Origin of the sequence: Sphingomonas sp. 10B4 (assembly GCF_035019905.1) — a bacterium.
GTDB lineage: Bacteria > Pseudomonadota > Alphaproteobacteria > Sphingomonadales > Sphingomonadaceae > Sphingomonas > Sphingomonas glacialis.
In genome coordinates, this window is the sequence record NZ_JASJVC010000015.1 from 1 (window position 1) to 57,671 (window position 57,671).

The 57,671-nt window shown below is 62.4% G+C and carries 49 protein-coding genes (1 of these 49 running past the window's edge); 23 read left to right on the forward strand and 26 right to left on the reverse strand.

From position 1 onward, the window contains the following. Positions 1-234 precede the first annotated feature (234 nt). Positions 235-621, reverse strand: a complete 387-nt coding sequence (locus tag QN347_RS06670; RefSeq protein ID WP_322161874.1) for a type II toxin-antitoxin system VapC family toxin — start codon at positions 619-621, stop codon at positions 235-237. Beyond that, entirely contained in the window at positions 618-863 is a 246-nt protein-coding gene (locus tag QN347_RS06675; protein WP_322161872.1) for an AbrB/MazE/SpoVT family DNA-binding domain-containing protein, read from the reverse strand. The genes QN347_RS06670 and QN347_RS06675 overlap by 4 nt, the downstream gene beginning before the upstream one ends. Positions 864-1,127: 264 nt before the next feature. On the opposite strand from QN347_RS06675, the gene QN347_RS06680 reads away from it, so the two are divergent. The 4 genes from QN347_RS06680 (at position 1,128) to QN347_RS06695 (ending at position 7,407) form a co-directional block, all read left to right on the forward strand. Further along, complete coding sequence (locus QN347_RS06680; protein ID WP_322161870.1) at positions 1,128-2,249, forward strand: tyrosine-type recombinase/integrase; 1,122 nt, start codon at positions 1,128-1,130, stop codon at positions 2,247-2,249. 171 nt (positions 2,250-2,420) lie between these two features. Continuing rightward, complete coding sequence (locus QN347_RS06685; RefSeq protein ID WP_322161868.1) at positions 2,421-6,014, forward strand: class I SAM-dependent DNA methyltransferase; 3,594 nt, start codon at positions 2,421-2,423, stop codon at positions 6,012-6,014. Positions 6,015-6,492: 478 nt separating this feature from the next. Then, positions 6,493-6,771: a hypothetical protein gene (locus tag QN347_RS06690; RefSeq protein ID WP_322161866.1), complete on the forward strand. Its 279-nt coding sequence runs from the start codon at positions 6,493-6,495 to the stop codon at positions 6,769-6,771. A gap of 363 nt (positions 6,772-7,134) precedes the next feature. Continuing rightward, a complete protein-coding gene (locus QN347_RS06695) occupies positions 7,135-7,407 on the forward strand; it encodes a hypothetical protein (RefSeq protein WP_322161864.1) in 273 nt (90 codons plus the stop codon). A 25-nt stretch (positions 7,408-7,432) separates the two neighbouring features. Here QN347_RS06695 and QN347_RS06700 read toward each other — a convergent pair whose 3' ends face one another. The 6 genes from QN347_RS06700 to QN347_RS06725 all read right to left on the reverse strand — a co-directional run bounded on the left by QN347_RS06700 (position 7,433) and on the right by QN347_RS06725 (position 11,516). Further along, positions 7,433-8,401 (reverse strand): magnesium and cobalt transport protein CorA, encoded by a 969-nt coding sequence (locus tag QN347_RS06700; RefSeq protein ID WP_322161862.1) that lies wholly within the window; start codon positions 8,399-8,401, stop codon positions 7,433-7,435. A gap of 186 nt (positions 8,402-8,587) precedes the next feature. Then, positions 8,588-9,895: a diaminopimelate decarboxylase gene (gene lysA, locus QN347_RS06705; protein ID WP_322161860.1), complete on the reverse strand. Its 1,308-nt coding sequence runs from the start codon at positions 9,893-9,895 to the stop codon at positions 8,588-8,590. Between the two features lie 41 nt (positions 9,896-9,936). Then, entirely contained in the window at positions 9,937-10,197 is a 261-nt protein-coding gene (locus tag QN347_RS06710; RefSeq protein WP_322161858.1) for a hypothetical protein, read from the reverse strand. Further along, on the reverse strand, positions 10,194-10,706 hold the full coding sequence (locus QN347_RS06715) for an SAM-dependent methyltransferase (RefSeq protein WP_322161857.1): 513 nt from the start codon (positions 10,704-10,706) through the stop codon (positions 10,194-10,196). The genes QN347_RS06710 and QN347_RS06715 overlap by 4 nt, the downstream gene beginning before the upstream one ends. A gap of 43 nt (positions 10,707-10,749) precedes the next feature. Beyond that, positions 10,750-11,022: a hypothetical protein gene (locus tag QN347_RS06720; RefSeq protein ID WP_322161856.1), complete on the reverse strand. Its 273-nt coding sequence runs from the start codon at positions 11,020-11,022 to the stop codon at positions 10,750-10,752. Between the two features lie 302 nt (positions 11,023-11,324). Beyond that, positions 11,325-11,516: a hypothetical protein gene (locus tag QN347_RS06725; RefSeq protein ID WP_322161854.1), complete on the reverse strand. Its 192-nt coding sequence runs from the start codon at positions 11,514-11,516 to the stop codon at positions 11,325-11,327. 300 nt (positions 11,517-11,816) lie between these two features. Here QN347_RS06725 and QN347_RS06730 point away from each other — a divergent pair, with 300 nt between their 5' ends. From QN347_RS06730 to QN347_RS06755, 6 genes are all read left to right on the forward strand, one after another. Then, a complete protein-coding gene (locus QN347_RS06730) occupies positions 11,817-11,906 on the forward strand; it encodes a potassium-transporting ATPase subunit F (RefSeq protein WP_322161853.1) in 90 nt (29 codons plus the stop codon). Between the two features lie 13 nt (positions 11,907-11,919). Beyond that, positions 11,920-13,611 carry a potassium-transporting ATPase subunit KdpA gene (gene kdpA, locus QN347_RS06735; protein ID WP_322161851.1) on the forward strand — a complete coding sequence of 564 codons (1,692 nt, stop codon included), beginning with the start codon at positions 11,920-11,922 and terminating at the stop codon, positions 13,609-13,611. Between the two features lie 13 nt (positions 13,612-13,624). Continuing rightward, complete coding sequence (gene kdpB / locus QN347_RS06740; protein WP_322161849.1) at positions 13,625-15,652, forward strand: potassium-transporting ATPase subunit KdpB; 2,028 nt, start codon at positions 13,625-13,627, stop codon at positions 15,650-15,652. Between the two features lie 25 nt (positions 15,653-15,677). Continuing rightward, positions 15,678-16,271, forward strand: coding sequence for a potassium-transporting ATPase subunit KdpC (gene kdpC, locus QN347_RS06745; RefSeq protein WP_322161847.1), 594 nt, complete (start codon positions 15,678-15,680; stop codon positions 16,269-16,271). Next, positions 16,268-18,910, forward strand: a complete 2,643-nt coding sequence (locus tag QN347_RS06750; protein ID WP_322161846.1) for a sensor histidine kinase KdpD — start codon at positions 16,268-16,270, stop codon at positions 18,908-18,910. The genes kdpC (QN347_RS06745) and QN347_RS06750 overlap by 4 nt, the downstream gene beginning before the upstream one ends. A gap of 87 nt (positions 18,911-18,997) precedes the next feature. Continuing rightward, positions 18,998-19,675 (forward strand): response regulator, encoded by a 678-nt coding sequence (locus QN347_RS06755; RefSeq protein ID WP_322161845.1) that lies wholly within the window; start codon positions 18,998-19,000, stop codon positions 19,673-19,675. 579 nt (positions 19,676-20,254) lie between these two features. On the opposite strand, the gene QN347_RS06760 is transcribed toward QN347_RS06755, so the two are convergent. Then, positions 20,255-21,433 (reverse strand): outer membrane beta-barrel protein, encoded by a 1,179-nt coding sequence (locus QN347_RS06760; RefSeq protein ID WP_322161843.1) that lies wholly within the window; start codon positions 21,431-21,433, stop codon positions 20,255-20,257. 557 nt (positions 21,434-21,990) lie between these two features. Here QN347_RS06760 and kdpF point away from each other — a divergent pair. From kdpF to QN347_RS06785, 5 genes are all read left to right on the forward strand, one after another. Continuing rightward, entirely contained in the window at positions 21,991-22,086 is a 96-nt protein-coding gene (gene kdpF / locus QN347_RS06765; RefSeq protein WP_322161842.1) for a K(+)-transporting ATPase subunit F, read from the forward strand. A 138-nt stretch (positions 22,087-22,224) separates the two neighbouring features. Next, positions 22,225-23,928 (forward strand): potassium-transporting ATPase subunit KdpA, encoded by a 1,704-nt coding sequence (kdpA, locus tag QN347_RS06770; protein ID WP_322161841.1) that lies wholly within the window; start codon positions 22,225-22,227, stop codon positions 23,926-23,928. Positions 23,929-23,938: 10 nt separating this feature from the next. Continuing rightward, entirely contained in the window at positions 23,939-24,613 is a 675-nt protein-coding gene (kdpC, locus tag QN347_RS06775) for a K(+)-transporting ATPase subunit C (RefSeq protein ID WP_322161839.1), read from the forward strand. A 132-nt stretch (positions 24,614-24,745) separates the two neighbouring features. Beyond that, on the forward strand, positions 24,746-26,710 hold the full coding sequence (kdpB, locus tag QN347_RS06780; RefSeq protein WP_416194518.1) for a potassium-transporting ATPase subunit KdpB: 1,965 nt from the start codon (positions 24,746-24,748) through the stop codon (positions 26,708-26,710). Positions 26,711-26,795: 85 nt separating this feature from the next. Next, positions 26,796-28,952 carry a sensor histidine kinase KdpD gene (locus QN347_RS06785; protein WP_322161835.1) on the forward strand — a complete coding sequence of 719 codons (2,157 nt, stop codon included), beginning with the start codon at positions 26,796-26,798 and terminating at the stop codon, positions 28,950-28,952. Here the strand turns inward: QN347_RS06785 and QN347_RS06790 are convergent. Beyond that, a complete protein-coding gene (locus QN347_RS06790) occupies positions 28,845-30,350 on the reverse strand; it encodes an ATP-binding protein (RefSeq protein ID WP_322161833.1) in 1,506 nt (501 codons plus the stop codon). The two genes, QN347_RS06785 and QN347_RS06790, sit on opposite strands and share 108 nt — an antisense overlap. 341 nt (positions 30,351-30,691) lie before the next feature. Here QN347_RS06790 and QN347_RS06795 point away from each other — a divergent pair, with 341 nt between their 5' ends. The 3 genes from QN347_RS06795 to QN347_RS06805 are packed head-to-tail and all read left to right on the forward strand — an operon-like array spanning position 30,692 to position 39,422. Continuing rightward, complete coding sequence (locus tag QN347_RS06795; RefSeq protein WP_322161832.1) at positions 30,692-32,455, forward strand: hypothetical protein; 1,764 nt, start codon at positions 30,692-30,694, stop codon at positions 32,453-32,455. After that, positions 32,452-34,002 (forward strand): hypothetical protein, encoded by a 1,551-nt coding sequence (locus tag QN347_RS06800; protein ID WP_322161831.1) that lies wholly within the window; start codon positions 32,452-32,454, stop codon positions 34,000-34,002. The genes QN347_RS06795 and QN347_RS06800 overlap by 4 nt, the downstream gene beginning before the upstream one ends. Beyond that, positions 33,999-39,422: an FtsK/SpoIIIE domain-containing protein gene (locus QN347_RS06805; RefSeq protein WP_322161830.1), complete on the forward strand. Its 5,424-nt coding sequence runs from the start codon at positions 33,999-34,001 to the stop codon at positions 39,420-39,422. The genes QN347_RS06800 and QN347_RS06805 overlap by 4 nt, the downstream gene beginning before the upstream one ends. A gap of 15 nt (positions 39,423-39,437) precedes the next feature. Here the strand turns inward: QN347_RS06805 and QN347_RS06810 are convergent, their stop codons facing one another. From QN347_RS06810 to QN347_RS06860, 11 genes are all read right to left on the reverse strand, one after another. Then, the gene (locus QN347_RS06810; protein WP_322161829.1) at positions 39,438-40,277 is read right to left on the reverse strand and encodes a phosphoadenosine phosphosulfate reductase family protein; all 840 of its coding nucleotides are present in this window, start codon (positions 40,275-40,277) and stop codon (positions 39,438-39,440) included. Then, complete coding sequence (locus QN347_RS06815; RefSeq protein ID WP_322161827.1) at positions 40,274-43,588, reverse strand: hypothetical protein; 3,315 nt, start codon at positions 43,586-43,588, stop codon at positions 40,274-40,276. Before QN347_RS06815 ends, QN347_RS06810 begins: the two co-directional genes overlap by 4 nt. Further along, on the reverse strand, positions 43,585-44,496 hold the full coding sequence (locus tag QN347_RS06820; RefSeq protein ID WP_322161826.1) for a DUF4007 family protein: 912 nt from the start codon (positions 44,494-44,496) through the stop codon (positions 43,585-43,587). The genes QN347_RS06815 and QN347_RS06820 overlap by 4 nt, the downstream gene beginning before the upstream one ends. Before the next feature lie 11 nt (positions 44,497-44,507). Further along, entirely contained in the window at positions 44,508-45,680 is a 1,173-nt protein-coding gene (locus QN347_RS06825; protein ID WP_323493999.1) for a cysteine desulfurase family protein, read from the reverse strand. A gap of 162 nt (positions 45,681-45,842) precedes the next feature. Further along, positions 45,843-46,982 carry a relaxase/mobilization nuclease domain-containing protein gene (locus QN347_RS06830; RefSeq protein WP_322161822.1) on the reverse strand — a complete coding sequence of 380 codons (1,140 nt, stop codon included), beginning with the start codon at positions 46,980-46,982 and terminating at the stop codon, positions 45,843-45,845. Then, positions 46,975-47,511, reverse strand: coding sequence for a mobilization protein (locus tag QN347_RS06835; RefSeq protein ID WP_322161821.1), 537 nt, complete (start codon positions 47,509-47,511; stop codon positions 46,975-46,977). The genes QN347_RS06830 and QN347_RS06835 overlap by 8 nt, the downstream gene beginning before the upstream one ends. A 291-nt stretch (positions 47,512-47,802) precedes the next feature. Continuing rightward, positions 47,803-48,825, reverse strand: a complete 1,023-nt coding sequence (locus tag QN347_RS06840) for a ParB/RepB/Spo0J family partition protein (RefSeq protein WP_323494000.1) — start codon at positions 48,823-48,825, stop codon at positions 47,803-47,805. After that, entirely contained in the window at positions 48,720-49,484 is a 765-nt protein-coding gene (locus QN347_RS06845) for a ParA family protein (RefSeq protein ID WP_322161817.1), read from the reverse strand. The genes QN347_RS06840 and QN347_RS06845 overlap by 106 nt, the downstream gene beginning before the upstream one ends. Positions 49,485-49,526: 42 nt before the next feature. Beyond that, positions 49,527-49,706: a hypothetical protein gene (locus QN347_RS06850; protein ID WP_322161816.1), complete on the reverse strand. Its 180-nt coding sequence runs from the start codon at positions 49,704-49,706 to the stop codon at positions 49,527-49,529. Positions 49,707-49,993: 287 nt separating this feature from the next. After that, positions 49,994-50,116, reverse strand: a complete 123-nt coding sequence (locus tag QN347_RS06855) for a hypothetical protein (protein WP_322161815.1) — start codon at positions 50,114-50,116, stop codon at positions 49,994-49,996. Between the two features lie 225 nt (positions 50,117-50,341). Further along, the gene (locus QN347_RS06860) at positions 50,342-50,737 is read right to left on the reverse strand and encodes a DUF3768 domain-containing protein (protein ID WP_322161814.1); all 396 of its coding nucleotides are present in this window, start codon (positions 50,735-50,737) and stop codon (positions 50,342-50,344) included. A 275-nt stretch (positions 50,738-51,012) separates the two neighbouring features. Between QN347_RS06860 and QN347_RS06865 the strand changes: the two genes are divergently transcribed. Further along, positions 51,013-51,390 carry a hypothetical protein gene (locus QN347_RS06865; protein ID WP_322161813.1) on the forward strand — a complete coding sequence of 126 codons (378 nt, stop codon included), beginning with the start codon at positions 51,013-51,015 and terminating at the stop codon, positions 51,388-51,390. A 441-nt stretch (positions 51,391-51,831) separates the two neighbouring features. On the opposite strand, the gene QN347_RS06870 is transcribed toward QN347_RS06865, so the two are convergent. Further along, on the reverse strand, positions 51,832-51,996 hold the full coding sequence (locus QN347_RS06870; protein ID WP_322161811.1) for a hypothetical protein: 165 nt from the start codon (positions 51,994-51,996) through the stop codon (positions 51,832-51,834). 386 nt (positions 51,997-52,382) lie between these two features. Here QN347_RS06870 and QN347_RS06875 point away from each other — a divergent pair, with 386 nt between their 5' ends. From QN347_RS06875 to QN347_RS06890, 4 genes are all read left to right on the forward strand, one after another. Continuing rightward, positions 52,383-52,643 carry a hypothetical protein gene (locus tag QN347_RS06875; protein ID WP_322161810.1) on the forward strand — a complete coding sequence of 87 codons (261 nt, stop codon included), beginning with the start codon at positions 52,383-52,385 and terminating at the stop codon, positions 52,641-52,643. A 28-nt stretch (positions 52,644-52,671) separates the two neighbouring features. Then, entirely contained in the window at positions 52,672-53,100 is a 429-nt protein-coding gene (locus QN347_RS06880) for a hypothetical protein (RefSeq protein WP_322161809.1), read from the forward strand. A 116-nt stretch (positions 53,101-53,216) separates the two neighbouring features. Next, positions 53,217-53,876, forward strand: coding sequence for a DUF6088 family protein (locus QN347_RS06885; protein WP_322161807.1), 660 nt, complete (start codon positions 53,217-53,219; stop codon positions 53,874-53,876). Beyond that, a complete protein-coding gene (locus QN347_RS06890; protein WP_322161806.1) occupies positions 53,873-54,925 on the forward strand; it encodes a nucleotidyl transferase AbiEii/AbiGii toxin family protein in 1,053 nt (350 codons plus the stop codon). The genes QN347_RS06885 and QN347_RS06890 overlap by 4 nt, the downstream gene beginning before the upstream one ends. A gap of 125 nt (positions 54,926-55,050) precedes the next feature. On the opposite strand, the gene QN347_RS06895 is transcribed toward QN347_RS06890, so the two are convergent. From QN347_RS06895 to QN347_RS06910, 4 genes are all read right to left on the reverse strand, one after another. Further along, positions 55,051-55,464 carry a single-stranded DNA-binding protein gene (locus QN347_RS06895; protein WP_322161805.1) on the reverse strand — a complete coding sequence of 138 codons (414 nt, stop codon included), beginning with the start codon at positions 55,462-55,464 and terminating at the stop codon, positions 55,051-55,053. Between the two features lie 426 nt (positions 55,465-55,890). Beyond that, complete coding sequence (locus QN347_RS06900; RefSeq protein ID WP_322161804.1) at positions 55,891-56,583, reverse strand: hypothetical protein; 693 nt, start codon at positions 56,581-56,583, stop codon at positions 55,891-55,893. Positions 56,584-56,648: 65 nt separating this feature from the next. Next, on the reverse strand, positions 56,649-57,107 hold the full coding sequence (locus QN347_RS06905) for a hypothetical protein (protein WP_323494001.1): 459 nt from the start codon (positions 57,105-57,107) through the stop codon (positions 56,649-56,651). A 144-nt stretch (positions 57,108-57,251) separates the two neighbouring features. Beyond that, positions 57,252-57,671: the end of a DUF2493 domain-containing protein gene (locus tag QN347_RS06910; protein ID WP_322161801.1), read on the reverse strand. Its footprint extends 528 nt past the window's final position; 420 of the gene's 948 nt are visible here — the last part of the coding sequence; its start codon lies off the right edge, out of view — the gene reads right to left on this strand; its stop codon occupies positions 57,252-57,254.

Sequence of the window (57,671 nt, forward strand, 5' to 3'; positions counted from 1 at the left end):
GCAATCCTCAATCGGTTCTCCGAAATAGGAACACCGGTGACCGTCCGCCTCTCATAACATCTTCAAGTAAAAGCGCGTTTATGCTCTCGCGACGTTATGCAACAAAGCCGTTTGAACAGCTCTTCTGTTCAAACAGGGTCGGTTGTGGGAATATTGAACCGTGGCGGTGATGGTCTAGAAGCTATCTATACACCTTACCCGCACTTACCTTACTCCAAAGCACAAGTGACCGCGTCAGCGGATCGCGACAACTTTTACACCGGCTGCGTCCGCCACTTTCTTCCAGTTTTGGTCGCTCGTCCAGACCGGAAGCCCGTCGCGCTGCGCCAGCGCTAGACAGAACCGGTCGCCAAGGCTGAGCCCTGCTTCGGCAGTAACGGCGCGCAGCCGTCCGGCAAGGGTGGCTAACGCAGGGTCAGCCGCGACGACGTCCATTGGCAACGGCTGCAGCATCGCGTCGACCTCGTGAGCGGGCATGCCGACATGGATGAAGTGGCTCACCACCTCGGCATAGTTGACGCTGCTGACCCGCGCGCCCGCGATCGCACCGGCGACTTTGGTAGAGCCTTTCTCACCTTTAAGCATTGCGATAAGCGCAGAAGCGTCGAGAACGACCCTCATTCCCCACTGTCCTCCCGGCGCCGGGCGAGAAAAGCATCAACAGACGCGTCCGAATTGCCGCCGGTGAACTGCTTGGCAAGCGCCTGCGCCCGGGCCACCGCTTGCGCGGCAGTGCGCAGAACCACGCCATCGGGCGTCTCGTCGAGGTAGACCGCGCCGCCGTCGGTGAGTCCTAAACGCTTACGAATGTCAGCAGGTAGGCTCATTCGTCCGTTCGGCGTGATGTTCACTAGGACGGTCATTGCGCATTTCTTTCGTAAGCAGCGTCTGAAATGCGACCTTAGTCATTCTGGTGCGGCGATTCAACGCGTGAGCCAATATGCCAAACAATGCTTTTTGTGGCATAGGGCTAACATTACACCACACTAACTAATTAGCGATAACCTTGATTCTCGCTAATTACATGCTGGCGTGGATTCTGGCGATCGGGTAGCTCGTTCCAACGATCGAGACGGTTATACGCGGGCAGCGGCCGAACGCATGAACAAACGGCGCAGGAGGTCGGCTTGGCTGATGATGATCAGATCGATGACACGGCACGCATCGACCGCGCGGACTTGGATGCAATCGTTTCTGACGCTCTGGTGGTCGTCGATCGTGTCCAGTCGCTTGAACCCTACCTCCCGCAGCTTGCCCCCCAAGATCGCGAGCGCGTCGACGACTATGTTCGTCGCGCATCCGCGGATGCTACCCTGCGCGCATACAAATCGGACTGGCGCCTGTTTTGCGCGTGGTGCCAGGAGAACGGCTACCGGCCGCTGCCCGCGACGCCGGCGACGGTCGCCGCGTTCCTGACGCTGCTCGCCGAGCGCGGGTTCAGTCCGCAGGAACTTCGTCGAACGAAGCGCGGAACGGTGCTGCCCCGCAAAGAGCCGATGCCGCTCGGCCGAGCGACGATTGGTCGGCGCCTCGCCGCGATCGTTTTCGCCCACCGCGCCGCCGACGTCGAGCCACCAACTTCTCAGCCCGACGCGGCGCGGCTCGAACGCGCGATGCGCGGTATCCGCAAGGACAAGCGCGGCGAGCTTCCAGGCAAGAAGCGACCTGCCGACGGCGACGTGTTGCGGGACATGGTGCGTGCGATCGTCGGCGATGATTTGCGCAGCTACCGAGACCGCGCGCTACTCGCGATTGGAATGGCGGGCGCGTTCCGTCGCTCCGAGCTCGTCGCGGTTACGGTCGGGCACGTCAGCCAAGACAGTCGCGGGCTGCTGGTGCGGATTGCGGCATCGAAGACCGATCAGGAGGGCAAGGGCCACACTGTTGCGATCCCGGATGGGCGCCGGCTTGAGCCCGTCCGCCATTACCGCGCTTGGCTGGAGCAGGCGGGCATCACGAGCGGGCCGGTGTTTCGTAAGCTCACGCCGCAGGGACGGCTCACTACTATGGCGATGAGCGCGCAGGGAGTGGCTTTGGTGGTGAAGGCGGCGGCGGTCGCGGCTGGTTACCCGCCGGAACTATTCTCTGGCCATTCCCTGCGCGCCGGGTTTCTAACCGAGGCTGGGCGGCAAAACGCCAACCTGTTCAAGATGAAGGAGCACAGCCGGCACTCGTCGCTGGAAATGGTGGCGGAGTATGTGCGCGATCATGAGCGGTTCCGTGAACACGCGGGCGAGAGCTTCCTGTAGACAAACTCATACACGGACGTTCACGCGTGGCATTCGGCTTCCCGGAACCGCCCGCTCGTTCATGCATCTTTTCGTCCTGAGGGCCGAAGAACGGAGCAGCCAGAATCCTTAAAATAGTGCCAAATTTGGCCAAGGCTATGCAGTCGGGTGTTCGACGATTAGCCTAACGACATGGGGCCTGGAAAAATTGAAATTGAGCGGCTGGAAAAGCTGATTGAGAACGTCAAGCCGTCTGGCGGCTCGGAAATGTCTAATTACCAGCTTTTCGTTGAGCGGCTGACCGGCGCCCTCGGGCTCCCCCAGCCGGAATTCGCGCGTGAGCAGACCCGCTTCAACGACTATGTCTTCGAACGCAACGTCATCTTCCGCCATCCCAACGGCACCAGCTCGACGGGCCGCATCGATTGCTACAAGCGCGGCTGCTTCATCCTCGAAGCCAAGCAATCAGCCAAACGCCAGCAGTCGCTCGAGAGCGAGCAGCTCCTGCTCGCCGGGCTCGAGACCGCGCAAAAGCTCGGCCACGCCAAGCGCGGCACCAAGAGCTGGGACAAGGTGATGATCGCCGCCCGCCGCCAGGCCGAGAATTATGCCCGTGCCTTGCCCGTCGATCACGGCTATCCGCCCTTCTTGCTGATCGTCGATGTCGGCAACGTCATCGAAGTCTATGCCGACTTTTCCGGGCTCGGAAAGAATTACGATCACTTCCCCGATCGCCACAGCTACCGCCTGTCGATGGACGACCTCCTCCGCGCCCCAGTCCAGGCGCGGCTTGCGGCAATCTGGACCGAACCGCAATCGCTCAACCCTACCCGCAAATCGGCCGAAGTCACCCGCGACATCGCCGCCCGCCTCGCGAAAATCGCACGCCGTCTGGAAAAAAAATACGCCCCCGCCGAGATCGCCGAATTCCTGATGCGCTGCCTGTTCACGATGTTTGCCGAGGATGTCGGATCGGACAACGAAGCCGAGCGGCTTATCCCCAAAAAGGGTTTCGAATCCCTGCTCCACCAGATGATCGACACCCCGCAGCATTTCGCCCCGGCGATCGAGAATCTGTGGCGGACGATGAACAGCGGCGGCTATGACGCGCGCCTCAACGCCACGATCAAGCGCTTTAACGGCGGCCTGTTCGCCAATGTCCGAGCCCTGCCGCTCGACCAGGACGACATAATCGAGCTTCACAATGCCGCCAAGCGCGGCTGGGGCGATGTCGAGCCGGCGATCTTCGGCACCCTGCTCGAAAACGCGCTCGACAGCGCCGAGCGCGCGCAGCTCGGAGCGCATTACGCCCCGCGCCCCTACGTCGAGCGGCTGGTCATCCCGACAATCATGGAGCCGCTGCGCGCTGATTGGGAGGAAGTGAAGGCTGGTGTCGAGGACTTCCGCCGCCAAAGCGAACCCACCAAGGCGCTCCAGGCGGTGCGCGATTTTCACCACCGGCTGTGCACCGTCCGCGTCCTCGATCCCGCCTGCGGGACGGGCAACTTCCTGTATGTCAGCCTGGAACTGATGAAGCGCCTCGAAGGTGAAGTCCTCGATGCGCTTGATTCGCTCGGCGAAAACGAATCCAAGCTGCTGCTCGATGGCGAAACCGTCAGCCCGCGCCAGTTCTTCGGGCTCGAACTTAATCCGCGCGCCGTCCCGATCGCCGATCTCGTGCTGTGGATCGGCTTCCTCAAATGGCAGCTCAAAACCGTCGACGCCAAGGACATTCCCGAACCGATCCTCGACGCCTATGGCACGATCCGCCACCAGGATGCGCTGCTGGCCTATGACAGCAAGAATTTGGCACGCGACAAGCAAGGCAATCTCATCACCCTCTGGGACGGCGTCACCAAGAAGCTTCACCCGATCACCGGCGAGGAAGTGCCCGACGACAATGCTCGCCGCGAAACCTATATCTATGCTGGCGTGCGCCGCGCCGCATGGCCCGCCGCCGAATTCATCGTCGGCAATCCACCCTTCATCGGCGGCAAGGACATGCGCGCCGAGCTTGGCGACGGCTATGCCGAAGCCTGTTGGAAGGTGCGCCCAGAAGTCCCTGGCGGCGCCGATTTCGTCATGCACTTCTGGGACGAGGCAGCGCGGCATCTTATGGCCAAGCCGGCGAAGAAGGGCAGTCCCAATCCGCTGCGCCGTTTCGGCTTCATCACCACCAATTCGATCACCCAGACCTTCAGCCGCCGTGTCGTCGAACGCTGGATGGCCGCGAAAGACCCGCTGAGCCTGGTCTACGCGGTGCCCGACCATCCATGGATGAAGTCAGCCGATAAGGCCGCGGTGCGCATCGCGATGACGGTGTCGCAGGCGGGGAACCATGAGGGAGTGCTCGCGCAGGTCGTAAGCGAAGCTGACCTTGATACCGATACACCCAAGGTGGATCTGGACCGGCGCGAGACGATAATTACTTCTCGTATCACTGCCGGCGCAAACCTTGCTGACGCACGACCACTGCTTTCGAACGAAGGTATAGGTCATCAAGGATTTAAGCCCTACGGCGATGCCTTCTTTATCTCACAATCGGACGCGATCCGATTTGGCTTGGGATCAATAGAAGGTGCCGATGACCACATTCGACCATACTTGAATGGTAGGGCCCTGAATAACCGTTGGACTGGACGTTACTCTCTCGATTTTCATGAAAAGTCCGAGGACTTTGTCAGAGATACGTTTCCGGAGGCCTACCAGCATCTTTTAGATCGATCGAAACCGGTGCGCGTCCATGATAAGATGATTTACCGAAAGAACTACTGGTGGCGATACGGCCAGCCATCCACGCGCATGAGGGAAGCGCTCGACGACCTCACGAGGTATGTCGTTACTACTGAGACCGCGGCCCATCGTATATTCTCCTTTTTGGATCACGGCTTTGCGCCGGATCAGAAGATACGGGTGATCACCTTGGATCGCGCCGATAGCCTCGCGATCCTTACATCTCGCCTGCACGTGGAGTTCTCCTTTGCGACGGGTGGATGGCAGGGCGTAGGAAACGACCCGGTCTATCAGCACTCAAATACTTTCGATCCTTTCCCCTTCCCGATTTCCAGCACACCCCGCCTCGCCGAACTCGGGGAACGTCTCGACGCCTTCCGCAAGGAACGCCTTGCCGCGCACGACTTCCTTACCATGACCGAGCTTTACAATGCGCTCGAGCGCCTGCGCCAACTCGACGCCGGCATTGGCGTGCCGCTTTCCAAAGCCGAGCGCGGCATCTACGACGCCGGCCAGATCGCTATCCTCAAGGAACTCCACGACGAGATCGATCGCGAAGTCTTCGCCGCTTATGGATGGAGCGACCTCGCCGATCGGCTGGTCGGCAAGCCCGGCGGCACAATCCCCAGCCCGCACAAGAGCGAGGACCAGCATGCCGCCGAGGAGGAACTGCTCGTCCGCCTGGTCGCGCTGAACCAGCAGCGCATCGCCGAGGAGAAGGCCGGAATCGTCCATTGGCTACGCCCCGATTTTCAGCGCCCGCGCCTCGCCAACAAGGTGAAGGGCGAAACCCAGATCGAAGCCGATCTCGGTGAGGCGGTCCTGGTCGAGGATAATAAATGGCCCGTCGACGGCCTCGATCAGATTCGCTCGGTCCGCGATCTCCTCGCCCTCGCTGCCGCCCCGATCTCGGTTTCAACACTCGCCGCCGCCTTTGCCGGCCGCAACACCCCCAAGCGGCGCCAGCGCGTCGAACAGGTGCTTGAAACACTCGTTGCCACTGGCACTATCCGCCACGACGACGCCACTAGCGGCTATTACCTGCCAAGGTGACGTTGCGTATAGCTGTCTGAGATTAGCCGAGCTCGGCTATGGCGACCCATTCCCGGTCGCTCACGCAACCCTTTCCGCTTCCCGAAAGCAGTCGCTCATTGTTGTACGCGTACCGACTGCTTTGGCCGCTTCAGCCCGGCGCTTGACAAGCCTAAGTTGGGACGAAGCGGTCGTTCACTGATCCGATGCCGAAGGTCAGCTTCCGGCCGGAGCTGACGTGCAATTTGCCTCCGACGTCCGCTTGGAACGAGCAAGCCTGGACGATAGCCGACGGGCAACTTTGAGGTGACGCCTTATCGATAACCGATGATAAGTGCGCCGAGAGTGAGGCTTTCGAATTCTCGTTGTGGAGATCTGCGAGCCGCATAAGCAACAGCCTGAAGCTTCGAATTTTACGAATTTCTTACGGAAACAGCGTTCAATTCGTCGGGACTTTTTACGCCGATCGCACGCACTGTTGCCTTTAACAGGTGACCCGATGAAACAGCTTTCTCTTCGGAATTTTGACTTCAAGGTGCGGTTAAGCGGAGCAGGTCTGATTCTGCTCGCCGCGCTGTGCCTTTCCTTCCTGCCAGCGGACCGTGGCAATCCCAAGGCCCAGCCGAGCGCCTTCGAATTGTGCATGGCGTTGGTCGCGGTCTGTTCGGGCTGTTTTGGCGCGGCCTCGGTGTTTGAGGGCCGTCGGCTTTTCGAGCCGGTCTGCGATCCCCGCACGCGAAGAAATATGCACAGCGACGACGTGCGCGAAAAGCGATGAGCGCATTCCTATCACGGATGGGGGGAGCGGGACTGACCGCAGAAATATCCGCATCCGCTGCATCCGACACCCTTCTTGCCGCAGCGCCCGGAATGGACATGTCGCGCGTCGGCATTGCGACCGCGATGGCCTATCGCGCCTTGCTCCGTCGCGCCCCGGAACCAACGCGCATTCGCAGCCGAGCATGACTGATTTCGCGACGCTCGCTGCGATCCTGCTGTTCTGCGCTGCATCGTGCGTCGCGAGCCTTTGGTTAGGTCGACAATCGCGCCGCCGCGCTACCCGTCTCTCGCGCACACCCCGGCCTCGCCACGGGCAACCCGCGGCACGCGCTTTTGCACTTAAAGACAAGGGAACCCACCAATGACCTATGGATGGTCAGCACTTTGGTTCTTCGCGCCCAATCTGCTCCTGTGCATCATCCTCCTGCTGGTGTTGCGACGCCAGACCGCCTCGCACAAGCTGGCGATTGCAAAACTCGAAGCTCTCAAGCGCTCGCTCGACGCACTGAACGATGACGGCAAACCGGTCGATCCATCGGAGCAGTGTCGTCCGCAGCACGACCCATTGCCAAAGGCGGAGACAAAAGTTCGGTCGCGCTTGCGATCGGTCGACAATCTGCTGCGGCGGCGTTGACGCCTGCCGCTGCTCAACCGCTATCCTACAGCCACTTCAGCTTGCGGAACCTCGCATAGAGAAGCGTGCAGATCACGAAGATCGCTCCCAAAATGGCGAAATAGCCGTATTTCCAGCGCAACTCAGGCATGACGTCAAAGTTCATGCCGTAGATACCCGCAATCGCGGTCGGCACGGCAAGGATCGCCGCCCAGGCTGCTAGCTGGCGGGTGATCGCTCCGGTGCGCTGCTGCTCGATCAGATTGCCGAACTCGAACACCGATGTCAGCACGTCGCGCAGTCCGTCGACCATGGTCTCGACGCGCCGCGCGTGATCGAAGACATCGCTGAAATAGGGTCGCGCCTCCGGATCGATGCACGGCAGGTCGGTGCGCGCGAGCTTGCGCGCCGCTTCTTCCATTGGGACGAGGATGCGCTGGAAGCGGATCAGCTCGCGACGCAGCGCGAAGATGCGGGCGATCTGCTGGCGATCAAGGAAGGTGTCGAGGATGCGCGTTTCCATCGCCACGACCTCATCCTCGATTGCGCGGACGATGGGGAGATATCCGTCGACGACGAAGTCGAGAATGGCGTGAAGGACATAGTCCACGCCTTGCCCGAGCAGAGAAGGCGCGGCCTCGAGCTGATCGCGCAAGGGGCGGTGCGATCGGTCCGAACCCTGGCGCACGGTAATGATATGACTGTGACCGATAAACACTGCTGTCTGGCCATAATCGATCGCCGTGTCGTCTAGCCGTGCGGTGCGCGCGATAACGAACAATTGGTCGCCATAGACGTCGACCTTTGGCAACTGGCCGTCTCTCAGCGCGTCTTCGATCGCAAGCGGATGCAGCCCGTATAGCTCGGCCAGCGTCGCGATCTCCTCGGCGCACGGATCGCACAAGCCGATCCACACGAACTCCGAGCGGTCGTCCGCACGGTCGATGCGCTCGTCGATCGCGATATCGCGAACGCGGACGCCATTCTGGTAGAGGCAGGAAGCGACGACCGTCATGCGTAGAAGGTCACTGGGAATCGTCTCGCGGGTCGGACCCGTCGGATGCTGCGGGCCCAGTGCGGGTATCCGCCGTCGCGCGATCTGGCGAGCGCAGGGACAAGCGCCCACCGATGCGCGGCCGCGCCGCGAGTCCGCTTTGAGCGGAGGATGGCCGCGATGCGGGCGCAGAGTGTCGCGTTGCCATCACGCGGCCTTGCGCGCCAGGACGGGTTCGGACGTGCGGTCTTCGTCCGTGATCCATGCCGGGATATGCTGCGCCGCAAGCATCGCCTCGGGCGCGATCCGGTCGGCGACCACCGCGAATCGATCGCCATCGACCAGCACTTCGGGCACCAGCGCGCGACAATTGTAAGTCGACGCCATCGTCGCGCCATAAGCCCCCGCGGTACGGAACACCGCCAGATCGCCCGCTGACACCGCGTCGATGTCGCGGCCCATCGCGAAGGTGTCGCCACTTTCGCAGACCGGGCCGGCGATGTTGGCGGTCATGCGCGCGCCGGTCGGCCGGACCGCGACGAAGTCATGGAACGCGTCGTACAGTGCTGGGCGCGCGAGATCGTTCATCGCGGCATCGACGATCACGTACGGATCGACCGCGCCGGGTTTCACCCACAAAACCTCGGTCAGCAGGACGCCGGCGTCGCCGGCGATAAAGCGACCCGGCTCGAACATCAGCGCCACGTTCCAGTCGCGCGTCACCCGCCACACCATTGCGCCATACGCCGCCGGGCTTGGCATCACGTCGCCGGGGCGGTAGGACAGGCCGAGGCCGCCACCGAGATCAACGTGCGTGATGGTGTGCCCCGCCGCTCGCAGATCCGACACGAGTCGGCCGACCCGCGCATAGGCGATTTCAAGCGGACCCAGATCCGACAGCTGGCTGCCGATGTGGATCGCAATGCCGCGCAATGCGAGGCCTTCGAGCTTTGACAGCCGCGCATAGATGCCTAGCGCGTCGTCGATCGCCACGCCGAACTTGTTCTGCTTGCGGCCAGTCGAAATCTTGGCGTGCGTGCCGGCATCGATGTCGGGATTTACCCGAAGCACGGCCGGCGCGCGCTGGCCGCGCGCGGCGGCCATTGCGGCGAGGACGACACCTTCTTCTTCAAGTTCAAGATTGAACTGGCCGATCCCCGCGTCGAGCGCGGTGGAAAGCTCGCGCCGCGATTTGCCTACCCCCGAAAAGATGATGCTGCTGGCGGGCATCCCCGCAGCGAGAGCATGGAGCATCTCGCCTGCCGACACGATATCGGCACCATAGCCTTCGGCCGCCAGCAGCTTGAGCACGGCGAGGTTCGGATTGGCTTTGACCGCGAAGGCCAAGTGCTTGCGCCTGATGGGCGCGAGTCCAGCGCGAAACGCGCGCGCCGCGTTGCGCAACGCGGCGCTCGAATAGACATAGGCGGGCGTGCCGACCGCGGCTGCGATTGCGGGAAGTGCCACGTCCTCCACATAGAGGACGCCATCGCGACATTCGAAAGGGAGGGGCATGATGTTTCCGTAATTGAGAGAGACTCGGCCGCACGAGCAAATCAGGCGTTGCCGTCGCCGGAGCGCTTGCGGCGGCGATCCCGGATCGCCTGGGCGAGCAGCCGATGCCGGCTGCGTTCGACGCGCAATGCGGCTGGGACACGTTTTCCCTGGATCATGAGCACTAGGCCGATAAGCGTCAGGAGGAACGCCACCAGCATCATCCCGGTATGCGTGCCAGCGCCGTCTGCCAGCCGCACGGTAGCGGCGACGACGACGAGTGCTGCGCCGAGGCCGCGCCAGAAGAGATCACGGTGCGTCATGCCGCGGCGCGCCTGTAGGGCGGATGATCCGCAATCACGGCACGGCCAGCGCGGACCGCGGCACGGTCGGCGGTGGAAGCATTCGCGCCCCTGCCGCCGTGCCACAGCACGATGTCGGCGGGAAAATCGCTCTCCTCGCACAGCGCCGCGATCGGCTCGCCGCGCTCGAAGGTGATCCCGATCGCAGGATCGCGGACTGTGGCCGCCGCCGCGCGGGCGCGATCGACCAGCGCCGGTGCAGTGTCGACGCCGCGCGCTTCGATCGCGGTGAAACCAAGCGAACGGGCAAACCGGACGGCACAGAGCAAAAGTGATCCTGCTCCGCAATCGGCATCGACGATCCGAACGCTGCAGCGTTTGGCGGCGCGCAGCGCTGCCAGTGCAGCCGCGACTTCGGGCCAGCGTGTGTCACGGCAGCGCGGGCGGCGGCCGGCTGCGCTGCTGCGCTTGCGCGAGGCGGCCCGCTCGAGCGTTGGACCTTCGATCGTATGTTCGGGAGCGTAGGTCATTGCCGCGCCCGCGTGATCGCGCTGTGGAAAGGTCTCGGTCGCATCAGGCGGCCTTGCGAAAGTGCTGCGCGGTTTCCCACGGCTGGACCGGCGCAAAGGAGATCGTCGGGATGAGTGGTGTGGCCGCCACGACGATCGTGGCACCCGGGAACGCGTGCACCTCGCTCCGTGCAAATCCCATTGCGGCCGCGCGCGAAACGAAACGCCCTTCGAGCTTGCCGCCATTATCCTGGACCAGCCAATGGCCGGCACAATCCTGTCCAACTTTTAAGACCGGGCCGCTTTGATCGGGCTCCGGGTCGTTTGGCGATGTCATGCTACGGTTCCTTACGCTGACCACCCGCTGGATCCAGGACCGCAGTCGACGGTGAAGCACGGTACGGCCTGTCGCCCGCTCGAGCCTCCGAACGCCGTTTTCCGCGATCGTGATTGGATGGTCATGCAGGCAGTGAGATAGGCCGGCGTCGCATAAAGGTTCGATAGCGATTGATGGGCATTTGCGTAGAAAATGCGTAAAGCCGCTTAAGGTGCTATCGGCCCATTCTTTCCGCAATCGGCAGCAGTGCTGCGATAGCGATCGATATGCTGGACATTCCGCCCGGCGGGGATCTGTCAGGCTCAGCGTGGATCGCGATTCCCGTCGAACTCGGTCTGCCGGTTGGTTTCGCGCGGCGCGTCCGTGCGCACTCGCTTGCTCGCGATATTCTTGATTTTTCGATCATTAAGAAACAGCAGAACTCGTCGATAGATGTTCAGAATGATGAGCCCGGAAAGCACGGACAGCGATATAAGCATACCTTCGAGGATCATGAGCAATCTTCCTGGGCGAGCCGGAAGGAGGGCGCGCGCGCAGCTGCCTCGTGCGAAGACCAGCATGCGCGGCGGGTCGCCAAGGACCAAGCGAGCGCAATACGGTTGAATGGCATTAAGGCCCGATATCGATTGATACCTGTCGCGTATAAAGGGCGTAAAGTGTCCTGGCGGCCGAGCCTCCCGTCCAAAGCGCGCTTTTTTACGCGTTCTTTATGCTAATCGCCCTTATTCCATCGCGAGAGTTAATGCAGATCCGGCGCACAGGGGGTGCCTGAACCATCACAGGCGGGCCTCTCAATGTCCTTCGACCTTATTCTAGGCGGCATCGTCGCCGTCATCGTCCTCCTCTATCTGCTCGCTGTGCTCGCACAGCCCGAGCGGTATTGAGGAGCAGCGCACCATGACCCTCACCGGCTGGAGCATGATCCTCCTTTTCCTAGTCATCCTCGTCGCGCTGGCCAAGCCCGCCGGAAATTGGATGTACGCCCTCTATTCGCGCGAGACGCTGCCCTTGGGCTTCGTCGAGCGCGGTTTCTATAAGCTCGCCGGGATCGACCCCAAAGCGGAGCAAGATTGGGTCGGCTATGCCGTCTCGCTGATGGTGTTCAATTTGGGTGGCATCGCCTTGCTGTTCGCCATCCTCAAGCTGCAGGGCGTGCTGCCGATGAACCCGCAGGGGTTTACCGGCATGGAGACGCTGCTCGCGTTCAACACAGCGGTCAGCTTCGTCACCAACACCAACTGGCAGAATTACGGCGGAGAATCGGCGCTGTCGAACCTCAGCCAGATGGCCGGCCTGACGGTGCAGAATTTCCTGTCGGCCGCCGTCGGCTGTTCCGTCGCTTTCGCCTTCATCCGCGGCTTCGCGCGGCGCCAGGCGAACAGCATCGGCAATTTCTGGGTCGATATGACGCGGGTGACGCTCTACCTACTTCTGCCGATCTCGGTCGTGCTCGCGCTCGTCTATGTCGCGATGGGCGTGCCGCAGACCTTCGGGCCATCGATCGTCGCTACTACGCTGGAGGGTGCCAAGCAGACCATCGCGGTCGGCCCGGTCGCCTCACAGCTCGCGATCAAGATGCTCGGCACCAATGGCGGTGGCTTCTTCAACGCCAACTCCGCGCATCCTTTCGAGGATCCAACCGCGCTCGCGAACACGCTCCAGATGCTTTCGATGTTCGTGCTCGGCGCTGGCCTCACGCTCACCTTCGGCAAGGCGGTCGGCAATGTCCGCCAGGGCTGGGCGATTCTCGCTGCGATGCTGCTTCTGTTCATCGCCGGTGTCGCAGTCGCCTATGGCGCGGAAGCGGCCGGCAACCCGATCCATTACGCGCTCGGCGTCGCCGGGGGTAATATGGAGGGCAAGGAAGTCCGCTTCGGCGTGGCCGCGACCGCCATGTTCGCGACCGTCACGACCGCGACTTCGACCGGCGCGGTAATCGGCATGCACGACAGCTTCACCGCGATCGGTGGGCTCGTCCCGCTGTTCAACATGCAGCTCGGCGAGCTCGTTATCGGCGGTGTCGGCTCGGGCCTATATGCAGTGTTGGTCTACTGCATTCTCGCGGTATTCATCGCCGGGCTGATGGTCGGTCGTACGCCGGAATATGTCGGCAAGAAGATCGAGAGCCGCGAGATGAAGCTGGCCGTCATCGCCATCGCCATCCCGCCGCTGATGATCCTGGGCCTCACCGCGATCGCCTGCGTCACCGGCGCCGGGCTTGCCGGGCCGCTCGCCAAGGGGCCGCACGGCTTCAGCGAGATCCTCTACGCTTTCACCAGTGCGGCGGCCAACAACGGATCGGCGTTCGGCGGGCTCAGCGGCAACACCCCGTTCTACAATCTGCTGCTCGCGCTCGACATGTTCGTCGGCCGCTTCGGGGTGATCCTGCCCGTGCTCGCGATCGCAGGCGGTCTCGCCACCAAGCGCCGCGTGCCCGAGGGCGCTGGCTCGTTCCCGACCACTGGGCTGCTGTGGATTGGCCTGCTCGCCGCGATCATCGTGATCGTCGGTGGCCTCACCTTCCTGCCGTCGCTCGCGCTCGGTCCGATTGCGGACCAGGCGCAAGTCGCCGCCGGCACCGTGCTCTAAAAGGTCATATCCAATGGCAAATCAGAACGCTTCGCTCTTCACCGGTCCGCTGCTCACAGCCGCGGTCCGGGATGCCTTCCTCAAGCTCGATCCGCGCAAGCTGATCAAGACCCCGGTGATGTTCGTGACGGCGATCGTCGCGAGCCTCTCCACCATCCTGTTCGTCAAGGGCATCGTCACCGGCACCGGCCACCCGGTATTCGAGGGCCAGTTGGTCTTCTGGCTGTGGCTGACGGTGCTGTTCGGCAATGTCGCCGAGGCGCTCGCCGAGGGGCGCGGCAAGGCGCAGGCCGCCTCGCTGCGCGCCACCAAGGCCGAGCTCCGGGCCAAGAAACTGATCGGCGTGGCCGGCGCCTGGGAAATGGTCGATGCCACCTCGCTGGTGATCGGCGACGAGGTGCTGGTCGAGACCGGCGACCTGATCCCGGCCGATGGCGAAGTCGTCGCCGGTGTCGCCTCGGTCAATGAGGCGGCGATCACCGGCGAGAGCGCGCCAGTGATCCGTGAGGGCGGCGGCGACCGCTCCGCCGTCACGGCGGGAACGCGCGTCATCGCCGACTCGATCACCGTCAAGGTGACCGCCGGCGCGGGCCAGGGCTTCCTCGACCGCATGATCGCGCTGGTCGAAGGCGCGCAGCGCCAGAAGACCCCCAATGAGATCGCGCTGACTATTTTGCTGGCGGGCCTCACGCTGATCTTCCTGATCGCCGTCGGCACGCTGCCGGCATTCGCATCCTATGCCGGCGGAATGCTCGGCATTCCAGTGCTGGTCGCGCTGTTCGTCACTTTGATCCCGACCACCATCTCGGCCTTGCTCTCGGCGATCGGTATCGCCGGCATGGACCGCCTGGTGCGCTTCAACGTACTCGCCAAATCCGGCCGTGCGGTGGAAGCCGCCGGCGACATCGACACGCTGCTGCTCGACAAGACCGGCACGATCACGATTGGCGATCGCCAGGCGACCGCCTTCTTGCCCGTCCCGGGTGTCACCGTCGCCGAGCTGACCGCTGCCGCTCGCCTCGCCAGCCTGTCGGACGAAACGCCCGAGGGCCGCTCGATCGTCGTGCTCGCCAATGCCGACGGCAGCGCTGCTGTGGCGATGCCTGCGGGTGCTGAGGAGATCAAGTTCACCTCGCAAACCCGCGTGTCGGGTCTGCAGATCGGCGACCGCGCCTTGGTAAAGGGTGCGGTCGACGCGATCCTCAAGCGCCTTCCCGATGCGCCCAATGCCGATGCGCTCCGGAAAATCGCTGATGAGATCGCGCGCGGCGGTGCCACCCCGCTCGCAGTCGCTGACGGCAAACGCCTGCTCGGCGTCGTCCAGCTCAAGGACATCGTGAAGGCCGGCATTCGCGAACGCTTCGGCGAGCTGCGCCGCATGGGCATCCGCACGGTGATGATCACCGGCGACAATCCGCTTACCGCCGCGAGCATCGCCGCCGAAAGTGGGGTCGACGATTTCCTCGCCGAGGCGACGCCTGAGGACAAGCTCGCGCTGATCCGCAAGGAGCAGGAAGGCGGCAAGCTCGTCGCAATGTGCGGCGACGGCACCAACGATGCGCCAGCGCTCGCGCAATCCGACGTCGGCGTGGCGATGAACACCGGCACGCAGGCGGCGCGCGAAGCGGGCAACATGGTCGACCTCGACAGCGATCCGACCAAGCTGATCGAAATCGTGGGTCTCGGCAAACAGCTGCTGATGACGCGCGGGGCGCTGACGACCTTCTCGATCTCGAACGACGTCGCCAAATATTTCGCGATCCTGCCGGCGATCTTCGTCGCGCTCTATCCGGGGTTGGGCGGGCTCAACGTGATGCGGCTCGCCAGCCCCGAAAGCGCAATCCTGTCGGCGATCATCTTCAACGCGCTGATCATCCCCGCACTCGTTCCGCTCGCGCTGAAGGGCGTGAAGTACCGCCCAGCTCCCGCCGGCACGCTGCTCGCGCGTAACCTGACGGTCTACGGCATCGGCGGGCTGATCGCGCCGTTCATCGGCATCAAGGCGATCGATCTCCTCGTCGCTGCGCTGCACCTCGCTTGATCTCCGGGTTGAAGGACCTCTCAAGATGCTCACCGAAACCATCCGGGCTTTGCGCCCAACCGTCGTCTTTCTCCTGCTGATCACCCTCGTGACTGGCTTGCTCTACCCCGCCGCAATTACCGGCATCGCGCAGGTCGTCCTGCCGGTGCAGGCCAATGGCAGCGTGCTGAGCGATACCAAGGGTCAGCCGATCGGCTCGAGCCTGATCGCCCAGGGCTTCACCGGCGCGACCTACTTCCATCCGCGCCCCTCTGCAGCCGGCAAGGGCTATGATGCGAGCTCGTCGTCCGCGACCAACCTCGCGCCGGGGTCGAAGGATCTGCGCGATGCCATCGCCACCCGCGTGAAGGATGCGCGCAAGGAAGGCATGACCGGCGATCTCCCCGCCGACCTGGTCACCACGAGTGCCTCGGGGCTCGATCCCGATCTGAGCCCTGCGGCGGCCTTCCTGCAGGCGCCGCGGGTCGCCAAGGCGCGTGGCCTCGATGTCGCCAAGGTCAACGCCCTCGTCACCGCGCAGACCGAGACGCCGATCCTCGGCATCATCGGCGATGCCCATGTCAACGTTCTGCTGCTCAATCGACAGCTCGACGCACTTGCCGCTACAGCACCTAAGTGAACGACACGCGCCCCTCTCCCGAAGCGTTGCTCAAGGCGGCCCGGCGCGAGGGGCGCGGTCGCCTCAAGATCTTCCTCGGCGCCGCCCCTGGCGTCGGCAAGACCTTCGAGATGCTGCGCGAAGGCGCGGAATTGCTGCGCACCGGGACCGACGTCGTTGCCGGCGTGATCGAAACCCACGGCCGCTCCGACACCGACCGCCTGACCACGCCATTCGAAATCCTGCCCCGCGCGCAGATCGTCCACGGCGCGCACAAGCTCGAGGAGTTCGACCTCGACGCGATGCTCGTGCGGCACCCGCAAGTCGCACTGATCGATGAGTTCGCGCATACCAATGCGCCTGGCAGCCGCCATCCCAAGCGCTGGCAGGATATCGAGGAGCTTCGCGCGGCCGGGATCGACGTGCTCAGCACGCTCAACATCCAGCATGTCGAAAGCCTAAACGACGTCGTCGCCGGCTTCACGCGCGTCCGCGTCCGCGAGACCGTTCCGGATGCAGTGCTGGACGATGCCGAGATCGAGGTCGTCGATGTCCCGCCCGATGAACTGATCGCGCGCCTGAAGGACGGGAAGGTGTACATCCCGGCCGAAGCCACCCGCGCGCTCGGCCATTTCTTCTCCAAATCGAACCTGTCCGCCTTGCGCGAACTGGCGCTACGCCGCGCCGCGCAGACGGTCGACCGCCATTTGCTCGACCATGTCGCGAGTCTCGGTGAGGCCGGCACCTGGGCTGGCGGCGAGCGCGTGGTCGTCGCAGTCGGCGACCAGCCCGGCGGCGACGCGCTGATCCGCTCGGCCAAGCGCCTTGCCGATGCGTTGCACGCGAGCTGGACGGCAGTCGTCGTCGAAACGCCGCGCACCGCCACGCTGTCGGCGCAGGCGCGCGCGCGCATGGCCGATGCGCTTGATCTCGCCACCGGCCTCGGCGCGACGATTGCGACGGTGCCCGCGCGGAGCGTGCTAGAAGGCCTGGTGGCGCATATCCGCGAGGCGCGCGCCACCGCAGTCGTCATCGGAAAATCGCGCCGATCGTGGTGGTTCGAGCTGCGCCACGGCTCGGTCGTCGACCAACTGGTCCGCGGCCTCGATGGTGTCGCGATCCACGTCGTACCTGTTACCGAGCCGAGCGAGACTGTGCGGGAGACGCCCGGCACCCGGCCGATCTTCGCGCGCGGCAGCTTGATCGGCCTTGGGTTCGTGGTCGCTAGCACGGCCCTGTCGAGACTGCTCCTGCCATTGGTCGGCGCCAACGCGATCGACCTGTTGTACCTGCTTCCGGTGATCGCGACCGCCACGCTCTACGGCTTGCGCTCCTCATTAATTGCCAGTGTTGGCGCAGCGCTGGCGTACAACTTCTTCTTCCTCCCGCCGCTCTACACGCTGACCATCACCGACCCGCACAATGTCGTGACGTTGTTGGTGTTCGTGATCGTCGCGATCGTCGCCAGTCACCTTGCCGGCCAAGTGCGCCGCGAAGCCAATATCGGCGCACGCACCGCGACCGAAAACGCGGCATTGGCGTCGTTCGGGCAGCGCCTTGCCGCTGTGTCGGACGAATCGGGGACGGCTATCGCCACCTGTGAAGAGATCGCCGCACTGCTCGGTGTCTCGACCATCCTGCTCAGCGAACGCGACGGCCGTCACGTCGCGATCGCGGCTGCGCCGACGATGATGCAGCTCAGCCCGATCGATATCGCAGCGGCCGATTGGGCGTTCGATCGCGGCGAAGTGACGGGCCGAGACAGCGGCACGCTGACCGCGAGTGAATGGCAGTTCCATCCGCTGAAGACCGCGCTCGGCGTGCTCGGAGTCCTCGGCGTAGCGCGCGAGGGCAGTGGCGATCCGATCCCGGCCGACAAGCGCGTGCTGTTCGCCACGCTGATCGGCCAGGCCGCGCTGGCGCACGAACGCTTGCAGCTCGAGACGCAGGCGCGCGAGGTGAACGCACTCAAGCAACGCGATGATCTTCGCGCGACCTTGCTCTCGTCGATCGGGCACGACCTCAAGACCCCGCTGACCGCGGTTGTCGCTGCTGCCGATCATCTTGCGGGTGAGCACGGCGCTTCGCCGGCCTCTGCCACCCTCAAGAGCGAAGCGCGGCGCCTGCGCCGCGTTTTCGACGATCTCGTCGAGATGACGCGCATCGAGGCGGGCGCGCTGGTGGTGAAACGCGAAGCAACCGACCTGACCGACGCCGTCGCCGCCGCCGCGCGCGACCTGCGCGCGGAACTGGCCGGCCACAAACTCGTGCTCGACGTGCCGCCGACGCTGCCGCTGGTCGAAGCCGACCCGCGCATGCTGCACCATGTGTTGATCAACCTCCTCGGCAACGCGGCGAAGTTCGCGCCGGTCGGCTCCGACATCGTGATCGAAGGGCGCCGCACCCCCGACGGGCTAACACTCGGCGTGCTTGACGAGGGGCCGGGATTGCCGGCCGGTCAGGAAGCGCATCTGTTCGACCGCTTCACGCGGGTCGACGGCAACGATCGCACCGGCGGGACTGGTCTGGGCCTCGCGATCGTTCAGGGCTTTGCGCACGCCATGGGATTGCGCGTCAGCGCGGCAAATCGCGAAAACGAAGGGTCTGCGTTCGTCGTCGCCTGGCCACCCGCGTTGATATGCCGCTCGCTACCCGAATGATGCCGCCGCAGATCGACGACATGCGCTCTCGAAGCGCGTCTGATCACCCCGTTAGTCTGAATCGAATTTGATGGTGGTACGCGTATCATGACTGGCCAGATCCTCATTGTAGACGATGAAACCGCAATCCGGCGTCTGGTCCGCGGCGCGATCGAACGTGGCGGGCTTACGGCCGACGAAGCCGGTACCGCAGCCGAGGCGCTGACGTTTGCGCGACGTCCGGGGTGCGAACTCGTCTTGCTCGATCTCGGACTTCCCGACCGCGACGGAATCGAGCTGATTCCGTTTCTCAAGGCGCTGGACCGGATCGTGATCGTGCTCACCGCGCGCGATGCGATTGCCGAAAAGGTCGCGGCGCTCGACCTTGGTGCCGACGACTATGTCGTCAAACCATTCGATACGGACGAACTCCTCGCGCGCGTGCGGGTCGCGCTCCGCCGCCACCATGCACTCCCTGCCGGGCACGGGCGGTTACGCGCGGGACAACTCGAACTCGACCTTGCCGAACATCAGGTCTGGCGCGATGGCGAGCCCGTGAAGCTGACGCGCAAGGAGTTTGCGCTGCTTGCCGAACTGGCGCGTCATGCCGGCAAGCTCGTGACGCACGCGCATCTCTTGCGAACGATCTGGGGCGAAGGTCACGTCGAAGACGTCGCCTATCTTCGTGTCGCCATTCGCGCACTTCGTCTGAAGCTCGAAGCCGACCCGGCCGCGCCGACCTGTCTGATGAATGAGCCTGGCATTGGATATCGACTGATTACATGAGTGCGGCGTGATCGCATCGCAAAAGCCAGACCTTGCCGTGACCACGATCGTTATGAAGGTGGCTTAACGCGCCGCGCGACGCGGCCGGTATGCTGCCTTGCCCCGCGAGGTGGGTTTTCCGCGCTCAGCCGTGCTTCGGGCTCGAACCATAAGGTATGCCGCAACCGCGGCGCGACCACTGGCGGACGCCCTTGGATCTGCTACCGCCGTCATGAAGTCGTCGCCGGCCCTTTCGGCCGCATTCGGCATGCTGCACCGTGATCGGAATTTTTGACCGCGTCGGAATGCCGCACAGGCCCGGTCGCGTTTCCACCCGTCCCGCAGCGCTGCGCCTCTTACCAGCAACAGCAAACCGAAGCTCGCCACCACAAAGGCCAGTAGCCCGACCCCAAACCCCGGCGCACCGATCAGGCGCGCCACATGGCGCGCGGAGACCCCGAAGGGCAGGACCATGACGCACGTTATCACGACGAGAATGGCCGTGCCTGTGAGGCGGTGCCAAATATCGCGGCGGTTCATCATTGTCCTCGGTTTCACCATGTTGCGCGGCGCGAGGGTGTCGCGCGCCGCGCGTCCAATTCAGAAGAGGAAGCCGGTTTCGAGCAAACCGCGAACCTGGTCCCGCTTGTTGGCATCGTCGCCAAAGCCAAAGCCCGGCTCGAGCTTGCCGATCCGGGTGTAGGAGACCTCGCCACGGGCGAAGAAAATGCCCTTCTGGTAGGTCGGCGTGAAGGTCATCGACCAAGCGTTGCTGTGCGGACCATAAAGCAAATTGGTCGGCACACAGTCCGTCGCCAGACCGCAATCATCGCCTGACGATTTCAGGTATTCGCCACGCGCAGCGAGCGAAAAGTCCTTGGTGAGCGTGTATTTCGCCAACAGAGCGCCGCCATATGTCTCAGCAGAACGATTGAGGCCAAGCGCATCGTCACGGTCTACCCGATTATATTGCAGATAGGGCGTGAGCGTCAGGGGCCCCTCGTTATAGGTGTAGATGATGTTGAAGATGCTGCCGTTATTCTGTGCCAGCGGCGTTGCGTAGGAACTGCGCCGCGACCGCGAGACGCTGCCCGCGCCGACCAGCGTGATCGTGTTCGCGCTGTCGAACGCGTAGGCCAGTGTACCGGAAACCCAGTTGAACTTGCCCGAATAATAGCCGTCATTGAGCGACACCGCGGCGCTTAGCTTGCCGTGCGCATAGTTGACCTGGGCGCCGCGGCTGATTGCCGGCTCCTGGTTCCACAGGAGACCGCGTTCGACGTTCATGTTCTGGAACGTGAAGGTGGATTCCGCACCGACCATGGTCGGGAGCAGGCCGGCGGTAACCGAAATATCCCTGCTCAGCACGGCCTTGGCATAGGCCACCGGGACCGGACCGAAGAGCAGGTCCTGGGCCTTGCCCGACCGCAGATAGGACGTACCGAGCGCAGGCAGCGAATAGGCGCCGGCTTGAACGTACAGTTGGAGCGGACCTGTCGTAGTCTGGATCTCGACCTGCGCGTTGGAGACGTCGGCTGCGGTATTGGAGGTCACCGTTCCGGGCGTGCTCGTAACATGGCTTTGCGCCAACGCGATGCCGCTGACCTGACCCGTGACGGTCACGTCACCGAAGGGCCCTGCGTCCACGACGATCGGATGCGCATTGGGCGCGAGCGGCCCCGAGAAGCCTGGCGCGGCGACGGGGTCGGCCAAGGCGGCGGATGAGGCGAACAACAGGCCGCAGCTGCCAAGCAGCGCGAGCGCGCGCGCGTCGAGCACTTTGCGCGCGGTGGTCGGCCAGTCCTGAAAAGCGGACAGGTCGTGCGTCGGTAGGATACGAAAAGTCACCTATGGAATCCTTTTTGGGTGTCGATGCCCAGCGGCGATATCGACCCCGTCATAAAGATTCGCGATGGATCTTAGCCCGTTCGCATAAAGAACGCGTATGAATCGCATGAATGACAATTGCGTAAGGTCACGCCCAAGACATGATCAATACATTCAATAATTGTTCACATGATACACTTATTGAAAGAGTAGCCCCTCGCACTGCATGCACAGAACCCCATTGACATTATGATGTCCATTTTCCTCCTAAAGCTTGGGCGGATAAATGCTTAGCCCGCTCAGGTTTGGCGATCCTGCGCAATCGGCATTCCTTTATTCCATTTTTACGCCAGAGCAGGAAGATTCAGCGCCGCCTTTATACGCTGCTCCGTAGACAAACGCCGGCGACTTTTCGCAGTACCGGAGCGGCACCATGCGTCACACCTACCCCCAATACGACCATCCAATGACATATCGTTATGCGTTCATGGGGGCCACGGAGGCGCTCCATGGCCACTGAACTGGCTGCCGTGCTGGCCGGAATCTCCGCCGCTGGGCTGTTCGTCTATCTGTTCTACGCTCTCGTCAAAGCCGAGCGCTTCTGACCCCGCGTCAAACGGTTAGCCACTCTCTCAAGCAATGGTGAAACTATGGGCGACCTTACCTTCGTAACGGTAACTCTCGTCTTCTTTGTCCTGACGGCCGGGTTCATCCTCGCCTTGGACAGGATGTGAGGCATTCCAATGTTCGATGATATCCTCCAATTCGTGATCATCCTCACGATCATGACCGGACTGGTCGTGATCCTCGGGAAGTGGATGACCCATCTCTTCGTGAGCCCCGGCCACACTCTCTTGGAACGGGGCACGTACGCTATTCTCGGCGTCGATCCCGACGAGAAGATGCCGTGGAAACGCTACGGCATGGTTCTGGTCCTGAGCAATGCGGCGATGATGCTGCTCGGCTACCTTCTCCTGCGCGTGCAGGACTTCCTTCCGGGCGACACGCTCCAGCGGGCGTCACAGACGCCCGACCTGGCGTTCAACACCGCCGCGTCGTTCATCACCAACACGAATTGGCAGTCCTATTCTGGGGAATCGAGCCTCTCGAACTTCTCGCAGATGGCGGTAATCACGTTCCTGATGGTAGTCAGCGCTGCGACCGGCGTCGCGGCGGCAGGTGGCTTCGTTCGTGGCCTCAGCCGGAAGAGCACGTCGGACATCGGCAATTATTGGGTCGATTTCACACGTGTGACCTATCGTCTGCTGATCCCGCTGAGCTTCGTGATGGCGCTGGTGTATGTCTGGCAAGGCATTCCGCAAACGCTGAGCGCCGATGCGATCGTGACGACACTTGAAGGTGTCAGGCAGCAATTGATCATTGGCCCGGTAGCGAGCCTTGAATCGATCAAGCATATCGGCACCAATGGCGGGGGCTTTTTCGCCATGAACGCCGCGCATCCGTTCGAAAACCCCACGCCGCTGACCAACACCTTGCACATGCTGAGCATGTTGCTGATCCCGTCCGCACTCACCTACACGTTCGGCGCGATGCTGGTGCGCCGAAGCCAAGGCTGGGCGATCTTCGCGGCCTTTCTCGTGATGTTTCTCGGCTTTCTCACGCTGACCTACGGTTCGGAACGAGCCGGCAATCCGCTGCTCGCCTCGATGGGGGTCGACCAGACGCACACCGCATTCCAGGCGGGCGGGAATATGGAGGGGAAGGAGCTGCGCTTTGGCATTGCCCAGAGCAGCATGTTCGTGGCCGTCACGACGGCGGCGACGACGGGTTCGGTCGACTCCATGCATTCATCGCTGACCCCGCTGGGTGGCTTCGTTCCCCTTGCCCAGATGATGCTGAACACCGTGTTCGGTGGTGACGGTGTCGGCCTCATCAACCTGGTCACCTATGTCATTCTCACCGTGTTCCTCGTCGGCATGATGATCGGCCGCACACCCGAGTTCCTCGGCAAGAAGATCGAGGCGCGGGAAATGAAATATGTGATGCTGGCCGTTCTCGCCCACCCGTTCAGCATTCTCGGATTTACCGCGCTTGCCTGCCTGGCCCCTTCGGTCATGACCAGTCTCGCCAACGGCGGCCCGCACGGCTTCAGCGAAGTGCTCTATGCCTACACGTCGGGCACGGCCAACAATGGTTCGGCCTTTGCCGGCCTCAACGCCAACACACCCTTCTTCAACACGACGATTGGCTTGGCGATGCTGGCGGGCCGTTATCTGACGCTGCTTCCGATGCTGGCGGTGGCGGGGGTCCTGGCGAACAAGAAAGGCGTGCCGGCGGGTCCGGGGACACTTTCGACATCGACACCGCTATTCACCGGCCTGCTCGTCTTCGTGATCCTTGTCGTCGGCGGCCTGACCTTTCTCCCCGCGCTGGCGCTGGGGCCGATCGTCGAGCACCTTCTGATGCTCTCGGGCACGACCTTCTAAGGACATATCCATGCGCGAGCTTACAAACGAATCCAAGCGACCGGCGGTGCCGGTACTGCAGGGCGTAACGCGACCGGTTCTCGTATCCGCCCTGTTCTTCATGGTCGTGGCGGGGATCGTCTATCCACTGGTCACGACGGGCGCGGCAGCGATCCTCTTTCCCGATCAGGCGCGAGGCAGCTTGATTCAGCGAAGCAGGCAGGTCGTCGGGTCAGCCGTCATCGGACAATATTTCACACGGCCAGAATATTTCCACAGCAGGCCAAGCGCGACGACGGCACCCGATCCCAAGGATGCGTCCAAGACGGTCGACGCGCCGTACAACGCAGGCGCGAGTGCGGCGAGCAATCAAGGGGTGTTGAGCAAGAAGCTGCTTGAGGCCGTAGCCGCGCGAAGCAGATCGTATCGCGACGAGAACGGACTGGGGCAAAATGCCAAGATCCCGGTAGATGCCGTTACCGCGTCTGCATCTGGCCTCGACCCGGATATTTCGCTTGCGAACGCCCGCCTGCAAGTTTCGCGAGTGGCAAAGGCCCGCGCGATGCCCACCCAGGACCTGCTTCGCCTCATCGATCGGCAGACCACCGGGCGCCAGCTTGGCGTGCTCGGTGATCCGCGGATCAACGTCGTGCAGCTCAACCTCGCCCTGGACGTAGCGGCGCACCGCCGCTCGGCGGCGCAGTAAGAAAGCGATACATCCATGTCATATGCAGATGCTGGCGTGCCGTCGGCCGCAGGTGTGATCGGACACCTTAAACCGATTTCCTGGGGCTCCGTGATCGGCGAGGCCTTCAAGAAATTGTCTTTCAAAGTCCAGATGAAGAACCCTGTGATGTTCGTCGTCTATCTGGGGAGCATCGTTACCACTGTGCTCTGGATTGGAGTGCTTACCGGCAAAGGCGGGGAGTCCGGCGCCTTCGTTTTCGCCATCGCCGCGTGGCTGTGGTTTACGGTGCTGTTCGCAAACGGAGCCGAGGCTCTGGCCGAGGGCCGCGGCAAGGCGCAGGCCGACGCTCTCCGTGCTACGCGCCAGAAGGTCCTTGCCTGCGTGCTCAAAGAGCCAAACCTGGAGAGCCAGTCCTGGCCCACTCCCAGTGACGAACTCGGCGTGGGAATGTTTGTCCTGGTCAGGGCCGGAGAGATCATCCCTGCCGATGGCGAGGTCATTCGCGGCGCCGCATCCGTCGATGAGTCAGCGATCACCGGTGAATCGGCGCCCGTAATTCGCGAGGCGGGCGGCGACTTCGGCTCGATCACCGGTGGCACGCGCGTTCTGTCCGATTGGCTGATTGCGAAGGTCACGGCCAATCCTGGCGAGGCTTTTCTCGACCGAATGATCGCGATGGTCGAGGGTGCCAAGCGCGGCAAGACGCCGAACGAGATTGCACTCACGATCCTCCTGGTCGCGCTGACACTGATCTTCCTGCTTGTCTGCGTGACGCTGCTTCCCTTTTCTAGCTTCAGCGTGGCGGTCGCGGGCGGTGGCAAGCTGGTCAGCATCACCGTTCTGATCGCTCTGCTGGTCTGTCTCATCCCGACGACAATCGGCGCACTTCTCTCAGCGGTGGGGATCGCTGGGATGAGCCGGATGATGAAGGCCAACGTGCTCGCGACCTCCGGCCGTGCGATCGAGGCGGCTGGCGACGTCGACGTGCTGCTGCTCGACAAGACCGGTACGATCACCCTCGGCAATCGCGAAGCGAGCACGTTTATACCGGCACCCCGCATAAGCGAGCGCGAGCTGGCCGATGCCGCCCAGCTCGCGTCCCTCGCCGATGAAACGCCCGAAGGTCGCTCGATCGTCGTTCTGGCGAAAACTGCCTTCGACATCCGCGGGCGGGAGTTGCAGGGCGCCGAAACGATCGCCTTCAGCGCCCATACCCGCATGAGCGGCATTGACGTCGATGGCCGGCAAATCCGCAAAGGCGCCGCCAGCGCGATCAAGCTGCACGTCGAACGGCTCGGAGGTGTGTTTCCGCAAGAAGTGGGCAAGATCGTCGACGACGTCGCGCGGCGTGGCAGCACTCCGCTTGTGGTCGCCGACGGCGTCCAGATCCTCGGTGTGGTCGAGCTGAAGGACATCATCAAGGGCGGCATCAAGGAACGCTTCGCGGAATTGCGCGCGATGGGCATCAAGACGGTGATGATCACCGGCGACAACCAGCTGACGGCCGCCGCGATCGCTGCGGAAGCCGGTGTCGACGATTATCTCGCCGAGGCGACGCCGGAAGACAAACTCGAGCTGATCCGCAAATATCAAGCGGAAGGCAGATTGGTTGCGATGACCGGAGACGGCACCAATGACGCCCCAGCCTTGGCACAGGCCGACGTCGCGGTCGCGATGAACAGCGGCACGCAGGCAGCCAAGGAAGCCGGCAATATGGTCGATCTCGACAGCAATCCGACCAAATTGCTGCGGGTCGTCGAGGTCGGCAAGCAGATGATCATGACACGCGGAGCACTCACGACCTTTTCCGTCGCAAATGATCTCGCAAAATATTTCGCGATCATTCCAGCTGCCTTCGTCGTGACCTACCCGGCGTTAGGTGCGCTCAATGTGATGGGGCTGCATAGCCCGGCGTCCGCGATCCTTTCGGCGGTCATATTCAACGCACTGATCATCGTCGCGCTCATCCCACTCGCACTCCGAGGCGTCAGGTATCGGGCAGAATCGGCAGAGCGTCTCCTGCGCCGCAACCTCTTCATTTATGGCTTGGGAGGGATTATCGCGCCGTTCATCGGCATCAAGCTCATCGACATCGCGCTGACGCCCTTCTTTTAAAGGTGGCAAGATCCGAACGAGATTAGAACGGCAGTTTGCACCGATGACGGATAGACGCCCAGATCCCGACGCGCTTCTTCAAATCGTGAAGGAAGAAGCGCAACGCTCGAGCCGCGGCCAGCTGAAGATTTTTTTCGGCGCCTGTGCTGGCGTGGGGAAGACGTTCGCGATGCTCCACGCCGCGCGCCAAATGCTGGCCGAGGGGACATCGGTTGGGATCGGGATCGTCGAGACGCATGGGCGCAGGGAAACCGCCGCTCTTGCCGAGGGCCTTCCGACCGTGCCGCTCAAGGATGTCGGTCGTGGTCAGGCGGTCAAGGAATTCGACCTCGACGCGGCGCTAACCTCGGGGTTCCAGCTCCTCATCGTCGACGAACTCGCGCATACCAACGCCCCGGGCAGCCGCCACGCCAAGCGGTGGCAGGACATCGAAGAGCTGCTCGACGCCGGAATCCATGTCTATACCGCAGTCAACGTCCAGCATCTCGACAGCGTCAACGACATCGTCGGCGGGATCATCGGCATCCGCGTGCGGGAGACTGTTCCCGAACGGATCTTCGATCGCGCGACCGATGTGGTGCTCGTAGATCTGCCGCCCGACGACCTCCTGGCGCGCCTCGCTGCGGGGAAAGTCTATATCCCGATGGCAATCGAGCGCGCGCGGCAAAACTTCTTCCGTCGCGGCAATTTGATCGCCCTGCGCGAGCTTGCGCTGCGGCGCGTGGCCGAACGCGTGAACGCTGATGTGCGCACCTATCGCATCTCCCATGCGATCCAGAAAGTCTGGCCGACGCGCGAGTTGATCATGGTGTGCGTGAGCGCCCGCCAGTCCCAGGATAGGCTGGTGCGCGAGGGCGCGACGCTTGCCAGGCGTCTGCAGGCGAACTGGATCGTCGTGCATGTCGATCGTCCCCACCAAGACGACGACGAGGAAGCGCGGCAGATCCTGTTCAAGCTCGCGGCGACCGCGCAAAGCGAGGGGGCGGAATTTGCCAACGTTCCCGGACAGGACGTCACCGAAACGCTCCTGGATTACGCGCGCAAGCGCAACGCGACCAAGCTTGTCATGGGCAATTCTTCAGGAAGGCGCGCACTTCCGTTCCGCGCCACGCTTGCCGAACGTGTCGCCCGCGCCAATCCCGAAATCGGAATAATCCTGCTGGGCGTTCCGAAGACGGAATCCTCCCGCGGACCTCGCCCGGCACGGACCACGCCCGGCTCGGCGCGTGCGCTACTGATCACGACGTTCGCCTGCGCGGTTACGACGGGGACCGCCGACTTTCTGTTCCGCGTCTTCGACGTCTCCAATATCGTGATGCTCTTCCTGCTTACGGTCGTGTTCATCGCGTTTCGGCTGGGCCGTGTCGCGGGGGCATGGGCCTCGTTCTTGAGCGTGGCACTGTTCGATTTTTTCTTCATCGAGCCGCGCTTTTCCTTCGCGGTCTCCGACACGCAATACGTCTTCACCTTCGCGCTGATGCTGGCTGTCGCCTTGATGATCAGCCAGCTTGCGGCACGGTTGCGTTCCGAAGCACGCATCGCCCGGGCCGGCGAACGACGCGCATCAACTCTGGCCCAGGTGGCGCGCACCCTGTCGGGCGTTATCAAGACCGACCAGATCAGTGCGATATGCAAGGAAACGATTGCGCCGCTGTTCAATGCTCGTCTCGAGATACTGCTTCCAGGCACCGACGGAAAGTTGGTCGCGGCGGGCAATTGCGCGTTTCTGGATTTTTCCGTCGCGCAGTGGAGCTACGACCACATCCAAGAGGCTGGACTCGGAACGCAGACGCTCAGCGCGGCAGAGGCGCTTTATGTGCCGCTGAAGGGGCCCGCGGCTGTGCGCGGAGTCCTGGTACTCGAACCGAAGGCCGGCCCTCTCTCCGCCGACCCCGATGACCGGCGTCTGCTCGACGCTTGCTGTTCGTCGATCGCCCTGGCGCTCGAACGCATCCATTTCGTCGAGGTCGCCCAGGATACGATCTTGCGCATGGAAGGCGAGAAGCTGCGTAACACCCTCCTGTCCGCTGTTTCGCACGATCTCAAGACACCGTTGACGGCGATACGGGGCCTCGCGGAAATGCTCGAACATCCAGCCGATCTCGCGGAGGGGGAGCGTTGCGACCTCGCACGTTCAATCCGCATCCAAGCCGACGAACTCAGACGCCTTGTCACGAATCTTCTGCTGCTTATACTGTTTTTCCACGTCCTTCATAAAGGCGCCCAGCAGATCCTGGATTGAATAGCGTATCACCTGAAGGAGAACATGCTGCTCCGGGGTGACGCGCAAGCCTTCACGGTTGGTCTGGTCGACCAGCAGGGGGTTTTCGATCCGCGAAATGTTGACGCGACCGATGAACTGGGTTTTGTTGAGCGTGTAACCAGAACGGCGAAGGGCCCGGCGATCAAGCTCGAGCCAATCGTCTTCCTCCTCGCCATAGGGATATACGCGATACCGATCCCTGAAAAGCAGGATGCCAGACCAACGTTCCTGCACCTCGCGAACCGCCCTCTGTTCACCGATTGCATCAATGCCTGAAAGCCGGCGACGGTTGTACCAATGCGCTTCGAACGAGAATGGCCCGACGGTGGTGAGTGCGCTATCCTCGATATGCCCTTCCTTCCCGATGATCGCCCCCTGAAGATCATCCACGGTCAGGGTGATCATCTGTTTCTCTTGAGGGTGATCGAACCCCAGATCCAGCGCCTCGACGACGATTTTGAGGACCGGCGCACTGTCGATGATTTCGTAAGTTCCGCTGACCTTAGCGTGGGCGGCCTCCAGTAAGGCGGCCGGCATGATTGGAACGGCGACGCGATCGCCGTTCCAATATATCGCTATGCGAGGCCTGGTGCTGGCGTCGGCAAAGGGATCGGTCAAACGCGCGAAATCGTCCTCGGTCAGTTCAGTGACACGGGTCTGTGTCCAGTTTTCTGTAAGGTCACTGATGACAATAGAGGTGCCGGACCAAGTTTTGGACGGTTTCAGCGGCCCTGCTGTTGGCGCGACGGGAATTTGATCGAGCATGGCGTCGACATCCCCAAACGCGCGCCAGTCGATTTCGAGCAGATTGAGATGGGTTTCATCGGCTCGCGCTGTCTCAACACGCAGCCGTTCACCAAGGCGCATGGCCGACAGGCGACCGATGCCCTTTTCACCAAGATAGGGAGTTTGCGCATCGCCACGCTTGAGCGCGGCCTCGACCTCTCGTTTCCGCGAAGCGGTTCCGATCACGAGAAAGTTGCGCTCCAGATCAGCGCGCGACATGCCCGATCCGGTGTCGGACACGGTGATCCGGTTGAAACGCTTCTGGGCCTCCGCCAAGCTATCGAGGAGGCTCTGCCGACTGGTTGCGGCCTTAATCGCTTCTCTGAAGCCCTCTAGCGCCGCTTCGCTAGCGGTGGGCAAAAGCGCTGCCGTCGCAGCTTCCTTGCTTTCGTCGGCACTTCCCCCCGCCCCGATCTTCTCGATCAGCTTGAGGTAGGCGCGCCGCGGAAGGGCGATATCAAAACGCACATCAACGCCGGCTTTCGTCCCAGCATCGAAGCCGTTTTTGATAAGCTCGTAAAATGCGATAATATCCGAGCTAATTAGCTCGGATCCAAGCTCTAATACCGTTCTGGCCGTAATGCGAAACAAAGCTCATCCCCCGTTGAGGGTAGCCTAGAGCCGGTTGCGAACGCAGCCAAGGAAATCTGTTCCGCCGCCCTCTAAGGACAGCTGGATGGCGTAGGTATCTGGCCGGTGACCCACGATGGATTTGCCGCGTCGCCCATCGCGCCGACGGCGTACGCCGCCACACTCGCTGCCTGGGAGCGTTCCAGCAATGATGGCTGTCCCCCGGTTTCCGTTGCCAGATCGCCACCATTGCGTAGAACGAAATCCGGAGTGCGAGGGGGAAGAGATTGTCAGTGGTACCGTCAACAGCGGCATGGGTCCGTTTCCTCCGGAATTATGGGCCGATTCCCACCAATGACAACATGTACGACGAATCGATCCAGCGAGCACTTAAGCGTCACAAAATTGCGCCGATCACGCTTCCAGCTCAGTTTCTGCCGGCTCTTCTAGCGAATTTTCACAGCGGAGAGCCGATTTCGCAGATCATCACCGGAACTGCTGGTGACGGCAAAACCTATCATTGCCGCGAAGTTTGGACGGCGCTTGGCGGCGATGTCGCCGTCTGGAATTTAGGAGCCAAACTTCATCGCATCGCCATCGGCGATCACACGCTCGTCATCGTCAAGGATTTAAGCGAGCTGAAGGACCAGGAAGGCGGCGACCTGATCGAGGCGTTCGCCGCAGACGCGGCCTCATCCGAAACGAAGACAATATATCTTGTTGCAGCCAACCATGGCCAGCTCTTGGAAAAGTTGAAGACGGCGCCCCAGACCGCAACCGTGAAGCGCTTGGCGCAGGTCGTTGAAGACCTGCTCGTAACCGGAACAACGGCGGACAATGGCGTTCGGCTCGAGCTGAGCGACCTCAGCCGTGCGCCGGCCGCGCAGATGACCATCGATATCATCAAGGCGATTACCCAGCATGAGGGATGGGGTGGGTGCGACACATGTCCGTCCCAAACTGAGGGACAAAGCTGTCCAATCCGCGAAAATCGCCGGCGGATGATGGCGGAAGGCCCGGATGATCCGTTCCAGGACCGACTAGCCTCGCTGATCGAACTGAGCGAACGCAATGGCAGCCACTTCCCGGTCCGCCAGCTTCTGGCCCTTGCGTCGAACAGTCTGCTTGGGCATCCCGATGCGCGCGATGGCCTGATGTCGTGCGCCGATGTGCCTGACATCCAGCAAAGCGGACGGTCAGATCTTGCCAGCATCTATCGCAACATCTTCGGCGAAAATTTGAAAGCCAGCCGGGCAGAGAAAACCGAACTGTTCAAGAAACTGAACATCTTCGGCATTGGCGCGGAGACCAGCAACCGGGTCGATAATCTGTTGGTCTATGGCGCGGACGATCCGGCCTATTCCGAGGCTTACGCCGCGCTCGTGCTGAGCGATCTGATCTATGGTGCCACACCGGCCTATGCGCGCGCGCAACGCGCCTATCTCGAAGGTGTCGAAACCAGCGACCGCTACCGATATCTGACGCTGCTTCGGTCCCAGCGCCAGCGACTCTTTTTCACGATGCCAAAGGCGCTCGAAACCCAATATATGTTCTGGGATCTGACCGTGTTCCGGTTTGCGGGCCTGTACCTAGACGTGGCAAAAAAACTGACTGCCGGGCAGCAACTCCCGCGCACCGCACTGTCGCTCGTCGTGCGCGGATTGAACCGGATCTTCACGGGCATGCTTGTCCAGAATCAAGACGAACTCGTTCTCGCCACATCGGGCAGCTATTCGCAGAGCAAGCGCAGCCCGTTGTTAGATGAGCTTATTTCGGTACCGCGCGCTGCTGGCGAGGAAGTCAGTCTGGTCGCCGATGATTTTGGTGGTTTTGGTGTTTCGGTTCGCCTCGTCCGCGGCGACGACATCCCGCTCGTCACGCTTTCCCTATCACCAACGCGGTTCGAATTTCTGGGTCGGGTTGCCGATGGCGCGCTGCCAAGCAGTTTCTCGCTAGAGTGTCATGAGGATCTCCTCGCGTTCAAGGCAAGGCTACTGCGTGAAACCGAGAATAGACGCCATCTCGATGGCGATGATCAGGCAACCGATGGCGAACTGGTGCTGCGCTTCATCGAACTGGGCAATGACGGGCGCGCCACGCCACGTCGGGTAATGGTGCGAGCATGACCATGGAAGTGCTCGATCGTCCGTCGCTGTTCGAAGACAAGAGCGGTCCGGCCATCTGGGTCGATGAGGCCATATGGGGTCATCGACTTCATGATGAGCAATCACCCTGGCTGACATTCCTCGAATTTCTGACCGTGCTGCTGGCCGAGCATGAAGCGGGTAGACCCTTGGTCGAAGATGAGCTGAACACGCTTTCCTACCGCCCACAGGTTCAGCTCAAGCTGCGCAATCTCGTCTTCAACAACCCGCATATTGTCACGGTCCGGGCGGCAAACCTGTCAGACGACGCATCCTGGTCACTGTGGCTGCAGAAAATAGCGCAGTCGGCGGGCGGCATCGACAAGCCCGACTTTTCCTATCTGCGCGAGCGGTTCGAGACCTTCACCGATTTCGCAGCGGTGATCGATTTCCTGCAGGGATCGGCGATCGAAGGCACCAGCAACAAGCGCTGGAGCTCGAAGTTCGTTTTCCCCTTCGGGCCGAACGCGCTATATGAAGATGTCAGCGTCAGTGCCAAGGGTGGCATCTCGACCGATCGACGCTTCTTCGCGCGTACCGGCGAACTGCTTTACCTGATGCTTTGCCGCAGCAATCGCTCCGATGAGCTGCGCACCAAGCTTATCGAGCGCTTTCTCGAAAACCCGGCACCCTATGACGGTATGGTGCGGGCGCTGCAGGGAGAACCGCAAAAGTCCCGGGCTGAGCGTGGCGGCGCGTTCCTGCCCTGCGCCACCCATCCGGTGTTCGACCGGCTTGCGGAAGACTGGATGGCGATCCTCAATCTGCCGATCCCCGCCTATGATGTGATCCCGCACCTGGTAACGGTCACCGGTCTCAATCTGGTCCTCTATCAACTCGACAGGGCACGCGAGGTGCTCGCTCGTGCGCCGATCACCTTGGTCTGCGAGATCGTATCACCCAAGAAATCGGTGGTCCGTGATCTCTCGGCTGACTCCTACCAACATAACAATATGCTGCCGCAGCAAGCGCTGGACCGCTTCATCAGGATGTCGACCGAAACCCAGGCATGGACAGACGCGGTGGCGTCGGATGAGCCCGCGTTCAATGCGGCCGAGATACTGAAAAAGGCATTTGACTGGCCGGAGCCGGACGACACTGACGATATCGGCACGGATCCCGATCTGCTCGTGAGCCGCTTGGTGGAGCGCGCGGTCACCCGGCACAAGCAGCATGTCGGAAAAGTGCACGCGACTTGGTCGCGCGCGATCGGCCTCTCGTCACGGCGGTCGAGTCGGCGGATTCGCTACGCGCCGACCGACCGGCTCCTGAAAACCCTTGTGGTGACATGCGTGGGACGACGCATGGAATTCAAGGATTTCCTCGACGCGCTCTATGAGCGCTATGGGATCGTCATTGGCGATGGCCAAGCACGCGATCTGATTGCCAGCGGCAACGCCGACCAAGAAGATTTCTCCGACAATGCCCGCAGGCTGGAAGAGCGGCTCGCGAGCCTCGGTTTGCTAAAGCGATTGTCGGATTCCTGCGCCTATGTCGAAAACCCATTCCAGCGGACGGACGCGGCGTGAAACCATCAGAACTGATCGGCGCCGCTGGCGCGACCTCGCTTCGGCAGCGCCTTGGCACGACGTCGGATGATGACGGCGTCGCACGCTTCCTACTCGATCGTCTCTCGGGCGAGCAGGTCGCCGCGATTGCAGCAGCCTTACTCAAGGATCCCGCCACAGACGCTCTGTTGAAGATCGTAATCCCGCGTGCGCTCGTTGCGGATTTCGACCTACCCGAGCATGTCCTGACGGACGAGCGCACGACCCATGTTCGCAATGCGGAGTGCGATCGGCCAGCGCTGCTGATGGCGAACGCTGATGACGACCAGGGCGCCTCTCTACACGACGTCACTTTGGTCGGCGCCAAGCAGCTGACCGAAGATCCCAAACCCTGGGTTGAGGCGGCAAGCGCGGGCCTTGGTTTGCTCGAAGGACAGAGCAAGGCCTGGATTGCGGCTTTGCGCGGATTGAATGAGGCCGACGATTGGACCCTCCATCAGATCGCCCACTATGTGGCCCTCACCCGTTCCTGTATTGAGGAACAGTCAACACCCGTGGCAGCAGCGTTAGGTTGGGCGCTTCCCGCTCTGCATTTGCCACGCGACCGTGGCTATTTTCTCGGCCTGACCGACAAGGATAGTGATCAGCCGCGCCGCTGGAAGAAACTGTTCGAGAAATTGGTTTCCGATCGCAAGCCTCTGCTCAATAAGCAGCGAGCCAATCGCCAGATCATTGAGAGTGAGGAGCTTCGCTCGCAGTTCGAGCAGGTGCGAGAAGATATCGCACCGCATGCCTATGAGGTGATCGAAGCCTTTATCGAGGCGGCACCTGGCTGGGGTGACGAGGCTGAGGCCCTTGCCACCTTCGAATGGGAATCCGACAGCATCCTTCAGCTCTTTTCGGGGTTGAAGCAAAAGAAAACCCGCCTTCCAGAAGAAACGATCAACTTCTTCGAGTTCGAGTTTCCCGACCGCCTGAGCGATGCCGATCTCCAATATCTTGCGCAACTGAAAGCCCGAACCTCGTTGAAAGAGGCACGGGACGACGACCGCGAGTTTTTCGAGGCGCATCGCGAAGATCTCGCCAAGGAAAAGCCGCTCCGCGCAAAATGGGAGCGCTTCATCTTCGGGCGACCTCTCGAGTGCACCGATTTCGCGGAAGGTCTTTTGCGGGCGATCGAGCGCCTCTTTGGTCAAGTAAATGCGCATGGCAGCCAGCGCACGCTCAAGATCAAGTCGGCACGCCGTACGCGTGGCCAGTGGCTCGACATCAACGCCGATATCGGCCGGGCGTTCGGGCTACGCTATCGTGGGCTGCAATCGCTCATGGGCCCTGCCGTGCAGTGGGACGCACCCTATCTCTTCGCCTATGAAGAATTGCTCGAGCGCGCCAGGCGCCGGAAGAAATACAAGCCCAACACGTCGGTCTCGCGCGCGAGCGTCCAGATCAAGTTCGATGTAATACTTGAGGTCGGGAGCGGCGCGAGCGGCGAGCGCGCCGTCGTCCAATTAGTCTGGCAAGCGCAACCCAATGCCATCGGTCTCGAATTTCCAGGAGATCTGGCGCGGCTGATCAAGCGCCCGCTGGTTCGCACCAATGTCGCGCGTTTGCCTGTCAGCCAGAAGGGCGCTCTTCAGGCCGTCTCGCTTGCCGACGTCGGTACGCTCCAGCCAGCCTTCGGCCAGGACTCTGGTTCGCTCATTCCGCGTAACAACGCTGGCGCGGATATCGGCAAGCTATTCCCCCGCCAACTGAAGGAAGCAAAGGTTGCCGGTCGACTTTCCTCCGAAGGCGCGCAGGCGATCGAAGAGGCATGGCAACGTTTCTCGCTGCTTTATATCGAGGCTGTCGGCGCGCTACAGAGCTCGGGGTATGCCTCGTCGGCGCTGCTTGAACAGGCCGAAGCCTATGGCGCGTTGCTGCGCACCCTTTCGGTCAATGCCACAGGCGACATCAGCAGGCGCGATCTGTGGGAGCCGGTGCTAGGTATCGGCACTGTCTTGGTCACGGGTGCGGCGCCCTCAGCGATCATCGCCCCCTGGCACCCATTGCGGATGGCCGGAACGGCGGTCAAAATGCGTTCGCTGACCGGCCTCATCGACTATCTGCTGTCCGATGTTGACGTGAATTTCGGGGATCCCAGACTCTTCTTTTCGGATCTCCGCGAAGAGCTTGCCCATCCGCTCTATCCCGAGATCGCGGTAGGTTATAACGGATCCGAGGCAGTCCTGCTCGCCGAGACCAGCACCGTAAACGACTATAGCCTGCTCGAACGACCGGTGCGCGATCCGTCGGAAACGGCGACCGATGTCGATCCGGCCGAGGCGGCGCGGCAGATCCGAAGCCTTCTTGATCGCTATCTTGATCTTCAGCCGCATGAGCGCTCGAATCTCAGCATCATGCTCTATAATTGCGACGCGGCGGGTCTCCCACTCGCTACCGTCAATGCACTCAACTCGGTCCAGGATCAGGATGAAGTGCATTGCAATGTGATGGTGCGGCACCGCGACCGCTCCAAGCTCGGCAATGTCTATTCCGAACTGCTCGAGAAATCCGAAGGTGATCCCGATGCGGTCGTGGTCAGCGAGACGTCACGCAACTTTATGTCCAAACTGCGGATCGGCGTCATGCTGGACAGCGGCAGCGTCCCTGCGGACGGCACGAGCCGCGAGATCGATGTAGCGTTTCTCCACGACGTGGTCTCGCGCCAAGCGCGCGAAGACTGGTTCCCCGTGCCCGCCGGCAACGACAATCCGACGCTGTTGGAGCATGTTCCGGCGCGTTGGTCCTATCGGCGGGTCACGGCCGAAGATGAGCTGAAAGCCACCAGCTATCTGACCTGTCCAAGGCAACCCGATGCCGGTTGGGCCTATGTCGATGCAGTGGCTGGCGTCATTCGCCGCCAGCCGCACGATCCCCAAGTCCATTATCTGCCAGCGCGGCAAATATCGTTTCAGGATCATGGCCTGAAATCGATGTTCGACGAGGTCCACGCCCTTGCCGAGTGGGTCGCGACCTATGACGACCTGCTCGACAAGCGCCAGCTCGCCGCGCAGGGGATCAACGTCATCCGCTATCGTCGGCAGCGGACTCATGGTCGCAATATGGTTGTCTCCTCGACCTCGGAACTGCGCATTCTTCACGTCCTCGTCCGGCGTAGGCTGTCGGAGCTTTCGCTCGGTCTGACCGACGACAAGCTCTCTGCGCTGGCTCGACGAATGATCGACGACGCTGCGGCCATCTCGGGCGATATCGTGTTGCGTGCCGCCAAGCGCGGTGTGTCAGCCGGTGAACTGGTCGGGCTCGTACTGAGCCGGGCGCTGGTCAGGGAAGAGCTTGGCGGCAGCGCTGCGGTCGCGTGGTTCTTGCTCGACGACTATGCGGAATGGCTTGGCCAGCGGGAGGAGGGCATTGCCGACATTCTAGGCCTATCCGTCGGCACCGACCCAGATGGCACGGTCAGGCTGCGCGCGGTCGTCACCGAAGCAAAATATGTCGATGCGTCGGGCCTTGCGGAAGCCAGCCGGAAATCGCGACAGCAGCTTCGCCAAACCGTCGCGCGGATGGATGACGCTTTGTTCGGCGATCCCGGCCGTCTCGACCGCGACCTGTGGCTGTCGCGGATTGCCGATCTGCTACTCGACGGGACTGCGGCGCTCGGGCAGGGTAGCCTGCTCGAGCGGGTGCGGGACGGTATCCGCCGCGGTTCGGTGCCGATCGACCTTCGTGGCTATTCGCATATCTTCATCTCCGGACCGGCAGGTGATGCCAGTTCGCTCGGCGAACAAGAGCCGATTGCGGACATCGCCAGTGGCCTGCAGGAGGTGTTCAGCCGCGAAGGCCTGCGTCAACTGCTCAAGGCCTATGAAGCCAATGCACCGCTTGGGGCGCTGCGCCAGGCGCTTGGCGATGAGCATGTCTGGGATCAGGCAAACTATCGCGATCCCGCACCCCGTGTCGACTGGACCAAGGCGATTGCGGCCGAGCCCAAATCGCCCCTGCCGACACCTGTGATCGTGGGTGTCGATGATGAAGACGATGATGACGATGCGCCCGAGGGCGACATGCCACCACCCGCACCCGATACGCCGCCCGCGCCGCCGTCCGAATCAGATGCTTCGCCGGCAGTCGAGGAAGCTGAGACACCAAAAGCGGCTGACCCTGAACCAGTGGTCGCGCCAGTTGCCATCAAGGTCGAAACCCAGGCCGACCCTATGCCTGAATCCATGGTAGCGACGCCCGACACTACCCCGCCATCAGGCACGTCGCTCGATGCGCTGATTCAGGCCAATGCCGAGCGCTCGATCGAGGATTCCGCCGAGGAGCGGGCCTGGCTGGAGAGCAGCGCCCAGAAGCTGCGATCCGCGCTTCTAGGCTATAATCTCCAAGCTAAGATCGTCGGCACTCGCCTGACGCCTAATGCCGCCCTTATCCGCTTCATGGGCAGCGATCGCCTCCGTGTCGAAGACCTGGAGGCCCGGCAGTCAGCGCTGCTGACGACGCACGGCCTTCGCCTCATCTCGATTTCACCCTTACCGGGCGAGATCGTGGTCGGGGTCGCGCGACCGCAGCGTCAGATCGTGTCGCTCTGGGATGTGTGGGCGCGCCGTGCACTCAATCGCAATCCCGCCGGCATGAACACCTCCTTCGTGCTGGGCCTGAAGGAACTCGACGGCGACGTTCTTTATCTGAACCTTGGCGGCGCCTTTGGTGGCGGCCAAGCGCATGAGCCGCACACATTGGTCGCCGGCGCGACCGGTAGCGGCAAGTCGGTGCTGATCCAGGCGTTGCTGCTCGACATAGCGGCCACCAATCCGAGCGCGCTCGCCCATATCTATCTGATCGATCCAAAAATGGGTGTCGATTATGCTGCGATCGAACGGCTGCCTCATCTGCAAAATGGAGTGATCGTTGACCAAGTACGAGCGGTCGAGGTTATGGAAGGTCTCGTGAGGGAGATGGAGCAGCGTTACGAACTGTTTCGGACCCATGGCGCACGCGATATCCGGGCCTACAACACCAAGACCCCGGCTGCCGACAGGTTACCAGTGATCTTCCTCGTCCACGACGAATTTGCCGAGTGGATGTTGACCGAAGACTATAAATCGGCTGTCACGGCGAAAGTCTCGCGCCTTGGCGTCAAGGCGCGCGCCGCTGGCATCCATCTGATTTTCGCGGCTCAGCGTCCCGACGCCAACGTCATGCCGATGCAGTTGCGCGACAATCTCGGCAACCGTCTGATCCTGAAGGTGGCGAGCGTAGGCACATCCGAAATTGCGCTTGGCGTCAAAGGCGCGGAGCAGCTTTTAGGTCTTGGTCATCTCGCGGCTCGCCTGTCGGGCGAACCCGGGATTATCTATGCTCAGGCACCGTTCCTATCGGATGACGATATCGATCGTGCCGTCGATGCGATCATCGCGGGCGACGCCATTATGGGTTGAGGCTTGGACGGCCGCCTACTTGTGACAGATGACGCACCCGCCCGCACCTTCGTCGATGCCATAGACATCATCGATGGTTTCGGCGGTGCGCGCCGATAGCGGGTTGACCTTGCGGTTCCGGCGCAGTCGCTCGCGGCGCTTCTCATAATCCGCTTTGATCTGCTCGACCCGAGCCGGTTCGACTAGATCGGTCAGACTCTCACCCTGGCTCCAGGTGAAAGGCGACCCATCTTTAAGGGCCGTCTTTTCATAATCGACAGCTTCGGCAAAGCGCACGGGATGATGCTCCGATAAGCGCACCCATTCGATCTTCTGCTGGAAGAAGCAGAAGGTACAGCCCGATCGTGACCGCCAGCTATAATATTCCGGTTCGCCAACATCCGCCCGGTCGAGGATTTCGATCACGCCGGTCCGATCAATGCCTGCCTCGCGCAGCGGCAGATGCACCTTCATATTGGCCTGTGTGGACTGATAGCCTTCGCGGGTCGGTTCATCAGCGCGAATGGCGACATAGGAATGAACGATCGTGCCGGCATCTAGATCGCGACGCAGCCACTGCTCGAGTGGCCTCAGTTTCAACTGGCGGGTACACCAGCGTGTGCGGGGCGAAGGCAGGAAATTGCCATATTCCTCGAGCCAGAAATCGAAGTCGCGGTCGGGGTTCAGACGCTCGATCGGCCGTCCGAGAAAACCTTCCAGCTTGTCCAGAAACTCGTAAACCTCGGGCAGCTCCTTGCCGGTATCGGTGAAGAAATACTCGATCGGCAGTTGGGGATGATGCTGGCGCATATACACCGCCAGCGCAGCGCTATCGCGCCCGCCCGAAACACCCAATATGTGCCGTTCGGCCTTCACGCCGCCTCCACTTCTTCATCTTCGCGTTCAGCAGCCAAACTGGCGACCGCGCGCGCAAGCGCGGCGAGGCGCAATTGTCGGTCGCCACGGTCCGAGCCCAATGTTTCAAGCACCCGTTCGGCCAATCGCGCCGCTTGCACCTTTTCGCCTTCGGTCAGAACAAAACTGCTCAGAATCGGCGGCATCAACGGATCGAGCCCAACCACCAGTGCCAGCGCTTCCGTATTCGAACGGCGGTCGCGCACCACCGCCAAGGCTTCCAGTTCACGGAAACGCCGACCGTAGCGAGCGACTTCGGTTAGCGCCTGCTCGCGATCGCGATCGGACCAGCCATGGGCGGGACGGTGCAACAGGATGCTGAGCAGCCCTTCGATATCTCCGTCCTCGGTTTCTAGGCCGGCGGCGCGATCGGCAAACGCATCGAAATTGAAATCATTAGTGAGATTCTTGGTGACTGCCCCTCGCTCTGCGATTCCCTCGAACGTGACCGGATCCACGCCAAGCGCCCGTCCCAGAGCGCGCCGCATTTCCAATAGCAGCGCTGGGTATGCGGCTTCGCATTCCAGTAGCGCTTCGAACACGGGCTCAGGCGCTAGTTTGTCTCCAAGCACATTTGGGAGATCGTCGAACAGCAGGGCTTCGGGATCGCTTGATTTCATGACAATGCGACGGATGAGCCGCGCACTCTCGCTGATGCGGTTGGTGCGTGCCGCATAAGTGGGAAGTGCTTCGAACCGCTGGAACAGCGCCTGTGCGACAGGTAGCGATGCCGCGTCCTGATCGATGCCGAACAACAGGGCGAGACCGCTCAGAAAAGCGGTTTCCCGAACGGACCGATCGATCTTGCGAAGGCGGAAATCACCCGGCCGCTGCAGCAGCTTGTCGACGACGACATCATCGATCGCGATCTGGAAGACGCCATTGATATAGACGGCGATCGTGTCGCGCATCGAGAGCATGAAGGCCAGCGCCAGGACGGGCATGACCCCAGCCTTGATTCCAAATGGCGGTTTCGCCCACGCGGCATAGACGTGATCGAGGGTATGATCGCCCGCCTCACTGATTACCTGCCATGCCGGGCGGAGCGAGGTGCCTTGCGGCGAGCGATCAGGCTCGGCGAAATCGAAACGCCCGGGCGCGATTTCGGCGTGAAGACCGAACGGCTTGAGCACGGTCAGATAGAGGCCGAGTTCAGCGGGATAGCCGGTCATGCCCAGATCTTTCTCGGACCCGCGCGTCACCATGGCGTGGCAGAGCTCACGCAACGCGGCCATCGAATTGGACGACGGCTTGTCGCGCTGGAGCAGTTCGCTCTTCAGGATCGGCGCTTCAGGAAAACCGACATCAGCAAGCGCGCTGGCGATTAACGCGAGGGGTTCGCGCATGGGTTTTCCGGGCGTCGGTGCCAGCCACCAGCGCGCACCCTCGAGCGATGCCTCAAGTGTACGATGCAATAGATCAATGCAGTGCGATTGGCGCGCTGCGATCTCGCGCCGCGCGATACGGTCACCCTCGAGCTGGGGATGATCGCGATAGACACGCTCGACTGCGATCAGTTCGGCCGCACTCGACCGAAGCGCGAAGCTGTCGGCCGCACCGCCAATTGCCATGATCCGACCGCTGGTTTTAAGGATCGCCGCTGTGGCCTTGCACAACATTTTGACTTCACCTTGGTCGATTTTGCCATCGCCCAAGATCAGCGCCAAAAGCCCGCTACCGCGCTCGGGTCTAGCGAGCAGGGACGCGGCGATGCTGGCAGGCGTGTCATCGACACCGGCGAGAACCAGCCCGATTTCGAATGTCCGAAGCGCGCCGGTGAGGAAATAATGCCGTTTGGCCGTCGCGAAGCCGAAGCCCACACGCTGGGGCAAGCCGTCGAGCTGGCCCGTGTCCACCGGCACGACCGATCGGGAAATGGCATCTTCGAGATCGAAATCACTCCCGGCGAACAGGGCATATCCGCCAAGCCGCGGCTGGCGGATCAAAACGGCCCAATCGAGCAGGTCGGCAATCGCGGCCCGGCGCCTTTTTTCGTCGATCTCAGGCACCGCCTGCGCAAGGATATCGTCAGCCAGAGCAAGGCCCGATCCGTTGCGGAAGAACTCGATCACGGCGGCCGACTTGGTCAGTGCGACATGGACCTCGTTGCCCTTAGCCGCTGCGCGTTCGATAGCTTCGAACGCAAGGCTGAACCGGTTGCCGTCATTGCCGCTGGCGAGTGCCATCCCGAAGTTCGAGCCGAGATAGTCCCAGAGCCTGGCCGGATCATAAGTACCGCCGCCAACGTCGGTGGACTGCAGAAACTCCTGGAAGCCGGCCGGTTCGGCAGAACTGAGAAAGCCAAAGACGCTGCGCTCATTCTGCGCAAAGCGCGCCCGCGACACCGGACCGAGCAATAGTGCAGTCACGGGGTTGAGCGGCCAAGTGGCAGTCAGCGCTTGTGTCAGAACATCCGTTTCGGTGGGCCTGCGCAGTGCAACGGCATGAGCGACAGCCGATGCGCCTATTGTCGCATTGTCCGGTCGCCACGGGCATGTGATCGCCCGGCCAAGCAAAGCAACGGTTTCATCGGCTCCGCTCAAAAATGCAATGTCGTGGAAGCGCCCTTGGACCTTTGCCCATTCCTGCCGTGCATCGCGCGCTGCGCGCGCCGCATATTGTTCAAAGGACTGATGCAGGATGCCGATGACGACCAGTCGACCCTTACTGCGAGACGCATGCTCTGCGATATCCTGCAGCAGGTGGACGTCGCCGCCCTCCAGCGCCTCATGCTCGAGGAGCTTGCCGAGCTCGTCGAGGATCAGGAGCGTCCCGGTGCCGGCTTCTTCGCCCGATCGCTTGATCACTCGGATCAGCATATCATCGCTCGAACCGGCCGCCGCGCGTCGTTCGGCATCCCACCGGAAGCTTATCGCCGCAGCATCGGCAATCGCGTCGCGTAATCGTGTGCGGCTGCCCGTCACGGCGACAACGAACCAAGGGCCATGCTCTTCGGGGAAGGCATCGGCATAGGCTGCGGTCATCGCCTTACCGGCGATCTTGCGGGCCACCTTGCGATTCTCGGGGGCACCAGCAACGAGATTGGCGACCAAGAGCGCCGCGCTCGACTTGCCGCCGCCGTAAGGGCCGGTCCAGGTAAAAGCACCCTGCTGGCTATCGACCTGGCTCTGCGAGAGCGTCGCCAGCGCCTTGGCGACACTCGCTTGCAGCACATAGCCAACGAGAGGTGGCGTGCCATTTAGATCCGCGTCGATCCGCGCCGAGCGCGCGAACCTGCGATCGATCGAGACGTGGTCGGCGAGCTGTGTCACGCCGCCACTGCCAGCGGATAAGCGAGCGCGATCAGTGTCAGCGGATCGATATCCTCACGTCGCTGGATCTGCCGCAGCCCGGCGGTGTCAGTCCACTGCCACGCATCGCCCGTGACGTCATCGAGACGCATTAGCCGGGTGATGACGCTGTCTTCGTCAAGCTTGAACACACGACCGGGAGATCCAGGCGCATAGCAAATCTGCTCCGCCGTCAACGCCGTCGAGCCGCCCTGACGTTCCCAAAACTGCGCCAGCGCGTAGGCGAATATTCCGTCTGGCAGCGTGGGTTTGGGTCCGCGGACAAATTCGTACCAGCCACCTATCCGGGCCTCACGAACCAGACCCAGCTCGGCCAACAAAGGCTCTGCAGCATCTTCGTTGAGCGCATCGCCACGGCGGACATAGCTGCGCAGGAAGACCTCGACATCGCGTTTGAGCGTACCGCGCGTCGCACGCCAGCCGCGGGCACCTACTAGGTCCAGCAACTCCTCGATCAGCGTCGGTGGGTCAAACTCGATAGCGGACAGGACGTTGAACGCATAAAAAGCTGTGGTCGTCATCGATTGGCTGCTGGCGATATGCCAGTGAGCGAGCCAAATCGTCGACGCCCGCTCGACAAATGGATCATGGCCCGTGTCCGCGAGGATTAGCCGGCCGAGATCGCTTGGCGCAATCTGGCGGTCTGCTTCGGTAAAAAACCCTGAAGCAAGCGCCCAATAACGCATTGATGCCGCCATATTGCGACCTACGCCAAAGCGTGTAATAGCCTCTTGTTCTTGGAATGTTCCCGCCGAAGCGCCGTCTGCTACGGCGTCAAAGGCCTTCTTCAACCACAGGAGGCGTAGAGGAAAGGTCTCATGGCCGGCGAACTGACCTCTCGAATCGTTATCAAATGCCCCATGCTTCATGGCGCAGAATGCTACTGGCGAACCTCTCCAGTGGCAACCCGAGACCGAACAATGGCGGCGATAATATGAGCGGCAGCCGCATCGATATCCCTCTCCGTTAGATATCGATGGCAGTAAATCCGGACGACGGATCGCGCATCTACGTCAGAAAGGCCCATTCTTTCAAGAACATGGGACACCCTTACTTGGCCAGCGGTGCATGCCGACCCAGTCGATAACGACACATTGCGCGCAACCATCGCGCACAGATCGTCACCGTTCACGTCTTCGAGCCTGATCGCCGCGCTGGCGGGGACCACGGGTCGGTCCCCGGTGATCCGTTCAAACCGAATCTGCTGCTGCGCGAGCCGGTCAAGCAGCGCGCCGATCAAGGTGCGGCCACGGCTAGCATCTTCACAGAGGGCGACCATCGCCATCTTTGCCGCCGCGCCAAACCCAGCGATCAGGGCAACCGGCTCGGTTCCGGGCCGCACCGCGTTTTGCTGACCGCCGCCATAGATGAGAGGTTCCGGGGTTGGGGCACCCGCAGCGCAGTAGAGAGCGCCCACCCCCATCGGTCCGTAACATTTATGCGCGGACAAGCTGAGATAGTCGACGTCAAGCTCAAGGACATCAATGGCAACCTTTCCCCCCGCCTGCGCCGCATCGGTATGAAACAATGCGCCCGCCGCATGTGTGATTGAGGCGACCTCAGAGACTGGCTGAACCACACCGGTCTCATTGTTGACCATCATCACCGAGACCAAAAGCGTGCACTCATCGACCAGGCTTTCCAGCCGTGGGAGATCGACCCTACCATATTGATCGACGGGGGCGACCACGACGTCGAAGCCCCGCCCCGCGAGGATATTGGCGGGTTCGAGGACCGCCTTATGCTCAACCGAAGAGACGACGATACGGCGGCGGCTCGAGTTCCGGGCCAAAGCTGAATGAGCGATGCCGAGGATCGCAAGATTGTTCGCCTCAGTCGCCCCAGACGTGAAGATGATCTCGGCCGGCGCAGCTCCAATCAGCGCAGCAACGTCTGCCCGGGCGTCGGCAATAATGCGCGCTGCCCGCTCACCCGAGCCGTTTGGCGACCCGGCATTGCCGGGAAACGTCCACGCCGCCAACATCGCGTCGCGCGCTTCCGGAGCCAGCGGCAGTGTCGCGAACCCGTCGAGGAAGATCGGCGTGATCGTCAAATCAGGCACTTCGGCAGCGCGCGGCAGTCGCGCGGCTGATGGCACAAAAGGCAAAACAAGGAGTGGGACGACACATCAGCAAACGATGTAGAGGAGATTTAGGGCGATCAGAAGGTCCTTTTGGAACAGCACGGCAACGAGCTTCGATCCCTCGATACAATTTCAACGCTCTCGATCGCCTGGTTCACGCTTGCGCTGACTTGCGTTTCGGTCTTGTGGCCCATCAACACCCGCATCGCGCGCCGGACTGCTCGCCGCACCCGTTACCCTATCGGCGATCATGATCTCCCGCGCCCGCTGCAACCGCCGAGACACCGCCGCCGGCATATCAGCCACGAACCCTGCGATATCCTCGGCAAGCGCGCGATCCTCGTCCTTCCCGGTTGCCGCCAGCGCTACCGCGGCTTGCCGGTAAGCCCCCCGGATTTGCTTCTGACGACCGAGCGCCAGCACATCTTCAGGCCGACGCTCCGGGTTCTGTGACCTTGCGAATTCCTGCGCGCGCTCTTCGATCAGCCGGTTCAAGTCCAGCTCCTTCCCCTGCCCTGCTGTCCGCGCCTCCAGATGGTGCGCCGGCGAGCGCACCCGCTTCTGGACATGGCCGCGTGCGCGGCGCGGCGTGGCTTCGGCGGCGATGCCGCGCTGGCGCAATTCATGGGCAAAGCTCTCGCGCCAGTGATGGAGATCGGCTTTGCGCGGGTTGAACCGCGTCCCGTCCTGGCCCTGGGTCGCGACGGTCAGATGGACATGTGGGTGATCGGTGTCGGTGTGCAGCGCCACCATATAGCTGAACTGCCCCTCGAACTCGACACGCGCGAACGCCTGGACGGCATCATGGATCGTCGCGGCATCGGTCGTGCCGCCGGGCATCGACAACACCATCGACATCGAGGTGGGCCGGTCCTTGCCATAAGGGTTCATCGCCTGATCGAGCATGTCCCAATCGGCGGCGATCCCCTTCAGGCGCTTTTCGTCGGTGATGATCTCGCCTTCACTGCTGCGAACCTCGAGCTTCCCGTGACGCGAGATATACCCAAAATGCTCGCCCAGATGACCCGCCCCACGCTGTTTGCCCGAGATCTTGACCATGACCTCGGGGGCTTTGCGGACGATCCGCTCGAGCTTGGCGCGCGCCTCGGCCGCGGACAGGCTTGGGGCGGCACCGCCCCCTCCCCTGCCTTTCCCCCCGCCGGATCGGATCCGCAGCGTTGCACCGCGCAAGCTGCGCTTGCCACCCGTCGGCGGGCGCCAGGCCTCCATCAGGCTCGGCAGCGACAGCACGCCGTCATCGTCGTCACTCATCAGGCGTATCCCAATAGGCCAGGTCGCCCTTGAGCGCCCGGCCAAGCGCGCGCAGCTGATCGGCCACCTCGTCACGGAAGGATGCGACCCGCGCCGCCTCGCGTGCCAGGTCGAGACGGGAATCCACCATGGTCGCGGCATGAAGAGCATGGACCGCCTGGTTGAGATTGATGCCGATCCGGTTGAGCTCGCGCCAGGACTGCGCGATCTGCACCCGGTCGGCACGCGGCGGTAGCGGGCTGGCATGGAGCCGTCGGCGCAGGAGCATGACCAGCCATTCGGTGCGCTTGAGGCCGCGTGCATCGGCGGCCGCATCGAGCCTGTCGATATCCTCGCGCATGAGCCGAAGCTGCAGCCGATCGGTCGAGCAGGTCCGAGGTGGAGACGTCGCGCCCGGCACCTCGACGACGTCCTGGAGCGCACCGTCGATCAGCTTGCGCAGGACCGCCGAGCGACCTCCGGAGGAGGTTGCCATCGCATCGAAGCGCGCCGCGAGATCATCGGGCAGACGGACGTTGAAGACGGCCATCCCCGAAGCCTATTGTCATACATTGACGGCGCCAAGCCTATCCGGCCCTCACCTAAAACCACTCGTCTGATAGTCTGCTCAAGCAGACTCTGGCCCTTCGATTGAGACAGCCCCGCCTCGAAAACAAAACCTCTCCGGGTGCCCAACCTCACCGGCGGCGCGAACCCCCTGGCCCGCCAACGAACGACAGCCGCACCCCTCATCGGGGCACGGCTGTCACATCATCTGCAAAATCAAAAATATCGACGCGGAGTAAGGGGTCTGTGTGACGGTCGTGCCTGCCTCACCGGATCACTCGAAGGCGAGGTCGCTCAAGGAAACGTCGCGCTCATCGCCATCGTCGAACATCACCCTGACCCGATCGGGGAGAAGCAGGCGCCCGGCTCGTGAATCCATCACCACTCGGAGCGCCGTGCCGCCCTGGAAACGACCAGCACTATCGGCACCGCTTCGTGGCCGCCACTCGCTGGTCGCCTGCGGAGCCGGACCGTCCAACGCGGAGGAGGAAGTTTGCACGACAGTGGGCTGGTCACCTTTGATCGGCGCTGGAGTCTTCAGTCCCGCGACGAATTTCGTCCCTTCTGCCAGCGTCACGCCGTCATCACCGAACCCGTCGACGAACGCGCGCACTTCGTCGGGAAAGGTTCGGGCTGCACGATGGAGATCGTAAAGGACGCGGATCGGCGCCTTGTCGATCGCGGCGCGCAGATAGGGCTGCATCTCGGCATAGGCGGCGTAGAGCGACACGAACTGCTTCGATCGGCCGAGCGCGCGGGCAATCTCGACCTGCGAGGCGCCGCCGAACAACATGCGCTCGATCCCTTTCGCCATCTCGAGCGGCGACAGATTGGCGCGCTGGTCATTTTCGACGATCTGGTCGGCCAACATCGCGCCGCTATCGCCCACCGGCGCGATGATCGCGGGGATCGTGATCCGACCTGCCAGGAGCGAAGCGCGATAGCGCCGCTCGCCCATGCGGATGATATGTTTGCCATCGTCGTTTCTGGCGCTGACACTGATCGGCTGAAGCACGCCGCGCGCCGCGATCGAGTCCGCCAGTTCCTGCATCTCCTGCGCATCGAACGTGCGGCGCGGGTTTTCCGGATCCGGCATGATCCAGTCGAGCGGCAGATCCTCGACCCGCCGCGCGCTGTCATGGACGCCGACGAGAAGTCCGAACTCTTCGGCGCGCTGATCGAACTTGCCCATCAGGCCGCCATCTTGGCGGTGCCGACGACCCGCCGCTCGATCTCGGCAAGGATCGCGCGGATTTCCTCGGAGGCCGCCTTGGCGCCGGTGCCGGTTTCGCTCCACACTGGCTGATGATGCTCGGCCGAATGCTTGTACGTCGGGCGCGCTTTGATGAACGCGGGGAACATCAGTTTCTCGCCGACGGCATGGGCGAGCTTGACCGCATTCTCCATCTCGCGGCGGTCGAACGGATTGACCATCGAGGGCAGCAACCCAAGGAAATTCACCTTGCGACCGCCGCGCGCACCTTCCGCTTTTTTGAGCGCGGTGAGCAGCATCTTGGCGCACTCGATCGAATCCTCGGCAACCTGGACCGGCGCAATGACCGCGTCGGCAACCGCCATCGCGCTCAGGGTAAGCTCGTCCCATTTGGGACCGGTATCGACGACGCAATAATCAAAATGGTCATGAAGCGCGGGAAAACGGCCGATGAAGTCGCGGACATCACCGGCCGCCTTGATCATCTGCAGACGCGAATCCGCGGCAAAGACCGTGATCCCCGGCGCATCTGCTAGATCGAGCGTGGCTTCCGGGTCGAACAGATCCGCTGAAAACCAACCCGCCCGTTCATTGGCGAGCCGGCGGGTCGAACTGCCCTGTGGATCAAGGTCGAGGAACGCCACGCGGTTCCCGGTCTGCTCGGCAAGATGCCAGGCGAGATGGGTGGCGAGGAAGGTCTTGCCGACCCCACCCTTGAGCAGACTGATGACGATGGTCTTCATCGGTCCAGGCCCTTCACGAACCGGCCGTCATCAACCGGCCCGTCACAAGTCATAGTCGTCCCCGCCATTGCGCAGGTTGCGCTCATAATGGTCACGCGAGGACCAGTCCCCTCCGCCACCGATACCGGGACCGACGAAGCGGAATAGGTAAACGGTGATCATGAAGCAGACGAACGCAAAGACGATCGCATGGTCGGGATGGCGGGAAAAATAATCGGCCATCTTCGGTCTCCTTGGCAAGTTGCAGGACGCCGATCGGCGCCCTCATCCGCGCCAGAAGACGCGGCCCCCGCTCGCTGCGCAGCCTCTCCTCTTTGCCTGACGGCAGGCGCGTGACAGGCAACAGAGCGATGTCGCCGATAGTCTGCTCAAGCAGACTCTTCGGCCATCCCCCCGGTAGGGGGGATGGCGCGCACGCAATATTCATCATTCTGGAGGTTTGCCGGACCGCATGCGGTAATCGCAGCGCCGGTAGAAACCGATCAGACGACTACGACCATGCCTTGGTGTCAGTCGGCGGGCGCGTGCAGTCGCCACTGCTCGACGAGAGCCACGATCTTGTCCTTATAGCCCAATTGATCGGGGTAAATCGCGCCGTGATGGCCGCCAAGATAGATGAACACGACCGCCATGTCGGGGGCGACCGCATGGTCGACCCCGAACAGGTTGGCGAGATCGAAGCCGCCATTATCGTGGGCGTTCCACCACGCCAGCAGGAAGTTGGCGACACGGCGCGCTTGCCCGGTGTCGGATGCGGCCAGATCGAAGAGCCGGTCGAGGGGCTTGGGTTACAGGCTGGCTCATCTGCAAATCCCTTTGTGAAAAGGTGGCCCCGACAGGGTCGGGGCCATGATAGCTCAATATTCGTGGGTGAGAAGAAGCGTTAGCACGCGCGTCGTGACATCCGGGTTGGTCGGATCGGACGAACCATAGGTAAGGTCACGATCATAATAGTCGATCTTCCAGTAGAGGGTATCGCCCGCAAATTCGAAGCGCCCGAAATCGCGCTCGCCATGCGGATCGACGTCCGGCCCGAACGCTTCATAATCGCGGACGGTGCGCAGCAACTCGGCGCGGCGCTGGAACCCCCGGAACAGACTGGTATCACCGATCAACTCGACGACGCCGATGGTCATGACCACCTGGTTGATGCCGGGGTTATGGATGTCCTTGCGCAGTTCGTCATTGAGACGGGCGATGGTTTCGACTCGTTGGTCTGCGGGGACGGCTTTGTCGCTATTGAGGTCGGCCATGATGTTCGACTTCCTAACCTATGTCAGACCCCGCCGATCGGGGCCTTTCGACAGCGACAGGACCGCCGGGGCATAGCGCGCCCGCGCACCCGACAGGGTCGCAACGGATGTGGAGAAGCCCGGCACCGGGCTTGCGCTGGTAAGTGCCGCGGCGAGGACGCCAAGCCAGGAAGGGACCGTCGGGTCAGCGGCGACTCAGGAAAGCCGAACGGCATGGCTGATTTTGCGATTGCCACGCTGGACGCGCGGATGAAGGCATCGCTATCCTCTCTGCCATGGCAGACACCGCACAGATCATCGCCCTTTGGCCAGGCTGGACCTCGAGCGTCGGCGTGATGCAACGACTACAGGTGCAGGTCCGGACCCAGTGCCGGCGGTGCGGCGCGCTGATGCGGGCCGATCTGGACGAGCTGGTCGCGCGCTATGGCACCCATGCGACGCTGATCGACGCTCAAGAGCGATGCCGGATGGTCGCGTGTGATGGCGCGACCTACTATCTGGCGGCACGGCGCTATGGCGGACCGTGGCGGATCATGCTCGAAGATGCCGTTTTGTGCGACGGCCTGACCGCTTGCCCGCCCGCGCTGATGGCGAACGGCCGTCCTGCGCCTGCCATCATTGGCGCCGTGCCCAAGCGCCCGATAAAGACGTGATCGCGGCAGGGATCGTTACCCGCATGGGCCGAGACCCGGTACGGGGCTTGGGGCGCAAGCCTAGAGCCCGGTCCGGGGCAACCGGAGCCGCCAGCCCCAAACCTGATATTATGGCCTGACCTACAGCCTCTTTTCAGACCTGATCAAAGATTACCGAACAGATCCACCACCACCGCATCCAGCGTCGCGAGCTAAAACTTGGTGGCCGCCGCGCACTTATGGAGCGCTAACGCTGCTCGTGAGCATCCTTGTAGGCCGCCCATGCATCTGCCGCCCGCGCAGTGCCCGCCCTCGCGAGCCATTCGCCGCGCGCAACCTCCGATAATCCATTCCACCAGGTCATTCCTTCGCGCTCGTCATCAGTCGGTTCTCGTTCGTTCGGACTGATCATAATGGCTCCCTGGATGTCAGGGGGCGGGGGCGATAGCCCCCGCCCAGGGTTTACGCGAAGGGATCATATTCGTTGATGACGGTGACGTCGCCGTCGAACTCGTCTGCGGTGATGACGGCGAACTGGTTGCCGATACCGATGACCATCGTAGCGATCATGAGAGTCTTCGAGAGGCCGAGCGCATTCAGGCGGGCGATCTTGATGTCGGTGAACATATCGAGGCTCCTTGCAAGCCGGCGGGTTCATCCCGTTCGACTGGCGCCCGAAGTGTTCGGCGAGCGGCCGCGATCACTTTTTGCCGCAGGTCAAAAGCCGTAGCGAAGCGACCGGACCCTTTACGGGTTGATCGCATTAGGCCGCACGCCGGACCAAGGATTGCGCCTCAAAGAACGGGGTGAAACCGCCGGCCCAAGGAGGGGCATGACCCACCCGGCATCTGCTACCCGTGCTTGTACCTGCCTGATATGAGGCTCATTATTGCGTCAAGAGAACCGGAGCATGGCATGGCGCCGCCGCCTGCGTCGATTGAAGCCCTGCTGGGCATTGCGCCCCATCGCCGGTAAACGCGCCTTGGCCTTACCCATTCCATCCAGGATATTACTTGATAAATGTTCTTTCTTTGTTCTATTCTGCCGCCATGCTCCGAGTCGATGAAGATAGCCTGGCCCTCCATCTCGAGGTGTCGCTTGCAACGGCCGAACCGACCCTCGTGACCGATATTCGACACGGCGACGCGGTCGCACGTCGGCGTGCGGTGGCGGAGCTGGCGCGGCATCTGGCTGTGCGTCTGCGCTGCTATGACATCCTGGCAGATGAACCTTCCGCAATGGTCGGCACCTTACCGCTTTTCCCTGACGCATGACAGGCGCCGCATCTCGGTTTGAGCACTGATGCTCGCTGCATTTCTACTCGCCGTCGCGGTCGTCCCGAGCGGACAGTCGTTCGTCTGCACGCCGGTGAGGGTGTGGGACGGTGATGGACCAATCTGGTGCCGCGAAGGACCACGGATTCGGCTCGCTGGTATAGCGGCGCGGGAGATGGACGGCTCGTGTCGCAGGGGACACCCCTGCCCGCGCGCCAGCGGCATTGCCGCGCGCGATGCGTTGGTGCGGCTGCTCGGCGGCGCGAAGGGGCGCAGCGCCACAGGCCATATTCTTGTCGTCGGCCCGAGACTTCAATGTCGGTCGAACGGCAATGCGAAAGGCGACCGCACCGGCGCCTGGTGCGCAGCGCCGGTGATCGGCGATATCAGTTGCGCCATGATTGCAATCGGCACCGCGCTGCGATGGAACCGCTATGCGGCGGGCCACTGCCGCTGAGATAAGCGAAGGACGAGATACGAGCACGCTGCCCAATATCCTTGTCCGAAATGCACCTACAGATTTCGGACATGTCAGATTTACTCTTGTCCGAAATTTGTGTATGGATTTCGGACATGTCCGACGATGTTCCCCAGCTCAAAGTCGCGATCCTGCAGCGGATCGACGCACGCGCACCCAAGGCGGTGTGGACGCCGGCCGATTTTCTCGACCTGGGCAGCCGCGATGCCGTCGATAAGACGCTGCAACGTCTGGTCGCGGCGGATATGCTGCGGCGCATCGACCGCGGGCTGTATGACAAGCCCGGGCGCAACAGCTTGACGCAGCAAAGCAGCCCGCCCGATCCGCGCGAGGTCATCGACGCGATCACCCGGCGCGACCAGATCAGGGTGCTGGTCGATGGCATGACCGCCGCCAATGATCTCGGCCTCACCAATGCGGTCCCGGCCAAGATCGTCGTCCATACTGACGCACGGCTGAAGACGATCCAGCTTGGCCACCTCACCATCAGCTTTCGGCTGACTGCGGCGAGCAAGCTCTTCTGGGCCGGGCGACCGGCGATGCGGATCGTCCAGGCCCTGCACTGGCTGCGCGACACGATGGGCGGAGATCCCCAGGACGATGCGGTGGTTCATCGCCGGCTCGCAGGCCTGCTGCACGATCCGCGGTACGGCAAGACGCTGCGCGATGATCTGGCCGATGGCATCTCGACGCTACCGGCCTGGATGCAGGCCTTCCTCAAGCCCATGCTGTTCGAGAAGGCCGCCACGTCATGATGAACCCTGCCTATGACCGCATCATCGGTGCGGACGACGCGACCCGCCTCGGCCTGTTCACCACGACCGCACAGCGCATCGGCACTACGCCCCAGAATGTCGAAAAGGATTTCTGGGTCTGCTGGACGCTCGACGCGCTGTTCAACGGCCTGCCGCCCGGCCCCCGGCTCCTGTTCAAGGGCGGCACCTCGCTATCGAAGGGATTTGGCCTGATCCAGCGCTTTTCCGAAGATATCGACGTCACCGTCTTTCGCGACGATCTCGGCCATACCGCCTCGATCGCCGAGCTCGAGGCGATGAGCGGCAAGAAGCGGCAAGCCGCGCTCGATGCGATCCACGAGGCCTGCGAGGCGCATATCCAGGGGCCATTGCAAGAGCAACTCGCCGCGCTCGTCGGCGAAGCTGCCGAGCGACTGGGCATGGCCGGCGAGCAATGGCGCATCGAACCCGATCCAGAAGATGGCCAGGCGCTCTTTCTGCGCTATCCGACGGTGACGCCGGTCGATGCCTATGTCGGGAAGGCCGTAAAGATCGAGTCCGGCGCCAAATCCGCCCTCGATCCCCACGCACTGCATACGGTACGGCCTTATCTCGAAAGCGACGTGCCCGGGATCGACCTCGCCGTCGCCAATGTCACGATCGTCCACGCGGAGCGGACCTTCTGGGACAAGGTGGTCATTCTGCACGGGCTGCGGCGCTGGTTCGAGATTCGCGGCGCCCTGCGCGGCAACGGCCAGCGCGTCTCGCGCCATTATTACGATCTCCACGAACTTTTGCAGTCGGACGCCGGCAAACGCGCGCTGGCCGATCCGGTGCTCGGCCGCGATTGCGTCGCCCATGCCCGGCTGTTCTTCAACCGGCCCGCCTACGATCTGGCAACCGCCATGCCGGGCAGTTTTGCTTTATGCCCGGAAGGCGACATGGTCGATGATCTGCGCCGCGACTATCGCGCGATGACGGGCATGATCTTCGGCGCCGCACCAGCGTTCGACGCAGTGATCGAAAGCATCGCCGCCCTCCAGAACGCACTCAACGACACCCCGACGTGACGGTCGGCCATCCATAAACCGGGCGATCAGGTGTCTCACCGCCTTCCGTTGCCCCTGATCACGAACCGATTGTACGGAAAACAGCAAAAAGGCCCGGTGGCGAACCACCGGGCCTTGGCTTGCTCTCAGAAGGGAATGTCGTCGTCGTCCACCGTGCTATCGTTGCCGTCCTTGCTGGCGGCAGCCTGCTTGGCGCGGGTGAGGAAGGTGACCTCGTCGGCGATGATCTCGACGCCGAAGCGTTCGATATTCTCGTTATCGGTCCAGCGGGTGTAGTGGATGCGACCGCGCACCATCACCTTCATCCCCTTGTCGACATATTGTTCGACGGTCTTGCCGACCCCGTTGAAGCAGGTAATCCGGTGCCATTCGGTATCTTCGATCCGACGGCCATTGTCGTCCTTGACGACCTTGCCGTTGCTGTCCCGCTTGGGGCGCGAGGTCGCAAGACTGAAGTGGGTGATCCGCGTGCCGCCCTGAGTGGTGCGGGCTTCCGGCGTGGCGCCGACGTTGCCGGCGAGGATGACGAGGTTCTGCATGTCGAGGTTCCTTTTTGGGTGCCAAAGGGACCATCCCTTCGACTGACCCCCAAAAAAGGCGGGCATGGGCGGTGCTTCCACCGAAGCGCGTCAGCGGCGCAGGGAAACCCCGATACGAGGGGTGGTGCGGGCAGCCGTGGCACACGGCAACTCGGCCCGAAGGGGAGCGGGTTGGAGGCATCGAACGCCCGACTTAGGGATTAGGTCAACAAGAAGGGCTGGTCGCTTGCGGCCCCTATGAACCCACGAACCGATCCAGAACCAACGCCGCTTATTCCCGGCAATGTGCGTCCTCGCCAGACCGCAGCCGCTCTGATCAGTGCGGTCCCCATTCTTGCTGTCGTCCGCCGTGGCGGGCTGCGGCCTGATCGGAAAAGGCGCGATGGCCACCTCGGGAAGGATTCCGAAGCAACGCCATCACCCTGCTCAGGGGTCAGCGATCCCGCGCTTGTTGCCATGTGACGACACGGATGGAGCATCGGGGTCCGCCTGCGCGATCTGCGCCCGGACAGAAACGAGGAGACGTTCGACGCATCCACAGGCGTCGACCAAATCGAACGGCGACACGCCGCCCCGGAAAAGCGCATCAATCTGGTGCCGACTATAGGCCGGCGAGAGTATCGCGGCGAGATCAGGCAATTCCTTGGGGACACCCAAAAGTCCCGTATCCGTGGCATGTGCCAAGGCCTTTTCGAGATCATGCCGTATATGAATCCGATTCCAGTCGTCCGCATATCCGGCCTGCAGCAGATAGGCTTTGAGGCCCAGTTCGATCGCAATCGCCAAAGAATGCGCCGCTCTCGCCGGCGCCATGTCCAGACTTGCCGCCGCACCGCGCGCAAAACCCGTGGCATTCTCCAGAAATGTCGCGACCAGTTCCCAATCGATGCCCCCTGCCAGGCGCGCAGCGGCATCATCGAGCGCGGCGACCGACAGGCCAAGCAGCCAGCGCGGGCCACCGATATTGCGCAGGCGGCGCAAATGCGGCGATCCCGGCTCATCCAAGTCGGCTCCAGCAGACCATCGCAACAACAATGCCGCCTTCCAGCGGCGGCCGTGCCGCTCGCGGAAGGTAAGCAGCGCGCGCAGTTCCTCATCATGCAAATCGCGCATCATCATCTCCAATCTTCATAGCTGAACGTCCCGCGGCACTGAGCCGCGCGACGCGAACACGGGCCAGGGCGCTAGAAGCTGCCCATGGCTGGATCGTAGGCGCGCAGATGCCCGATCCGCTCCGGGCCATCGGGATAAGGCGGACGCATAATCATGATCGCCGAGGCAATCGCGGCCTCGACGGTCGCGTGATGGATGGTCGGCCGGGGACCGCCGTCATAGGTAACCGGCGCGGTGAAGCCGGCATGATACCAGCGAGCAAGGCCTGGCTCGATGCGTCGTGCATAGGCAACGCCCCCTTCGCATCCGGCACGCACGCGAAGGGCGAGCGTCTGATAGCGACCAAAGTCATGACTATGGTCGCGTCGGAAAAAACGTGCGCCAAGGGGCGGGACACCATGAACGGCGACGAGCGCGGCAGCATAGCATTTGATTTCCAGGGCATTGAGCCTGGCAAAGCCGGGCGTGCGCCCGAGTTGCGCTGGATCCTCCTCATAGGGACAGGGTCCGATCTCAAAACAGGCATCCATTGCGAAAACTCCTGACAGCCCCGCCGCAATCCAGCGGGTTCGCAAGGGCATCGGCACCCTCCCCTCTCAGCCAGGTAATGTCGGCTGCGCCCGGCCACGGACGGCACAAAAAGAGGGCCGCCGGAGGACCGGCGGCCCGTGCCTTCAGGCGGCGTTTCGACCAGCAGCGGCAGGGGGGCTTCCCAGTGGTCCGCGACGATCGACGACCCGGACCCCGCGCGCCTTGGCTTCGATGACGAGCCTCTCGGTCACGCCGTTGCCCTGGAAGGCGATGACGTAGCGGGGCTTGAGCGAGAGCATCTGCTCGTTGCGACGGAAGCCCGCACGATCGCCTAGCTTGCGGTCGAGACCGAACCGCAATTGCTGGATGCCCTTCTGCTCGGCCCATGATGCCGCGAGCCGCTCGATGCCTTTCATGTCGCCGCCATGGACGAGATACATGTCTCCGACCCGGTCGCGCACCGCGTTCAGTGTTCGCAGCAGGTTGTCGGCGAAGCGCTTCGCATCCTCGTCGGACCCGAAGGTCAGTCGGCCCCCGGCGAATACCACGGGCGTTCCCTGCAC

Coding starts and splice junctions, on each gene's coding strand:
- kdpA (WP_322161841.1), top strand. CDS start 22,225: ATGTTCGATGATATCCTCCAATTCGTGATCATCCTCACGATCATGACC.
- QN347_RS06835 (WP_322161821.1), bottom strand. CDS start 47,511: ATGGCCGTCTTCAACGTCCGTCTGCCCGATGATCTCGCGGCGCGCTTC.
- QN347_RS06890 (WP_322161806.1), top strand. CDS start 53,873: ATGATGAACCCTGCCTATGACCGCATCATCGGTGCGGACGACGCGACC.
- QN347_RS06900 (WP_322161804.1), bottom strand. CDS start 56,583: ATGATGATGCGCGATTTGCATGATGAGGAACTGCGCGCGCTGCTTACC.
- QN347_RS06730 (WP_322161853.1), top strand. CDS start 11,817: ATGTCCTTCGACCTTATTCTAGGCGGCATCGTCGCCGTCATCGTCCTC.
- QN347_RS06720 (WP_322161856.1), bottom strand. CDS start 11,022: ATGACATCGCCAAACGACCCGGAGCCCGATCAAAGCGGCCCGGTCTTA.
- QN347_RS06895 (WP_322161805.1), bottom strand. CDS start 55,464: ATGCAGAACCTCGTCATCCTCGCCGGCAACGTCGGCGCCACGCCGGAA.
- QN347_RS06855 (WP_322161815.1), bottom strand. CDS start 50,116: ATGGCGGTCGTGTTCATCTATCTTGGCGGCCATCACGGCGCGATTTAC.
- QN347_RS06860 (WP_322161814.1), bottom strand. CDS start 50,737: ATGGCCGACCTCAATAGCGACAAAGCCGTCCCCGCAGACCAACGAGTC.
- QN347_RS06725 (WP_322161854.1), bottom strand. CDS start 11,516: ATGATCCTCGAAGGTATGCTTATATCGCTGTCCGTGCTTTCCGGGCTC.
- QN347_RS06885 (WP_322161807.1), top strand. CDS start 53,217: ATGTCCGACGATGTTCCCCAGCTCAAAGTCGCGATCCTGCAGCGGATC.
- QN347_RS06715 (WP_322161857.1), bottom strand. CDS start 10,706: ATGACCTACGCTCCCGAACATACGATCGAAGGTCCAACGCTCGAGCGG.
- QN347_RS06880 (WP_322161809.1), top strand. CDS start 52,672: ATGCTCGCTGCATTTCTACTCGCCGTCGCGGTCGTCCCGAGCGGACAG.
- kdpA (WP_322161851.1), top strand. CDS start 11,920: ATGACCCTCACCGGCTGGAGCATGATCCTCCTTTTCCTAGTCATCCTC.
- QN347_RS06865 (WP_322161813.1), top strand. CDS start 51,013: ATGGCAGACACCGCACAGATCATCGCCCTTTGGCCAGGCTGGACCTCG.
- kdpC (WP_322161839.1), top strand. CDS start 23,939: ATGCGCGAGCTTACAAACGAATCCAAGCGACCGGCGGTGCCGGTACTG.
- QN347_RS06690 (WP_322161866.1), top strand. CDS start 6,493: ATGAAACAGCTTTCTCTTCGGAATTTTGACTTCAAGGTGCGGTTAAGC.
- QN347_RS06905 (WP_323494001.1), bottom strand. CDS start 57,107: ATGGATGCCTGTTTTGAGATCGGACCCTGTCCCTATGAGGAGGATCCA.
- QN347_RS06795 (WP_322161832.1), top strand. CDS start 30,692: ATGTACGACGAATCGATCCAGCGAGCACTTAAGCGTCACAAAATTGCG.
- kdpB (WP_322161849.1), top strand. CDS start 13,625: ATGGCAAATCAGAACGCTTCGCTCTTCACCGGTCCGCTGCTCACAGCC.
- kdpF (WP_322161842.1), top strand. CDS start 21,991: ATGGCCACTGAACTGGCTGCCGTGCTGGCCGGAATCTCCGCCGCTGGG.
- QN347_RS06845 (WP_322161817.1), bottom strand. CDS start 49,484: ATGAAGACCATCGTCATCAGTCTGCTCAAGGGTGGGGTCGGCAAGACC.
- QN347_RS06850 (WP_322161816.1), bottom strand. CDS start 49,706: ATGGCCGATTATTTTTCCCGCCATCCCGACCATGCGATCGTCTTTGCG.
- QN347_RS06685 (WP_322161868.1), top strand. CDS start 2,421: ATGGGGCCTGGAAAAATTGAAATTGAGCGGCTGGAAAAGCTGATTGAG.
- kdpC (WP_322161847.1), top strand. CDS start 15,678: ATGCTCACCGAAACCATCCGGGCTTTGCGCCCAACCGTCGTCTTTCTC.
- QN347_RS06700 (WP_322161862.1), bottom strand. CDS start 8,401: ATGACGGTCGTCGCTTCCTGCCTCTACCAGAATGGCGTCCGCGTTCGC.
- QN347_RS06800 (WP_322161831.1), top strand. CDS start 32,452: ATGACCATGGAAGTGCTCGATCGTCCGTCGCTGTTCGAAGACAAGAGC.
- QN347_RS06830 (WP_322161822.1), bottom strand. CDS start 46,982: ATGAGTGACGACGATGACGGCGTGCTGTCGCTGCCGAGCCTGATGGAG.
- QN347_RS06675 (WP_322161872.1), bottom strand. CDS start 863: ATGACCGTCCTAGTGAACATCACGCCGAACGGACGAATGAGCCTACCT.
- QN347_RS06755 (WP_322161845.1), top strand. CDS start 18,998: ATGACTGGCCAGATCCTCATTGTAGACGATGAAACCGCAATCCGGCGT.
- kdpB (WP_416194518.1), top strand. CDS start 24,746: ATGAAGAACCCTGTGATGTTCGTCGTCTATCTGGGGAGCATCGTTACC.
- QN347_RS06710 (WP_322161858.1), bottom strand. CDS start 10,197: ATGACGCACCGTGATCTCTTCTGGCGCGGCCTCGGCGCAGCACTCGTC.
- lysA (WP_322161860.1), bottom strand. CDS start 9,895: ATGCCCCTCCCTTTCGAATGTCGCGATGGCGTCCTCTATGTGGAGGAC.
- QN347_RS06670 (WP_322161874.1), bottom strand. CDS start 621: ATGAGGGTCGTTCTCGACGCTTCTGCGCTTATCGCAATGCTTAAAGGT.
- QN347_RS06695 (WP_322161864.1), top strand. CDS start 7,135: ATGACCTATGGATGGTCAGCACTTTGGTTCTTCGCGCCCAATCTGCTC.
- QN347_RS06870 (WP_322161811.1), bottom strand. CDS start 51,996: ATGTTCACCGACATCAAGATCGCCCGCCTGAATGCGCTCGGCCTCTCG.
- QN347_RS06820 (WP_322161826.1), bottom strand. CDS start 44,496: ATGAAGCATGGGGCATTTGATAACGATTCGAGAGGTCAGTTCGCCGGC.